Raw genomic sequence first — 44,730 nt, forward strand, 5'->3', positions numbered from 1 at the left:
CGGTGCCGAGGCCGCCGCCATCGGAGCGTCCTTGTAAGTCACATACTGCGTGATGGCAGGCGTGACCGTGCGCATCTGCAGTTTTTCTTTGGCGAGCTTTTCGACCTTCAAAGGCGTTGCCTGCGCGCGCTTTTCCACCTGGAGGCGCTCGTTCTCCATTTCAATTTTCCGGGCCTCGGCCGTCGCTTTTTCAAGCTCGACATAGAGGCGGCGCGACTCGTACTGGGTGCGCACGAGGTAGAGCGCGCTGGCCAGCACGGCCAGAAGCAACACGAGGTTCAGTCTTGCCATGACTGTGCTCCGGCATTCATGCAGCCACCTCTGTGCGTTCGGCGACACGCATCACCGCGCTGCGCGAGCGCGGATTGCCCTCGACTTCTTCGTCGCTGGGCTTGGTGCGGCCAAGGGCCTTGAGCTGCATGGCCTTGGGTTCGGCGAAAGGGGCGCGACGGTCGAACACCTCGCGGGAATGCGCGGCGATGAACTGTTTGACGATACGGTCTTCGAGCGAATGAAAACTGATCACCACCAGACGGCCTCCCGGTTGGAGAACTTTCAGCGAGGCGGCTAGCGCCTGTTGCAGCTCTTCAAGCTCGGCGTTGATGAAAATCCGAAGAGCCTGAAATGTGCGCGTTGCAGGGTCCTTGCCCGGCTCGCGGGTTTTGACCGCGCCAGCCACGACTTCGGCCAGCTCAGCGGTGGTTCGAAGAGGGCCCCGTTCCTGTCGGCGACGATCAATCGCCTTTGCAATCTGTTGAGCAAACCGTTCTTCGCCATATTCACGAATCACCTCCGCCATGGTTTCTATGCTTGCGTCCGCCAGCCACTCGGCCACGCTCTGGCCACGCGTGGTGTCCATGCGCATGTCGAGCGGCCCCTCCTGCCGAAATGAAAATCCGCGCACCGGGTTGTCGATCTGCGGCGAACTCACGCCCAGATCCATCAGCACGCCGGCCGCGCTGGCCGCCGGGAGTTGTCCCAGCTGCATGAAGCCCTCGTGGCGGATGGAAAAGCGCGGGTCGCTGATGGTTTGCGCCTCGGCGATGGCGTCGAGGTCTTTGTCGAAGGCGGTGAGCCGCCCTTGGGGCGATAGTTGCGACAGCAGCAGCCGCGAGTGGCCGCCGCGACCGAAGGTCGCGTCGACGTAGTGGCCGTCCGGGTTGACAAGAAGCGCCTCTATGGCTTCGTTCAACAGGACGGTACGGTGTATCCATGTGCCGTTCACCGTCTTCTTTCAGAACGAAAAATCTTTGAAGACATCGGGCATCTCGCCCTTCATCTGCTCGGCCTCCTGGGCCGCGTAGGTGGCGGCATCCCAGAGCTCGAAGTAGCTGCCCATGCCCAGCAGCACCGTGTCCTTGCTGATGCCGGCCGCGGCACGCAGCTCCGGCGACACCAGCACGCGGCCGGTGGCATCCATGTCAACGTCCATGGCGTTGCCCAGAAAGATGCGCTTCCACCACTGTGCCTGCATCGGCAGCGACGCGATGCGGTCACGAAATTTTTCCCACTCGTTGCGAGGGAAAATCATGAGGCAGCCGTGCGGGTGCTTGGTGATGGTGAGCTGGCTGGAAGCAGTGGCGCTCAGCACGTCACGATGCCGGGTCGGCACAGAGAGCCGACCCTTGGTATCGAGAGCTAACGATGAGGCGCCTTGAAACACTGCTACAAACCTTTGGAAAACACTTTTCACCACTAAATTGCACTTCTTCCCACTTTAGCAGGAAACCATTTGCAAACAAGGGATTTGAAACAAATTTTTTCAATGAAATCAAGGACTTAGACGCGTCTTTGGATCTTCGATGAAAATCAAAAAGCGTTCTAAATTAAGCACTTAGACGATGCAATGAAAGTAGTGCTTTAAGGCGAGAGTGTCCAAACAGGGCGCAGGCGTCCGAAGCGGGGACTATTTCCTTTTTTCCGGGCGTACGCCCAGGCGCAGGCTGCTCGCCAGTGATGAAAAACATCGGGATAGGCGTTGCTCAACGCGGCGCGACGCTATGGCGCGCTCTTTGGGCATGAAAGGGGGTGCGCCGGACGGCAACAGCGCCCCGCTGTGAGTGAATACGGCTATACGAAGCCGGTTTAAACAAGCCCCTGGCAGGGCTCAAAGCAGGTGGGAACGGCGTCAGTCGACGCGAACCATGACCCTGGCGTGCTCGGTGATGCCGATCACATTGAAGAAGGCGGCCACGAGGCGATTGACGTCGGAGAACTGCACTGCGCGGTTCTCGGCTTCGCGGGCCGACACCCAGTTGAGCAGCGTTCCTGCGGCGGAAAAATCGACGCGGATCAGCTTGGAGCAGGAGATCAGCATCATGTCCGCGCCCATCAGTTTGGCTTCCAGCTTGTCGAGCACCGCGATGGCGTCGCCCTGCACCTGGCCGGACAGTTCCACGGACAGCAGGTTGCTCATCTGCGAACTCGGCGCATCCATCTGGGTGTCTCCGTCAATGGCGCTGAGGCTGGAGGACATGGAGTCGCGATAGACGTCGCCGATGATGGCCTCGCCACCCACAGCACCGCCTTGAGCGTCCAGGGGCTTGTATTCGCAGCGTGCGCTGTCCCAGGCCGGAGGGGAGACTTCGTAGGTGACACAGAAGTCCAGCGCCGCGAGCTCGAAGTCGTCGGGGCGGTGCGTGACACGCAGGGCCTCCATGCGCAAAAGCCACCAGATCTGGACCGTATCGCGGCTGCCGGATGGTGTGGCGTCCTGCAAGACCTTCTGCAGTTGCGCATCGCCCATGAAACGCAACTGGACGGGCTGGGCAGCCCAGCCGCTGAAAACCTTGTAGAGCGGCTCCACCGCGGCAGCCTCGATGGTCTTGAGGTTTTTCCAGTCCAGCCGCCACGGCATGGGGGCCTTGGCCATGGCCGCCTTGAGCGTGGCCACCGTCTGTATGCCCAGCGTAGAGGGGCATACCCAGTCGGCAGCAGGGCCGTTGGCAGCAACCTTGCCGGTAGGCTCACTGAGTTTTTTCACCATGTCGGGCATGGAAAACCATTGCGGCGCCGAGCGATCGAAGCGTTCGACGAACTGGATGGCGGCCGTCTCAAACTTGTCTTGCTGGGCCGTGGCGCGGTACAGGTCGAACAGCGTCAACCAGGTGTCGGCATGGCCGGCCCGCGAGCCGTTCGGGGCCAGGATTTCCAGCAGGCCGGCTTCGGCGCCGGCGTCGTCGCCATTGGCAAAACGGATGGCCGCCTCTTCGAGTTCGGCGTCATGCTCGACGCCTTCGTCAACATCGACGGCGCTGAATTTGGAATGCGAGAACCCGGAGCTGCCGCCCTCGTCACTGCGGTTGTTGATCCCCGCCAGTCCGCCGGGCAGCCCAGCGGGAGCGGGGGCGGGAGCCGAAGGAGCGGCGGGCGGCCTGGCGGCCGGGCCACCGCCGGCCCGCGCTTCCGCCAGTGCGATCGACAGGGAATCAGGCGCGGTGGGTGATGCGTCGAGCGGCGCGGCTTCCGTCGGCTCGGGTTTTTTCAAGCCCGGGGTTTGCAGCCCGGCCGGAGCCGTGGCCCGGTAAGCGGTGGGCAGGGCGTTGTCCAGCAGGGGTGCCTGAACCGAAGGATTTCTGGCTCCGGTAGGCGATGCATGCGGGGGGGTGCTGTCGGGGATGCCACCATTCTTGGTTTTCCACCACTGCATGGACATCTGCGCTTCGATCTCGTCGATCTTCTTGAGCGTGGTAGCCCGGTCGTCCGGCTTGGACGGCATGCTGCTCTGGAAGAACGAAGGCCGCCCGGTCGGATCCTGGCCCACACCCACCATGGCTTCGCGCTTGCGCATCTTGCGCAGCATGTCGAATTCGCGCTTGCGCACGAAGTCGTTCTGCCGCTTGCGCTCTATCATTTCCTTGAGCAACTGCTTGCTCATGGCTTCGTCCTTGTCCGTGGCAGCCGCGTCCAGGTCGGCCCAGTTCGTGGCCGGATTCCGGACGAACTTCACCATCTTGGACAGCAGGCCTGAAGCGGTATCTTCTTTTGACATGGCAGGACGACTCAAAATACTTCAATAAGCAGCCTGGCGTCAATCGCCAAACATCTTCTGCTTCAGTTCCCGGCGCTGCTGGGCTTCCAGGGACAGGTTAGCCGTGGGGCGCGCAATCAGCCGGCCAACCCCGATGGGTTCGCCGGTTTCGTCGCAATAACCATAATCGCCGGAGTCGATGCGGGCGATCGATTGCTCGATTTTCTTGAGCAGCTTGCGCTCGCGGTCGCGGGTGCGCAATTCAAGGGCGTGCTCTTCCTCGATGGTGGCGCGGTCGGCCGGGTCGGGCACCACGACGGTGTCTTCGCGCAGGTGCTCGGTGGTTTCGCCGGCGCTGTTGTGGATGTCCTGCTTGAGCACCGACAGCTTGTGGCGAAAGAAAGCCAGCTGCTTTTCGTTCATGTACTCGGAATCGGGCATGGCCTTGACTTCGTCGTCGGTCAATTGCTCAGCGGACTTGGTCTTCCAGTTGTTGGCAAGCTTGGGGTCTTTTTTGGCCGCTGCCTGGGGCGGCGGCGCGATCACGCGTTCGGTCTTTGTGGAGTAACTGGCTTTGGCTGCGTCGGGCGCATGGGTTGGCACCATGGGTGCGGGAGGGGGGGATTGGGTAGCAACCCGGGCCGAGCTGCGCCGGCCAGGTTTCAGAGGAGGCGGGGCCATGAGCCCGGACACCACGGGAGCGGGAGCCGGCGCTGGCGCCGGCACGGGGGCAACCACGGCTGGCTTGGCCGCGGGTTTGGCGGCGGCTTTCACCACAGGGGGCTTGACGGCCGGTTTCGCGGCGGGTTTCGGTGTGGTTTTGAGCACTGGCTTTGCAGGTTTGGCGACGGCCTTGGCCTTGGAAGGCACAGGCTTGGCAGCGGTTTTCTTGACGGCTGCGGCAGGTTTTTTCTGGGGTGCAGCCTTGGGTGCCGGCTTCGCCGCTTTTTTCGCGGCGGGCTTGGCAACTTTCTTCACGGCCTTGGCTGCCGCCTTGGGCGCCGGCTTGGCTTTCACGGCTGTCTTGGCGGCCGGTTTGGCTGCAGCCTTGGCGGGCGTTTTGGTCTTCTTCGCTGGGGCTTTCACAATGTGTCTCCTCTGGAAAACAGCCTTGGGATGGCCCTGGAGCCTCCGTGGCAGCTTCCTGGCCAGACTGCTGCAGCGCAACGGTCCAACCCTAGCTGTTGCCAGATTTCCTGGTTTGTCTGCCTTGTTTGCCTTACTCGCCGTTTGCCAGTCCCGAGAACCGCCAAAAAGCGGCTCTCAACCCGCTTTTTAGCCGGTTTTTTGCCTGACTGGCCTCCCAATTCGATCTTCCGGGTATTTTGGTCGGCGCGCGATTGTAGCGGCTCGCCAGCGCCCTGTGACACCCAAAAACCAAATAGTTGGAGAATCGAGACAAACATGAAGCCCTCCGCCTTTTATAGGCTACAGGCGGACAGCCTACCTCAAACCAGGCATTGCTCCAGACCCTGCACAAAAATATCTTTGGGCAGGTCGATGCCGATAAACACCATCTTGCTGTTTTTCTTCTCGCCTTCGGCCCAGGCGGGCCCCAGGTCGCTGCCCATGAGCTGGTGCACGCCCTGGAAAATCACCTTGCGGTCGGTGCCTTCCATGTTCAGCACGCCCTTGTAGCGCAGCATGCGCGGGCCGTAGATATTGACCACCGCGCCCAGGAAGTCCTCGAGCTTGGCCGGGCTGAAGGCCTTGTCGGAGCGGAAGACAAAACTCTTGACGTCGTCGTCATGGTGGTGGTGATGGCCGTGGCCTTCGTGCCCGTCATGGGCGTGGGACGGGTGGTCGCAATGCTCGCCGTGCTCATGGTCGTGATCGTGGCCATGGCCGGCGTGATCGTCTTCCTTGAGGAAATCGGGGTCGATGTCCAGCTTGGCGTTGAGGTTGAACCCGCGCAGGTCGAACACGTCCTTGATCGCCACCTCGCCGAAATGCACGGCGGTCTGCGGGGCGCGCGGGTTCATGTGCTTGAGCCGGTGCATCAGCGCCTCGACTTCGTCCTTGGCAACCAGGTCCGACTTGCTGATGAATATCTGGTCGGCGAAACCGACCTGGCGGCGCGCCTCCTGGCGGTCGTTGAGCTGGCCGGCGGCGTGCTTGGCGTCCACCAGGGTCAGGATGGAGTCCAGCAGGTACTGCTCGGCGACTTCCTCGTCCATGAAGAAGGTCTGCGCCACCGGGCCGGGGTCGGCCAGGCCGGTGGTTTCTATCACCACGCGGTCGAAGTCCAGCAGCCCCTTGCGCTTCTTGGCGGCCAGCAGTTGCAGCGTCTCCCGCAGGTCTTCGCGGATCGAGCAGCAGATGCAGCCGTTGTTCATCTGGATGATGTTTTCCGTGGTGTCGTTGACCAGGATGTCGTTGTCGATGTTTTCCTCGCCGAATTCATTCTCGATGACGGCGATCTTCTGGCCGTGCGCCTCGGTCAGCACGCGCTTGAGCAGCGTGGTTTTGCCGGAGCCCAGAAAGCCGGTGAGGATGGTGACGGGGATCAAGCTCATGGTGTCTACCTAAAAACGGGGGTTGCGGGAACGCGGGCCGGCCGCGAGAACCCAAGCTGGGGAGTTTAGCGGTGGGTTCAAGCCCCTCGCGGGGGCGCGGCGAATACCACCTCGGCCAACAGTTACTTTACAGAGGCTGTCAAGCCCCGCCGAAAAGCCCTCAACCACCCACCCGCTTCACCAGTACCAGCCCCTTGAGGTATTCACCTTCCGGGAAGGCCACCGTCATGGGATGGTCGGGCGCGCCGCCCATGCGCTCCGAGATAAAGGCATCCACGCCAGCGTCTATGCCGGCTGAGGCCACGATCTTGTGGAACAGGTCGGCGCTGACGCCGCCCGAACACGAATAAGTGAACAGCACGCCGCCGGGCGACAGGATGGACAGCGCCAGGCGGTTGATGTCCTTGTAGGCGCGAGCGGCGCGCTCGGCGTGCGTCACGGTGGGCGCGAATTTGGGTGGGTCCAGCACGATGGCGTCGAAAGTGCGGCCCTCCTTCTGGAACTGGCGCAGCGAGGCGTTCACATCGGCATCGAGCAGCGTGGTGCGGCCGGCATCAAAGCCGTTGAGCGCCACATTGGCCCGGGCCCGCTCAATCGCCGGGGCCGACGAATCAATGGAGGTGACATGCCCGGCGCCGCCGGCCAGCCCGGCCACGGTGAAGCCGCCGGTGTAGCAGTAGCAATTGAGCACCTGGCCGAACTTGAGCCGGCGCGTGTAGGCGGCAAATTTTTGCCGGCTGTCGCGCTGGTCCAGGTAAAAGCCGGTTTTGTGGCCTTCGGCAATGTCCAGGCTGAGCTTCCAGTCGTGTTCGGTGATGGTGATGCTGGTCTCGCCCGAGCCTTTCAGCCAGCCCGTGACTTCGGGCAGGCCCTCCAGCGCGCGTGAACTCGCGTCGGAACGCTCATACAGTCGCGTCAGCCCGGTTTGCGCCAGCAAGGCGTCGACGATCACGCTTTTCCATTTTTCCGCGCCGCAACTGGAGAACTGGGCGACCAGGGTGTCGCCGTAGCGGTCAACCACCAGGCCCGGCAGGCCGTCGGATTCGCCGTGGACCAGGCGCCGACCGTCGCTCTGGATGTCGAACAGCTCCCGGGCCTTCAGGGCTTGGGCAATGCGGGCCTCAAAAAACGCCGCGTCAATGCGCTGAGCCTCGTCAAAACTCCAGACCCGCGCGCGGATCTTGGAGGCCGGGCTAAAGGCCGCCCAACCCAGGAACTGGCCAGCGTGGCTTTCCACCCGCACAGTTTCACCAGCATCGCCGCCGCCCTTGGCGATGGCGCCGTCAAAAATCCAGGGGTGGCGCCGCAACAGGGAGCGCTCTTTGCCATCCCGCAATCGAATTGTTTTCATCGCGCTATTGTCGCGGCAGGGGCAAGAAGGCCTTGCCCGACCTGGGCCGCCTCCGCAAAATGCTCACCAGGACAGCTCCCCAAAACCAAGAATCCGTACCTTCCAGAAAGTTTGCGACAATTGAGGGTTAATGATTTTTGATTACTTTTTTGCGAACCGGACGAAACACAGGCCATCTGCGGGCAATGTGATGCGTACGGCCGCGACAGCACGCGCCCTGCTGCTGGGCCTGGCGATGACCTTGCTGATGGGCTCGCTCCTGGCACTGACCAGCCTGGATGCCCGCTCGCGCACGGTGCTGGACCTGGACGCGGACATACAGCCGGTGGCGCTGCAGGACTGGGGGGACTACTGGATAGATACCACCGGACAGTTCACGCCCGAGCAGGTCGCCGCCTCGCCCGACATCCCCTGGAAGCCGACGCGCGCCGACGCGATCTACCCGGTCACCAGCGGTTATGCGATGTGGGTGCGCTTTAACGTGCCGCCCGCGCCCGACACCGAGCGCTGGTACCTGGAGGTGCCCTACCCGTCCATAGACCGGGCATCGCTTTACACACTGGACGGCGCGGGCCAGTGGACCGAGCAGCGCGCCGGCGACCTGGTCGCGGTCAACAAGTGGCCGGTCCCGCACCGCCACCCCCTGCTGCCCATTGCGCTGTCGGCCGAGGTGCCATCCAACTACCTGCTGCGCCTGGAAAACGGCCACGCTTTCAGCGCGCCGCTGCAATTCATCAGCGAAGGGCGGTTGAGCTATTCCGAGCAGCGCGTTTCATTGATCCTCGGCATTTTCTTCGGCCTGGCCGGCCTGGCCGCGCTGATCTCCGCGCTGGGCGCCGTCTCGCTGCGCGATGCCGCCTACGGCTTTTACGCGCTGTGTGTCACCTTGCTGGCGCTGACCCAGGCCACCGTCACCGGCATCGCCGGCCTCCACCTGTGGCCGGCCTGGCCCGGCTGGAGCGACGTTGCCACCTCGGTGCTTCCCATGCTGACGGTCTCGGCCACGCTGCTTTTCATCTCGGCGGCTGTGGCCCTTCCGGAGCGTTCGCTGCGCCTGCACCGGCTGATGGTCGGCCAGGCCGCATTGGGCGCGCTGATGGCCGTGTTGCTGGCGCTGCTGCCCTCGGCCTCGCGCATGGGCGTGTTCATTCCCATCATGCTGCTTTTGCAATTCAGCGGCATGCTGGTCCTGGCCTGGGCCTGGCGGCGCGGCGACCGTTCCGCGCCCGGGCTGGTGCTGGCCTATGTGCCCGTGCTGATCGCCGCCGGCTGGACCATGGCGCGCAACGCCGAGCTGGTGCCCATCGGCTTCCTGACGCAGCACGGCATGCAGATTGCCGTGGCGCTGCACCTGCCCATCGTCATGCTGGTGCTGATGCTGCGCAGCCAGCAGCGCCGCGAAAACATACGCCGCATCCAGGGCCTGGACCGTGTGGACCCGGCCACCGGCCTGATCAACGGCCATGTGTTCGCCGAACGGTTGATCCGCATGATCGCGCGCTCCGAGCGGTTGCGCCACCAGAGCGCGGTGATGATCATCGACCTGGTCAACTCCGAGCAGATCCAGCGCGATTTCGGCCGCAAGGCGGCCGACGAGCTGCCGCTGCGCGTGGCCGAGCGCCTTTTGTCTACCGCCCGCGAGATCGACAGCGCCGCGCGGCTGTCAGAGCGGCGCTTTGGCATGCTGGTGGAAGGCCCGTTCAACGCTGAGGACGCCGGCACGCTGGGCCCGCGCATCGTGGCGCGCTGCCTCATGCCTTACAAGGGCCTGCACGTGGACTGCGTGGCGCAGGTGCATGTGGCCTACGCGCTGGTGCCCCAGCAGGGTTCCAATGCGCAGGGCCTGCTGACACAGCTTGAGGAGCGCCTGGCTTCAGCGCCCGCCGACGGCAAGCGCGCGGTATTCATGCTCGGTGAGCCGCAACCTTTGCGGCCGACCCGGCGCGACCGGCCCAAAGCCGCCTGAAGCTGCCTGAGCCGCCCTTGCGCCTGCTCAGGTTTTGCCTTTGGCCGACCCCGCAGCCTTGCCGGCCTGGGCCGTTTCCGGGGCAGCGCCGGCTTTGGAAACAGCCCGCGGATGCGCCGCGTCATACACCTTGGCCAGGTGCTGGAAATCCAGCCGCGTGTAGACCTGCGTGGTCGTGATGTTGGCGTGCCCCAGCAATTCCTGCACGGCGCGCAGGTCGCCGCTGGACTGCAGCACATGGCTGGCGAAGGAATGGCGCAACATGTGCGGGTGCACCGGCGTGGCCAGCCCCGCCTTCAGCGAGCGCTGCTTGAGGCGCACACGTATGTGCTGCGGTGTCAGGCGCGTGCCGCGCTGGTTGATGAACAGGGCCTGGTCTTCACGCGCCCAGCCGCTACGCATCGCCAGCCACTGCCGTAGCGCTTGCAGCGCCGCGGCGCCCACCGGCACACTACGGCGCTTGGACCCCTTGCCGAGCACGTGGGCCTCGGCCGCGTCGAGGTCTATCCAGCCGCGCGCCTGGGCGCTGGCCTGCACGTCCAGCCCTACCAACTCGCCGATGCGCAACCCGCAGCCGTACAGCAGTTCAGTGATGCATTGGTCGCGCAGCGCGAGCACCGGGTCGCCGTCGGCAGCGTCAGCCTCGTAGGCGGCCAGTTGCACCGCCTCGTCCACGCTCAGGGCCTTGGGCAGAGGCTTGGCAGCTTTGGGGGCGCGCACATCCTGCACCGGGTTGCCCTTGACCAGGCCCTCACGGCCCAGCCAGGTATAAAACCCGCGCCAGCCAGAAAGGATGAGCGCGATGCCGCGGCCGCTGCGCCCCGCGCTGTGCATTTGCGCCACCCAGCGCCGCATGTGGATGTTTTGCACGCCGGTCAATTCCACGCCGGCCTGGCGGGCATTGGCCTCGAGTTTCTGCAGGTCCAGCGCATACAGCTCCACGGTGCGCGAGGCCAGGCGCTTTTCCACACGCACGTGCTCGAGGTAGCGCTCAACCAGCGGATTCGACGCAAGCAGGTCCGGCGGAGCACCGGCGCCACCAGCTTGCGGCGTGATGTTCGGCGCGAGAGGGGACGTCTGCGCCATGGCTCTGGTGCTTAAGCGGCAGCCACCTGCTGGGGCCGCAGGCGCGTCAACGCCGCGCCGGCGAGTTCGCCCAGGCGTTCGAGGAAGTCGGTGCCCATGCCGCTGTGAAAGCGCTCAGGATCAGGCGAGGCCAGTACCAGCAGCCCCGAGGCCTCCGCGCCCTGGGCGGCGCGCAGCGGAATCATGGCCATAGACAGCGCCACGGCGGGGTCGGGCAACCAGCCGGCAGCCTCAAAGCCCGAGTTGACGCCGCAGTAAGGCGCGCCCAGCGAAGAGGCAAAGGCCTTGGCGTCCTCGCTCACGCCGGTGGCGAAGCTCTCGTCCGAAAAAATGCCGTTAACGTCCCAGACCTTGATTGCCGCCTGAGGGATCAGGAATTCAGTGGTGATGCCCTCGACCACCGCGCCCGGGAGGTCGCGCGCCTGCGCGGCCTGCAGGAGCTTGCGCGTCCAGCGCTGCATCTTGTCGGCGATGCCCACATTGTCCTGGCCGTGGCGAATCATCTCGACCATGCGCGTTTCCAGGCCCTTGATTTTTTCACGCAGCATGAGCGCCTGGCGCTCCTGCAGGCTGACGGCACGGTTGCCGTGGCCGCTGGACAACTGCACCGAAGCCAGCAACTCGGCATGGCGCTCGAAGAAGTCGGGCGTATTGGCCAGGAAATTGGCGATGTCGTCTTCGGTGATGGGGTGTTCGGTTGGATTCATGTCGGGGATTGTCCTCAGTTTTGTGGCGAACGCAAAGGCGCAGGGCGCCCGCGTTACATCCGCTTTCGTGGAAAGACCGTTTTCAGACTCCGTCGGGAATTTCGATCTCGGACTCGAACACCGTGGTCGCCGGCCCCGTCATCATGACAGGCGCATCGAGCTTGCCCGGCCATTCGATGGTCAGTTGGCCGCCCCGCGTCATGACATCCACTTTCGCATCCAGCAGACCCCAGCGTATGCCCGCCACCACGGCCGCGCAGGCGCCCGTGCCGCAAGCCAGCGTCTCACCCACGCCGCGCTCGTAGACACGCAAACGTATCTGCCCGCGCGAGACCACCTGCATGAAGCCGGCGTTCACGCGGCGCGGAAAGCGCGCGTGGTTTTCGATCAGCGGGCCGGTTTGCAGCACCGGCGCGGTATCGACCTCATCCACCAGTTGCACCGCGTGCGGGTTGCCCATGGACAGCGCGCCTATGAAAAGCGGCGCCGCCTGCGCCTGCCCCGGCAGTGCCAGCGGCCATTTCTCCCACGAACCTTGCGCCACGGGCGTCAGGCCGGCAGCGTCAAACGGAACGCGCACCGGCTCAAACACCGGCGCCCCCATGTCGACCGTGACGCGCCCATCGGCCTGCATGCGCGGCTCGATGATGCCGCTCAGGGTCTTGACCCTCACGACGTCCTTGCTCGTCAGCCCCTGCTCGCGCACAAAACGCACAAAGCAGCGCGCGCCATTGCCGCACTGCTCCACCTCGCCGCCGTCGGCATTGTGGATCACGTACTCGAAGTCGATACCTTCCGCGGGCGAAGGCCGCACCGTCAGAATCTGGTCGGCGCCCACGCCGAAATGGCGGTCGGCCAGAAAACGGTACTGGGCGGTGCTCAGGCCCAACGGGCCCCGGGTCTCGTCGAGCATGACGAAATCGTTGCCCGCGCCTTGCATTTTGGTGAATCGGATTCGCATGAGGGGATTATCTGTGGTTCTGTTGGGCCGGGTCTTGCGCCGGCCTTGCGCGCTCTTCCTCCTCTTTCCTCTGCTGAGAGCTGCTGGCCGGGGGTTGCCCGGCGGCAACTCACTTTCTTTTGCTTCGCCAAAAGAAAAGTAAGCAAAAGAAAAGGCGACCCTGGTGTCTGCGTCCCCTGCGCTTCGCTACGGGGCAACCTGCGGTGCTCGGTCCAGACGGGGTCAAAAACAACTCGCTTCGCTCAAACACGTTTTTGCCCTTGTCCGTCTGGACCTGCGCTCCTCGGCGCATACACAAGGGGTGGGGACAGGAATACCAAACAGCCGAATACCTGTACCGCACCACGGGAGCAAAACCTACCCCCAAACGCCATAATCCAAAAATGCCCCGCCCTTCCCAACAACTCCACCCTCACCGCGACCCCGCCCCTCTGCGCCCGGCCGCCACCGTGCTGCTGCTGCGCGACAGCGCGCAAGGCATCGAGGTGCTGATGACGCGCCGCTCGATGACGGCCAGCTTCGCACCGGGCGCGTACGTCTTTCCCGGCGGCGGCATCGATGCGGCGGACGTCGCGGCACACACCCAATCCACGCGGCGGGCTACGCAAAGCGACTTGCACCTGACCCAGGCCATCGCGGCGATCCGTGAAAGCTTTGAAGAGCTCGGCGTGCTGCTGGCGCGGCATGCCGACGGCAGCCACGCCACCACGGCCGACATTGCTGCGCTGGACCGCAAGGCGCCGTTTGCCGCGCAGTGCAAGGAGCGCGGCCTCACGCTGGCGGGCGCAGAGGTGTTTGTGCTGGCGCACTGGGTCACCGACCGCGACCTGCCGCGGCGTTTTGATGTGCCCTTCCTGGTGGCGCGCATGCCCGAAGGCCAGAACCCGGTGGCCGACGAGGCCGAACAGTTCGAGCCGGTCTGGGTGCGGCCGGCCGACGCGCTGTCGCGGCACGCGGAGGGCGGCTTCTTCATCATTTTTCCCACCATACGCACACTCGAAAAGCTGCAGCACTATGCCGATGTCGATTCCGTGCTCGCCGCCTGCGCTTCTGAAATTCCGCTCTGGACTTCCTGCCCGCGCGCCGGCTTGCTGGGCGGCAAGGAAGCACGCTATATGGAACACGAAGCGCCCTATGGCGAGCTTGCGCTGGCTTGCCCCGACGGCCAGATCGTTCACGCACTGGACTGGCAGAACGCACAACCCGTGGCGTTGCTCAAGAATGTGATGCGCCTGACGGCCCCCAATCCCGGCATGATGACCGGGCCAGGCACCAACAGCTACATCGTCGGTGGCGTTGACAGCGGCTACATCGTGATAGACCCGGGCCCCAACGATGCGGGCCACATCCAGCGCCTCTACGAAGCCACGGAAGGTCGCATCCAGGCCATCGTTTGCACCCATTCCCATGCCGACCATTCACCGGGCGCGAAACCGCTGCAGGCGCTCTGCACAAGCCGCCCGCCCATCCTGGGGCTGCCTTCGGCCGCCACCGCCCGTCCCGAGGCATTCTTCGCACCGGATCGTGCGCTCGCCCATCAGGAACGGCTGGTGCTCAAGGGGGCCGGGCAAGAGCACACCCTGCAGGTGATGTTTACCCCCGGCCACGCGGCCAACCACCTGTGCCTTGTGCTGGTTGAAGACGGCCTGCTGTTTTCCGGCGACCACATCCTTAACGGCAGCACCACCGTGGTGAACCCACCGGACGGCGAAATGACGGCCTACCTCGACTCCCTGGATTCGCTGGCGGCGGCCTGCGACACACACGGCATCGAATTCATCCTGCCCGCGCACGGCTATGTGTTGGGCGAGGCCAAAGGCGCGATTGCGCAGCTCAAGGCACACCGGCTCAAGCGAGAGGCCAAGGTCATTGGCGCCATGCGCGCCCAGCCTGAAGGGTCCATGGACGACTGGGTGAAGCTGGCGTACGACGATGTCGACCCCGGCATCTGGCCCCTGGCCAAACGCTCGCTGCTGGCGCACGTTGACCGCGTGCGGGAACTGGGGCTCGCGCTTTAGCACCGCATCGGCCCGGATTTGCCGTCCATCGCCAAGTACCGGCGCTACTGTGGCGTGAAAGTTGCTAAACCCTGTGCCCTGGCTAAGGGTATTCACCGGCGTCAAGGCCCGGAACGGTCGCCAAGGCTACTGAAAGGGGCTGTCTGGCTCTGAGGCTGCGGTTTATACTTTTTGTTCGTATGCCGGGCCATGCCTGACAGCATGGTTTGAGGGCATCACCATCATTTCAACCATTTCCAAGGGACTTCATGTCTTCCAACTCCATCACAACGCGACGTTTCCTGCAAACCGCCGGCACCCTGATCGCCGGCATCGTCCTGGCCGCCTGCAGCAAGACCGAGCCACCGGCGCCCGCTGCCAGCGCACCGGCAGCTGCCGCCTCCGCCCCCGCACCAGCCGCAAAGGTCTACCTGGTGGGCACCGACGCCGCCTACGCCCCTTTTGAATCGCAGAATGAAAAAGGCGAGATCGTCGGTTTTGACATCGAGGTCGTGCAGGCTGTCGCCAAAAAGGCCGGCATCGAGGTGAAATTCGTGAATACGCCGTGGGAAGGCATCTTCAACACCCTGGCCCAAGGCGACCGCGACCTGCTGGTGTCATCCATCACCATCACGGCCGAGCGCAAGCAGACCATGGATTTCTCGACGCCCTACTTCGACGCGCAGCAGCTGATCGCCGTGAAAAAGGATTCGAAGATCGCCAAGTTCAACGACCTGAAGAAACTCAAGGTCGGCGTGCAGAACGGCACGACGGGCGATGAAGTGGTGTCCAAGCTGCAAGGCAAGGAGAGCGCCAACATCAAGCGCTTTGAATCGACACCCCTGGCACTGAAAGAACTCGAAGCCGGCGGCGTGGACGCCGTAGTGGCCGACAACGGCGTGGTGGTGCACTACGTCAACAACAACAGCGATGCCAAGTTCAAGACCATCAGCGACGCGAGCTTCGCCGCCGAGCAGTACGGCCTGGCCGTGAAGAAGGGCAACGCCGAGTTGCTGGACAAGCTGAACAAGGGCCTGGCCGACATCAAGACCGACGGCACCTACGACAAGATTTACACCAAGTACTTCGGCGCACCGCCCGCCGCGGCCGCAACCGCAGGCGTCGCTTCGGCGCCAGCTGCCGCCGCCTCTCCTGCCAAATAAGGCAGCGCAGGCAGGGCCGACACGAGGCCCCAAAAAAGAAAAGCCCCGTTCATTGCTGAACGGGGCTTTTTTATTGCTGCCGATACACGCCGCCTGGTGACCTGGCGTCGGATACCTGGATTAGTGTGAAGCCCGCCGATAAGCCGGATTCTGTGCGCGGGCTCCCTTTCGGTTGCCCGTGTGACCGCCATTAATCTGGGCCGGGGGTCGCCCCCGCGGCTCAATGCTACCTACCCGCCAACTCTGCGGAACCACATCAACGTTGGCCTACTTGGTATTGCTGCGCGTAGAGATTGCCCGTTTCACCCGGCCCGGGGTTACCCCAAGGCCGACTCGTCTCTGTTGCTCTGATCCTCACCTCGCGGTGGAGAGGTGTTACCTCCTACGCTGTCCTGTGCAGTCCGGACGTTCCTCCAGTGCCTGGTTTCCCAGATTGCACCAGCGGCGGTCTGGCGTGCTTCACGGGCCTATTATCCGCCAGCAGGCGGCGGGAGCCTGGGCCCTTTAAAATGCGGGCTGCTTGATCAACACGAGCCCCTTTTCATGATTCGCCTGACCGAACTCAAACTTCCGCTGGACCATGCGGAAGACGCCCTGCCCACCCTCGTAGCCCGGACCCTGGGCGTCGCCGCGGCCGCCCTGCAGAACGTCCACATCCACAAGCGCAGCTTCGACGCCCGAAAAGCGGACCTGCTCAAGGTCTACATCGTCGACGTCACGCTGGCCGACGCAGCCCAGGAAAACGCGCTGCTGGCGAAGTTTTCCGGCAACCCGCACATCCTGCTCACACCCGACATGGCCTACCGCACGGTGGGCCAGGCGCCCGCCGGCCTGCCGCTGCGCCCCGTCGTCGTCGGTTTCGGCCCCTGCGGCATGTTCGCGGCGCTGCTGCTGGCGCAAATGGGTTTCAAGCCCATCGTGCTGGAGCGCGGCAAGACGGTGCGCCAACGCACCCGCGACACCTGGGGGCTGTGGCGCAAGAACGTGCTCAACCCGGAGTCCAACGTGCAGTTCGGCGAGGGCGGCGCCGGCACGTTTTCCGACGGCAAGCTTTACAGCCAGATCAAGGACCCACGCCACCTGGGCCGCAAGGTGATGAACGAATTCGTGAAAGCCGGCGCACCGGCCGACATCCTGTTCGAGGCGCATCCGCACATAGGCACTTTCAAGCTGGTGAAGGTGGTCGAGAACATGCGTGCGCAAATCGTCGCGCTGGGCGGCGAGATCCGCTTTGAGCAGCGTGTCACCGACGTGCTCATCGAAAGCGGCCCGGAAGGCAGGCAGTTGCGCGGCCTCACGGTGCTGGACCAGGCCACGGGCCAAAGCCACGAGATGCGCGCCGACCAGGTGGTGATGGCGCTGGGCCACAGCTCGCGCGACACCTTCGCCATGCTGTACCAGCGCGGCGTGCACATCGAGGCCAAGCCTTTTTCCATCGGCTTTCGGGTGGAACACCCGCAGGGCATCATCGACCGCGCGCGCTGGGGCCGCCATGCCGGCCATCCTTCGCTGGGCGCGGCCGAATACAAGCTGGTGCACCATGCGAGCAACGGCCGCTCGGTCTACAGCTTTTGCATGTGCCCGGGCGGCACGGTGGTGGCCGCGACCTCCGAGCCCGGCCGCGTGGTGACCAACGGCATGAGCCAGTACTCGCGCAACGAACGCAACGCCAACGCCGGCATCGTGGTCGGCATAGACCCGCGTGACTACCCCGGCTTCGAAGCAGGCGATGCGTTGGCCGGCATCGCGCTGCAGCGCCAGCTCGAGTCCCATGCCTTTGTGCTGGGCGGCGGCGACTACCGCGCCCCGGGGCAGCTGGTTGGAGACTTCATCGCCGGCCGCCCCTCGACCGCGCTGGGCAGCATCACGCCGTCGTACAAGCCGGGCGTGACCCTGGGCGACCTGTCGTCGGCACTGCCCGCCTACGCCATTGCGGCCATGCGCGAGGCTTTTCCGATGTTCGGCAAAAAGATCAAGGGCTTTGACACCCATGACGCGGTGCTGACCGGCGTGGAGACACGCACCTCCTCGCCCATCAAGATCAGCCGCGGCGAGGACCTGCAAAGCGTCAATGTGCGCGGCCTCTACCCGGCCGGCGAAGGCGCGAGTTACGCGGGTGGCATTCTCTCGGCCGGCGTGGACGGCATCAAGGTCGCCGAGGCGCTGGCGCGCAACGTTCTTCGGGATGTCGAGCGAGAACGGGTAGCTGCATGATGTCCGCTGACGACTTCCACTACTACGAGCCCGCCAAAGGCCACGGCCTGCCGCACGACCCCTTTAACGCCATGGTGGGACCGCGGCCCATAGGCTGGATTTCCTCGCGGGACGCGAAGGGCCAGCTCAACCTGGCGCCCTACAGTTTTTTCAACGCCTTCAACTACACGCCGCCCATCATTGGCTTCGCCAGCATTGGCGCCAAGGACAGCCTGCGCAACATCCGCGAAACCGGCGAGTTCGGCTGGAACCTGGCGACCCGGCCGCTGGCCGAGGCCATGAACCAGTCCTGCGCGATGGTGCCGCCCGAAGTCAATGAGTTCGAGCTGGCCGGCCTCACGCCCACAGCCTCGCAGCGCATCGCCGCGCCGCGCGTGCTGGAAAGCCCGGTGTCCTTCGAGTGCAAGCTGACGCAAATCCTGCAGCTGCAGGGCGCCGACGGCGTGCCAGTGCCCACGTGGCTGGTGCTGGGCGAAGTCGTCGGGGTGTACATTGCAAAGCATCTGCTCAAGGACGGCATTTACGACACGGCGGCCGCCCAGCCCATTCTTCGCGGCGGCGGGCCAGCCGATTATTTTGCCGTCACCCCCGACAACCTCTTTCGCATGTTCAGGCCGCGCTAGCGGCCTGAACATGCGGCATTCCACCTTTTCACCCCACCCCCATGACCGACACCACCACACCCACCCCGCGCGCCAAGCGCCCCCGCAGCCAGCAGCAGCGCTCCCGGTCCACCGCCCCGCCGCCGCAGCAACGCACGCGCGAAGTCCATCCGGTGCTGGAAAAGCTGTTCGAGCTCTATCCGAAAATGTTCGGCGCGCAGTTTCTGCCGCTCAAGCTGGGCGCCTTCCAGGACCTGCTGGCCGAAAACCCGGACACCTTCAAGCGCGAGGAACTGAAGGTCGCGCTGGGTCTGCACGCGCGCTCCACCCGCTACCTCGAATGCGTGGCGGCCGGCCTTCCGCGCCACAACCTGCAGGGTGAGCCCGTGGAGCCGGTGGCGCCCGAGCATGTGCACCACGCCATCATGGAGGTGTTCCGGCGCCGCCAGGCGCGCTCCAAGGAGGATTTGCGTCCCAATGTCCGCGCCCGCCTGGTCGCCGCCATCGAGGCCTCGGGCCTGAGCCGCGAAGAGTACGCCGAACGCACCCGCACCCAGGACGAGGCCGCCAATGCGCTGCTCGATGAAGCTTTTGCCGAGATCGCGGTGCAGACCGCCAAACGTGAAGCGCTGATGCGGGCCTTTGAGGCCAGCGGTAAAAGCGTGGAGCAGTTTGCCGAGATGTACGGCATGAATCCGGCTGACGTCGCACAGGCGGTGGAGCGATCGCCTCGGGCCAGCACGGCCCAGCCTCAGTAAACGCGCGGCAGCGTCAATAAAGCGAGCGACCGAAGCGCTCGAAGCGGGGCTGCCACTTCTCAAGAATGTCGGCCGACACCAGGATGCGCTCGGCCCGGCCGATGAGCAACTGGCGCGGCACCAGCCCGATGTAGCGCGAATCGGCGCTGTTATCCCGGTTGTCGCCCAGCATCAGAAACTGGTCTGGAGGAATCGTCATCGGGCCCCAGTCGTCCTTGGCTTTCACCCCGGTCAGCCACTGGATTTCATGCTGCCCCTGGGCCGTGGTTTCCTTCATGTGCGTAGCCACCAGCACGCCCACCGGGCCGGCCGGCTCCAGCACGGTATCCAGCGCCTCGTAGCGCGCCGCCTGCCCGTTGATGATGAGCACCTTGGCGCGCATTTCCACAACGTCACCCGGCACGGCGACCAGGCGCTTGATCAGGCGCACGCCGTCCAATGGCGATGAAAAGGTGACGACGTCGCCGCGCTGCGGGTCGGCGGTGCGTGCCAGCACCGTGTCGGTCAGCGGGATTTTGACGTTGTAGGCCAGCCGGTTGACGAAGACCACATCGCCCTCGAGCAGGTTGGGCCGCATGGAACCCGAGGGGATGGGGTTCCAGTCCGCGATCGCAGTGCGGAACAACCCGAACAACAACAGCAACACCAGAAAACTGCGGTTCTGCTTGATCCAGTTTTTCATGTCCGTACTCCCGTGAGGTGAGGTGCAAAAAAAAGCGCCCTGTGCGGGGCGCCTTTTGATCCTTAAGCCTGGCTGTTTTGCAATGCTGCAATGCGCTCTTCAATCGGCGGGTGCGTGGCAAACAACTTGCCGATGCTGCCGGTGATGCCCATGGCCGCCACGGCTTTTGGCAACTCGCCGGGTTGCATGCCGCCCAGCCGGGCCAGGGCGTTCATCATGGGCTGGCGCCGGCCCATCAGCTGCGCGGCGCCGGCATCGGCGCGGAACTCGCGCTGGCGCGAGAACCAGGCCACGACGATGGCTGCGGCAAAGCCCAGCACGATGTCCAGCACGATGGTGCTGACGTAGTAGCCGATGCCGGGGCCGGAGTTGTTGTCGCTGCCGCGGCGCAAAAAGCTGTCGACGGCGTAGCCGATCACGCGCGAGAGGAAGACCACAAAGGTGTTCATCACGCCCTGGATCAGGGTCATGGTGACCATGTCGCCGTTGGCGACGTGGGCGATCTCGTGGCCCAGCACGGCTTCGATTTCTTCCTTGGTCATGCCCTGCAGCAGGCCGGTGGAGACAGCCACCAGCGAGGAGTTCTTGAAGGCGCCGGTGGCAAAGGCGTTGGGCTCACCCTCAAAAATGCCGACTTCGGGCATGCCGATCTGGGCCTTCTCGGCCAGCTTGCGCACGGTCTCGACGATCCAGGCTTCGTCGGCGTTCTGCGGCTCGTTGATAAGGCGAACGCCAGCGCTCCACTTGGCGACCGGTTTGCTGATCAGCAGCGAGATGATGGCGCCGCCAAAGCCCATGACCAACGCGAAGCCGAGCAGCGCCGTCAGGTTCAGGCCGTTGGCCGTGAGGTAGCGGTTGACGCCCAGCAGGCTGGCAACAATGCCCAGCACCGCCACGACGGCAATATTGGTCAGGACAAACAGGAAAATACGTTTCATGGGTTCTCCGTGGGGTCGGTAAAAAAGCCCGCCTTGCGCAGGATATGAGGGCCTGCGGGCCCGGTTCAAGCGGTGCCCGCGCCCAAGTCGCTGATTTTTATCTGTTATTTATGACAGCCTTGCGGAATACAAGGGAGTCATCATAAAAGGAAAAGTTCTCGTTCTCGGGCCACCAGCCGGGCACGCCCAGCACCGGCAAGGGCGCAAAAGGCTTGGCAGCCAGCCTGGCCGCGCTGAGGTCGGCCGCCACCCAGGCGTCCAGCTCCGCGATGGTGCCCAGGGGCGGCTGCGCCAGGTAGACGTGGGCCGTGATGGCTTTGCGGGGGCTCAGCAGTTTTTCGAGCAGGGCGTGGCCGAACAGCACGAGCCGGGCCTGCTGCCACAGCGCCCTGTGGGTGATGAAAAGATTGCTCCAGTCGCGGGCGAGCAGTGCGTCCCACAAGGGCTGCGGTGCCGACAGGAAGGCGGCGTTTTCGTCGAACACCGTGAGGGCGTCGCGCACCGGGCCGCGCACGGGCGTTATGCCCACGGCGTCGATCTCGGCGGCCTGCAGCTGGTTGAGTTTTCGCTTGGTCTCGGGGAAGCGCATCCAGCAAAGACCGTTGAAAAAATCGTGTGCGCCCTCGCGCGTCGGGCACAGCCGGGTTCTGGCGATAAAGCTCTCATAGGCCTCGCCGGATGGCAGCGTGCATTGGGGCGCGAAGCAAACCGGCGCAGACTGGACGGCATTGAGCGCCTGGTGCAATGCAACACCCGCCGTGACCGCGCAGGCCGCGCGCTGGCCGGGTTCGCGCCAGGCCTGCAGCCAGGGGCGTTCCCAGTCGATGGGGGGCAGCGGCGGCGGGTTTGCCATGGTGCTCAGGCCTTCGCCGGTTTGGCTTGCTTTCTGTCGCGCACCATGACCGTGGACTTGCCTTCGTCGGCGATGTCGAAGAGCTGGGTGGCCACCAGCAGCTTGGTCAGCGTGGCATAACCGTAGTTGCGGTGGTCGAAGGAGGCCTGGTTGGCGATCTGCGTGCCGACCGCCCCCACGCGCGCCCAGCCCTCGTCGTCGGCCGCGGCCTGCACCGCGTTGCGCAGCAGCATGACGAGCTTGGCGTCCTGGCGCAGCTGCGCGGATGTGGCCCGCAGGGGCGCGGCGGAGACGGCCTCCCCGTCGTCCTTGTGGTCGCCATGGGCACTGCCCGCGGCGGCGTCGGCCGCAATGGGGCGCAGCTTGTCGAGGAACAGGAAGCGGGAGCAGGCGTTGACGAAGGGCTCGGGCGTTTTTTGCGCGCCGAAGCCGTAGACGGCCGCACCCTTGGCGCGCAGGTGCATGACCAGTGGCGTGAAATCGGCATCCGAAGAGACGATGCCGAAAGCATCGGGCCGGTCGGTGTAAAGCAGCTCCAGCGCGTCAATCACCATGGCCATGTCGCTGGCGTTCTTGCCCTTGGTGTAGTCGAACTGCTGCATGGGCCGTATGGCGTGCTCGTGCAGCACCTCTTCCCAGCCTTTGAGTTCGTTCTTTTTCCAGTTGCCGTAGGCGCGCCGGATGTTGGTTTCGCCGAAGGTCGACAGCTCATTGAGGATCAGGTCGATTTTGGACGCCGGCGAGTTGTCGGCGTCTATGAGCAGGGCAACGCGCGGCTTGTGGTCCATGGTTCAGCTCCCGGTATCCAGCTTCCAGGGCAGGCTTTCGCCCGAGCGCAGGGGCTTGAGTTCGGCCTCGCCGAAAGCATAGCTCTCGGGGGGGTGCCAGCTCTCCTTCTTGAGCGTGATGGTGCCGGTGTTGCGCGGCAGGCCGTAGAAGTCGGCGCCGTTAAAGCTGGCGAAAGCCTCGAGCTTGTCCAGCGCGCCGGCCGCGTCGAAGGCCTCTGCATAAAGTTCCATCGCGGCATGGGCGGTGTAGCAGCCCGCGCAACCGGTAGCGTGTTCTTTCAGGTGCGCCGGGTGCGGCGCGCTGTCGGTGCCGAGGAAAAACCGGTTGTTGCCGCTGGTAGCCGCCTCAACCAGCGCCAGGCGATGGGTTTCGCGCTTGAGCACAGGCAGGCAGTAGTAGTGCGGGCGGATGCCGCCGGTGAAAATCGCGTTGCGGTTGTACAGCAGGTGATGCGCCGTGACGGTCGCGCCCGTGAACTTGCCGGCGTCGCGCACGTAGTGGGCGGCCTCGCGAGTGGTGATGTGTTCGAAAACAATCTTGAGCTCGGGGAAGTCCCGGCGCAGCGGGATCAGCTGGGTATCGATGAACACGGCCTCACGGTCGAACAGGTCGATGTCAGATGAAGTGACTTCACCGTGCACCAGCAGCAGCAGGCCGGCTTTTTGCATCGCCTCCAGCGTCTTGTAGGTTTTGCGCAAGTCGGTCACGCCGGCATCGCTGTTGGTGGTGGCGCCTGCTGGGTAAAGCTTGGCGGCGACGACGCCGGTGTCTTTGGCCCGGGCAATCTCCTCGGGTGGCAGGTTGTCCGTGAGGTAGAGCGTCATCAGCGGCTCGAACTTCACGCCAGCCGGCACCGCAGCCTGGATGCGGTCGCGGTAGGCTGCGGCCTGGGCTGCGGTGGTCACCGGCGGGCGCAGGTTGGGCATGATGATGGCGCGGCCGAACTGCGCTGCCGTGTGCGGCACAACGGTATGCAGGGCTTCGCCGTCGCGTACGTGCAGGTGCCAGTCGTCAGGGCGGGTGAGGGTCAGGGAGGTCCGGGTCGAAGCGGAGGTGCTGGTGGCTGAAGTCATGCCCGAATTGTCGCACCGCCGGCGCTGCAGGGCCGCTTTGCCCTGTCCGGACAGGCTTCAGCAAGCGTAACACCTCAGGGAAATCCACCTGCGACGGCCGCATCGGATTCCAGACCGCGCACCCATAAAAAAGCCCCGCGGTGCGGGGCTTTTTGGTTTTTCTTCTTTGGTCGCAGTTGCAATGATCTTTCAGTGCGACAGGATTTTGTTAAGAAAATCCTTGGTGCGCGGCTTGCGGTTTTCCGGATGGTTGAAGAACTCGTCCTTGGTGCAGTCTTCCAGGATCTTGCCGCCCACGTCCATGAAAATCACGCGGCTGCCGACCTTGCGGGCAAAACCCATTTCATGGGTCACCACCATCATGGTCATACCTTCAACAGCCAGGCCCATCATGCAATCCAACACCTCGCCGACCATTTCAGGGTCGAGCGCGGAAGTGGGTTCGTCAAACAGCATGGCGATGGGGTCCATGCTCAGCGCCCGGGCAATCGCCACGCGCTGCTGCTGGCCGCCCGACAGCTGGCCGGGGAATTTGTCCTTGTGCGCCATCAGGCCCACACGGTCCAGGTACTTGAGGCCGTGTTTTTTAGCCTCGTCGGCCTTGCGGCCCAGCACCTTGACCTGCGCCAGCGTCAGGTTTTCGGTCACGCTCAGGTGAGGAAACAGCTCAAAATTCTGGAACACCATGCCGACGCGGCTGCGCAGCTTGGGCAGGTCGGTCTTGGGGTCGTGCACGGCCTTGCCGTCGACGAAAATCTGGCCCTTCTGGAAAGGCTCCAGTGCGTTGATGGTCTTGATGAGGGTGGATTTGCCCGAGCCGGAAGGCCCGCAAACCACGACCACTTCACCCTTCTTGATGCTGGTGGTGCAATTGTTGAGAACCTGCACGTCGCCGTACCATTTGGAAACTTCTTTCAACTCAATCATCTTCTTCTCCAGTGTGCTCTATGAGGATTGCCTGCTTGACGCGGCGTTCTCAGCGAATGATGGCGATTCTGCTGTTCAGGCGTTTGACCATGAAGGACAGCCCGAAGCAGATCACGAAATAAACCACAGCAGCCAACAGGTAGGCCTCTTCAGGGCGGCCGTAAATCTTGCCGGCGGTGCTGAAACCCTTGAGCAGGTCGTAGGCGCCGATCGCATAGACCAGCGAGGTGTCCTGGAACAGGATGATGGTCTGCGTGAGCAGGATGGGCACCATATTGCGAAACGCCTGCGGCAGGATGATCAGCTTCATGTTCTGCGCGTAAGTCATGCCCAGGGCTCGCCCGGCATTGACCTGGCCGCGCGAGATGGACTGGATACCTGCGCGCATGATTTCGCTGAAATATGCGGCTTCGAAGGCGACGAAGGTGATGATGGCTGAAATTTCGGCGCGGTAATTGCTGCCGCCGGGAATCAGGCTGTAAAACGATGCCGGGACCAGCAGGAAGAACCACAGGATCACCATGACCAGCGGAATCGAGCGCATGCCGTTGACGTAAAAGGTCGCGGGAATGGTCAGGAAGGATTTTCCTGAAAGGCGCATCAGGGCCAGCACGGTGCCGAAGATGATGCCGCCTATGGTGGCGATGACGGTCAGCTCGATGCTGAAGATGAAGCCCTTGATCACGAACTGGGAAATCATGTCCCAGTTCAGGAAGCTCATGTCGAGTCCAAGCATGTCAGTGACCTCCGCCCGTTGAGCCGGCAACGACGAAGCCGGGGATTTGCACCCGCTTCTCGACAAAGGCCATGACCCGGTTGACCGCGAAGGCCGAAACAGCGTACAGCGCCGTCACCGCCAGGTAGATTTCGATGCCGCGCGAAGTTTCTTCTTGCGCCTGCATGGCGAACATGGTGAGTTCGGCGATGGATACCGCGAAAGCCACGGAGGAGTTTTTCAAGAGATTCATCGATTCGCTGGTGAGCGGCGGAATGATGATGCGAAAAGCCATGGGCAGGATCACGTAGCGGTAGGTCTGCAGGGTCGTGAACCCCATGGCCATGCCGGCATAGCGCTGGCCGCGCGGCAGCGCCTGGACGCCGGCCCTGACCTGCTCGGCAATACGCGCCGAAGTGAAAAAGCCCAGGGCGAACACCACCAGGATGAAGCTGGGCAGCTCCTTCATCGCGGGGAAAACCTTGGGAACCACGAAGTACCAGATGAAAATCTGGACCAGCAGGGGAACGTTGCGGAACAGCTCGACCCAGGCATTGGCGAAACGCACAAGCCAGGGGCTATTGGGCAAGGTGCGCAGCGTGCCGATGATCGCGCCACACAGCATGGCGATTACCCAGGAGGCCCCCGCGACGGACAGCGTCCAGCCCCAGGCGTCAAACATCCACTGCAGGTAGGTTCGACCGCTACCGTCATCATTCAAAAATACCTGCCAATCCCAAGTCATCACGGCTCCAGCAAATGGTTGTTGTGGTTGTTGTCTTGTTTTCCCTGCGACGGTAAACGGGAAACCCCGCCAGTGCAAGGCGACCGGCGGGGTTGTTCCTTACCTGGCCAGAATTACTTCTGGGCGTATTCTTCCATGGGCTTGTCGTTCGGGTTGTCCCAGGCGGCCTTGGTGCTGGCGCTCAGGGCCAGGCCGACCTTGGTGTTCTTCGGAGGGATCGGCGACAGGAACCATTTGGTCCACAGCTTGTTCAGCTCGCCCGACTTGATCATGCTCTTGACCGTGTCGTCAGCCAGGCGCTTGAGCAGTGGGTCGTCCTTGCGGATCATGATGGCGATGGGTTCGACGCTCAACACTTCACCGACGATCTTGAAGTCGGAAGGCTTCTTGGCGGTGGCGATGTTGCCGGCCAGGATGGAGCCGTCCATCACGAAGGCGTCAGCACGGCCCGACTCGAGCAGCAGGAAGCTGTCGGAGTGGTCCTTGCCGAAGATTTCCTTGAACTCGACGCCGGTGGCGCGCTTGTTCTTGCGCAGCGTCTGCACTGAGGTGGTGCCGGTGGTGGTTGCTACGGTTTTGCCGCTGAGCTGGGCCACCGAGGTGATGCCGGAGTTGGCCTTCACGGCGATGCGGACTTCCTCGACGAAGGTGGTCACGACGAAAGCCACATCTTTCTGGCGGGTCGCGTTGTTGGTGGTGGAGCCGCACTCGATGTCGACCGTGCCGTTCTGCACGAGGGGAATTCGGTTCTGCGAGGTCACGGGCTGGTATTTGACTTCCAGCTTGCGTTCCGCGGCTTTTTCGAGGCTGGCCAGGATGCGCTGGCAGATCTCGACATGGTAGCCGGTGTATTTGCCGTCACCCAGGGTGTAGGACAGCGCGCCGGAAGAATCACGAACGCCCATGGTGACAACGCCGGAGGCCTTGACTTTGGAAAGGGTGTCGGCAAATGCGGCGCCGGTGGCGAGCAGGGCGACGGACAGAGCGACAAGCTTGAGTTTCATGGAATCTCCTGTAATGAATGAAACGGTTAGCGAACTATTCTAGAGAGATGGTACCCGGGACTGGCCTAGGTTTACCCGGCCTCTCAGGGGGAAACAGGTTGTGCAAGTGTGCGTGGCAGCAAACCAGCGCGAGGCCGCGATTGCCGGGTTTTCAAAGTGGTGCACGCATAAAGAAGTCCGGAACTATACGGCAGATGTAAGCAGTCTTTGTGCCAGCGCCCGCTCAGGCGACCAGCGGAAGGGGTTGCGTGAGCTTGTCGGGCACCAGCAAGGCCTCGACTTCGGCCTGCGTCATGATGCCCAGCGACTCGGCGATCTCGGCGATCGGTGCACCGGTGGCGATGGCTGTCTTGGCGATGAGCGCGGCCTTTTCGTAGCCGATGATGGGATTGAGCGCGGTGACCAGGGTGACCGATTCGCGCACGCGTTTGGCCAGTAGTTCGCGGTTGGCTTCGATGCCTGCCACGCAGTTAGCCTGCAGTGTGAGGCAAGCCTGGCTCAAGTGTTCAATGCTCTTGAAAAGGCTCCATCCCATGATGGGCTCAAAGGCATTGAGTTGCAGCTGGCCCGCTTCAGAGGCCATGGTCACCGTCATGTCGTTGCCTATCACTTCAAAGGCGACCTGGTTCATGACTTCGGGTATCACAGGGTTGACCTTGCCGGGCATGATGGACGAGCCCGCCTGGCGCGCCGGCAGCCGGATGTCGCCGAATCCGGCTTGCGGGCCGCTGGAGAGCAGGCGCAGGTCGTTGCAGATCTTGCTGAGCTTGGTGGCCACGCGCTTGAGAACGCCGGAGAGTTGCACGAAGGCTCCGGTGTCCTGCGTGGCTTCGATCAGATTGGCGGCTTTTTCGACCGGCACGCCGCATTCCTCGGCGAGATGGCGGCAAACGATGTCGGCATAGCCGGCCGGCGCATTGATGCCGGTGCCTATGGCGGTGGCGCCCAGGTTGATTTCCTGGATCAGTGCGCGCGCTTCCCGCAGGCGGGCCTCGTCTTCGCCGATCATGACCGCGTAGGTGAGGAACTCCTGGCCCAGCGTCATGGGCACGGCATCCTGCAGCTGCGTGCGGCCGATTTTCAGCACGTCGCGGAACTCATGCGCCTTGGCCTCGAAGCCGCCGCGCAGCACGGCCATGGAGGCCAGCAGGCGCTCGATGGCGAACCACAGGGCGATGCGCACGGCCGTGGGGTAGACGTCGTTGGTGCTTTGCGAGGCGTTGACGTGGTCGTTGGGATGCAGGGCGTCGTAGCGGCCTTTTTCCATGCCCAGCGTTTCCAGCGCCAGGTTGGCGATGACCTCGTTGGCATTCATGTTGGTGGAAGTGCCGGCGCCGCCCTGGATCACGTCGACCACGAACTGGTCATGGTATTGGCCGGCAATCAGCTTTTCGCAGGCGCTCATGATCGCGTCCGCCCGTCTGGCGTCCAACGCCCCCAGCTGCTGGTTGGTACGCGCGGCGGCTTTTTTCACAAAGCCCAGTGCGCGGATCAGATCGGGCATCGCCGAAATACGGGTGCCGGAGATCGGGAAGTTTTCGACCGCGCGCGCCGTGTGCACGCCCCAGTAGGCGCTTACGGGGATCTGCTTTTCACCGAGGAAGTCGTGCTCGGTGCGTGTGGCCGCCGCAGGCGTGGGAGCTGGCTCGGCAAGCGGGGTGGAGGATGAATCTGGGGGCACGGGCAAGCATCAAATTTTGGACGTCACGAACTGTAGATTTGCGGGTCTGAAAACACCAATGCTGTTTCAACGATCTTCCATGCATTTTTCTTATAACCACTTAGGGTTACTACTAGTGTGCGTATCTATCCCAGTCTCGCGCCCGGGGTGGGGCCGCCGCGTGCGACCGCTTTTTCACGGCTGCTGGTTTGCGCCTGCAGGTAGCTCCACAGCGCCTGGGCATGGCTTTTGGCCGACTCCTTGGACGTGGGCCGCTCGCGGTATACCCGCACGTCCATGGTCATTTCCAGGTTGCCGCCGGCGCTTACGAGCTTTTTGGCCCGCAGCTCTTTTTTGACGGCGCTGAGCGGTAAAAACGCGATGCCGTGGCCTTCAAGCGCCATGGCCTTGAGGCCTTCGGCCATGTCGGTTTCATAGACGCGGTCCAGGTGGATGGCCGTCGTGGACTGCTTGAGCAGCATGTCCACCATGCGGCCCAGATAGGCGCCGGGCGCATACCCCAGGTAAGGCAGGGGCTGGCCGGCACGTCCCGGCAGGCTGTACTCGGGATCGCCCGAAGCCGTGGCCCGGACAAAAGGCGCCAGCACCTCCTGGCCCAGCGACACCATTTCATAGCGGTCAGGGTCCAGCTGGAACGGCTGGGAGTCGTGGTAGTAGGCGATCAGCAGGTCGCAGCTGCCTTCGACGAGGCGCAGCACCGCGTCATGCACGTTCAGCGCGATCAGCCGGCTTTTGATGGGTCCGAACTTCTCGCGCAGGCTGCTGACCCAGGCCGGGAAAAAGGTAAAGGCCAGCGTGTGCGGCACGGCGAACTCGATGACGTCCTGCCCCGCCGAAGTATGGCCGCGCAGCATCGCACGGGTGGATTGCAGGCCCTGGAGCATTTCCAGCGACTGGCTGTACAGGGTTTCGCCGGCCGGCGTCAGGCGCGTGGGGTAGGAGCTTCGATCAACCAGGTCGGTGCCGGCCCAGGCCTCCAGCGCCTGGATGCGCCGCGAAAACGCCGGCTGGGTGACGTGCCGCAGTTGGGCAGAGCGGCTGAAACTGCGTGTTTCAGCCAGACTGACGAAATCTTCCAGCCATTTGGTTTCCATAGGTCTAGCGACCCCGGTTGGACGCGCCCGGGCGGGCCGTCACGGCGTGCGCCGGCCGGGCGCGGCGGGGACGTACAAAGTCACTGGCGTGAAAGCTCATGCAGGCTCCAAAAGGCAAACCAAGCGGTCAACATTGGCCGCCGGGTCTTCCGATTATGCGAGCCTGTGAGGCATTTCGGCCTACGGGGAATCCCATGGCCGGGCGATGGCGCCGCATTTGCGCAAATAGTGACCCGAATTGTCCGCAGAAATACAAACCGCCCAGGCCGCAGCCCTAGGCCTCGGGTGAGCTCTGCTGCAGCGCCCACATGCGCGCGTAAGCGCCCTCGGCTTCGAGCAATTGCGTATGCGTGCCGCGCTCAACGATACGCCCGCCATCCATCACCAGAATCTCGTGCGCATCGACCACGGTGGACAGCCGGTGCGCGATCACCAGCGTGGTCTTGTTTTGTGCGGCGGCGCGCAATTCGGTCTGGATGGCCCGCTCATTCGCGGAATCGAGGGCCGAAGTGGCTTCGTCAAAGATCACCACCGGCGGATTCTTCAGCAAGGTGCGGGCGATGGCCACGCGCTGCTTCTCGCCGCCTGAGAGCTTGAGCCCGCGCTCCCCCACCATGGTCTGGTAGCCCAGCGGCGTGGAAGCGATGAAGCCGTGGATGCGCGCCGCGCGCGCCGCCTCCTCCACCTCCTCGTGGGTGGCACCCGGCTTGCCGTAGGCAATGTTGTATTCGACCGTGTCGTTGAACAGCACCGTGTCCTGCGGCACGATCCCTATGGCCTGGCGCACGCTGGACTGGGTGACCTGCTTGATGTCCTGGCCGGCAATCGTGATGCGGCCCTGCTGCACGTCGTAAAAGCGGTAAAGCAGCCGCGCCAGCGTGGACTTGCCGGCGCCTGAGGAACCCACCACCGCGACGGTCTTGCCCGGCGGGATTTCAAAGCTCACGTTGTGCAGGATGGGGCGCGCCGGGTCGTAGGCGAAATTCACGTTTTCAAACCGCACTGCCGGCGAACCCTCGATGGCGATGGGCAGGGCGCCCGGCAGGTCGGCGATTTCACGCTCCTTTTCCATCAGCACGAACATCTTGTCGAGGTCGGTCAGGCTTTGCTTGATCTCGCGATAGATCACGCCCAGGAAACCCAGCGGGATATAGAGCTGGATCATGAAGGCATTGACCATCACCAGGTCGCCCAGCGTCATGCGGCCGTCGACCACCCCCTGCGTGGCGCGCCACAGCATCGCGACCAGCCCGATGGCGATGATCAGTTGCTGCCCGGCGTTGAGCAGGCTCAGCGTGTTCTGGCTCTTGATCGCGGCGCGCCGGTAGCGCGCCAGGTTTTCGTCGTAGCGGGCGGCCTCGAACTCTTCATTGTTGAAGTACTTGACGGTTTCATAATTGAGCAGCGAATCAATGGCTCGGCTGTGGGCCGACGAGTCCAGCTCGTTCATGGTCTTGCGGAACTGCGTGCGCCACTCGGTCACCGTCACGGTGAAGAAGATGTAGAACACCAGCGCAATGCCCGTGATGACGGCGAACCAGGCATCAAACTTGACGGCCAGCAGGCTCAGCACCAGCGTCACCTCGATCAGGGTCGGGATGATGCTGTAGAGCGAATAGGAAATCAGCGAATGCACGCCGCGCGTGCCGCGCTCGATGTCTCGCGTCATGCCGCCGGTCTGCCGCTCCAGGTGAAAGCGCAGGCTGAGCGCGTGCAGATGACGGAACACCTCCAGCGAAATCCGCCGCGCCGCGCCTTCGGTGGCCTTGGCGAACACCAGCTCGCGCAACTCGGTGAACAGCGTGGTCGACAGGCGCAGCAGGCCGTAGGCCAGCAGCAGCGCCACCGGCACCACCAGCACGGCCTGCACGTTGCCGGGCTTGAAGTTCATGGCGTCGACCAGGTTTTTCAGCAGCAGCGGCACACCCACATTGGCCAGCTTGGCGCCCACCATGAAGCCCAGCGCCGCCATCACCCGCCACTTGTAGTCCCACAGGTAGGGGAAAAGGCGTTTGAGGGTATCCCAGTCGGAGCGCCGCGGCGCAGGCGCCGTGCCGCCGCCGGGCGCCGTCGGGGCCACGGGCAGGGCAAGGGAAGAATCGGCGGCGGAAGCTCGGGAGCGCATGAGGGACAATCGTGAGGGTTGTTGTAATAATTTTGACTTTTCAGATTGTGCCTATGTCTATCGAATCAAGCACCCATACGGACATTCACGCGGAAGACGCCCTGAACGTCCAGTTGCCCACCGACAAGGAGCTGGTGCTCAAGGTCATCCCCATGCCCGCCGACTGCAATGCCAACGGCGACATCTTCGGCGGCTGGGTCATGGCGCAGGTCGACCTGGCCGGCTCGGTCGTGCCGGCACGCCACGTCGACGGCCGGCTGGCCACGGTGGCAGTCAACCAGTTCATCTTCAAGCAGCCGGTGCGTGTGGGCGACATCCTGTCGTTTTTCTCCAGCCTCACCCGCATAGGCACCACCTCCATCACGGTGCAGGTCGAGGTCTATGCCGAGCGCTTCCGGGCCCAGGGCCGCTACATCAAGGTGACCGAGGCCAGCCTGACCTACGTGGCGATCGACGACTTCGGCAAGCCGCGCAAGATCGCGAAAAACTGAGGCCTACGCCTGCCCGCCGCGGCTCATGACGGCCACCAGCCCACGCGCGGCGCGGCGGCGGCTTCGGCGAATTCGGCCTCACTCACTTCAATCTCCATTCGCAGAAGGGCCGCGGCCAGGGCCTTGCCGAGGTTGTCCATGCGCAGGTTGCGCGCCCCACCGCCCTGCAACGCCCCCTGCAGCACCAGCTTGAGCGCCAGGATGTTGGGCAAGGCCCAGCACTGAACCGTGCCCGGCAGCCAGGGTGCGAAATGCGACCGCACCCGCTCGGCGGTGACTTCGCGCTCAATCAACCGGTAGCCCGCCTCGTTCCAGGCGAAGAGGCCGAAGTCCACCCAGTCGGCCTTGTCGCCGCTGCGCGCGTGCGCGAGCTTCGCAAGCTGCACTTTCATGGGGACACCATCTCCACACGCACCGCCGCTTCAACCGCTTCACGGTCCAGCAGCGCGGGCCAGATGCCCAGCAGCTCGCTGCTGCTGCTCAGGCCATGAAAGCCGCAGCTATAGGCCGGCCCGCTCAGCGCCATCCATGGAAACAGCCGGCCGAATCCGTCCGCCACCGCCTTGTCCTGCGTGCGCACCACCATGCGAACCCAGACCTCGTTGAGCTCGGCCAGCGCGTCGGGCGCGGGCAGAGGGGCGAGCGGACCGTGCGCCGAGTTGAGTCCCGGATATTCGACGAAGAGCTCGTCATGCGCCATGCGCCGGCCGGCCAGTTGGGCCTTCACCATGGCGACTGCCGCCTGTGCCTTGTCCCAGGCATCGGGCCAGCTGAAGCCCCAGGTGACCTCGGCCTTGTAGCCGTCGCGAAAACCGCCCACCAATTTGAGCATCGCCGGCCGCGGACGGCCGCGTGCGCCCGTCATGCGCACCCGGTCTTCGCCCAGGTCTTGCAGCTTCAGCGCCGACAGGTCCAGCACCACGTCGGGTGATATGTAGCTTGTGGGGTCGTGCACTTCGTAAAGCAGTTGCTGCCGCACGGTGTCGAAATTGACGCGCCCACCGGTGCCCGGCGCCTTGGTGATCAGCGCAGCGCCGTCCTCGCTGACCTCGGCAATCGGATAGCCGATATGCGCCAGGTTGGGTATCGCCTTCCACGCGGACTGGCTGCCGAAGTTGCCGCCGCTTCCCTGACCCGAGCACTCCAGCAAATGCCCGACCGCCAGGCCCTGGGCCAGCCGGTCCAGCTCGGGCTGCGTGGCGGCGTCTTCAAGCTTCCAGCCGAATTCATGCACCAGCGGCGCAAGAAACAGCGCCGCGTCGGCCACGCGGCCGGTGATCACGATGTCGGCGCCCTGCTGCAGCGCCGACACAATCGGCCGTGCGCCCAGGTAGGCATTGGCAAACACCATGCGATCCTGCACGGCATCGAAGGGCCGGGCACTGAACATATGCGGCGGCGCCAGCGCCGGCAACCGGGGCAGGACGTCATCACCGGTGACGACCGCGATGCGCGCCTTCCAGCCCTTGCCGGCAAATGCCGCGCGCAAGGCCGCCGCCGCACCGGCCGGGTTCAGTCCTCCTGCGTTGCAGATGAATTTGACGCCGTGCGTTTGCATCAGGGGCCATAAGCTCACCAGCATGGGCACCACGTCGCGCGCGTAGCCTAGCGCCGCATCACGCTGCCGGTCTTTCTGCAGGATGGCCAGCGTCAGCTCTGCCAGATGGTCGCTGGCGATGTAATGCACGCCGCCGCGTTCGATGCTCGCGGCAACCGGCTCCCAGGCGTCCCCATAGAACCCCAGGCCTGCGCCTATACGAACATTTCCTTGCATAAAGAACCTGCTTACGATTTATGGGGGGTCACGTTGGGGTGCAATCGGGATGAGTTGGTGGCCCCCAATAAATCATAAGCAGGTTCCATGGATTACGCTTGATCGCGGATGCGACACCTGTTCGGAACAACCCTGGCGGCAGACCTCCAGGCGACAGCAGTAACCCAAGCTCATCAAAAGGCAGAGTGCAACGTAGCCGGGAAGGCTCCCTCACGCGCGGCGCCACCGACATCCTGCCGCAGGTCGCCAAGCGCAAGGCGGCTTGCCGCTGCCCCGGCACCTCACGCACAATGCCGCATGCCCGCATCCCCCGACACCCTACCCACACTCCACTGCAAAACCACCAAAAGCTGGGAAACCTGGCTGGCCAAAAACCATGCCAGCGCTCCCGGCGCCTGGCTGCAGATCGCCAAAAAGGATTCGGGCATCCCTTCCACCACACACGCCGAGGCGCTTGAGGCCGCGCTTTGCCAGGGCTGGATAGACGGCCAGCGCAATGCGCTGGACGCGCAGTTCTTCCTCCAGAAATTCACGCCGCGCCGCGCGCGCAGCATCTGGTCCAAGGTCAACTGCAGCAAGGCGCTTGCGCTGATCGCATCGGGACGCATGCAGCCGGCGGGCCTGGCTGAAGTCGAACGCGCCAAAGCCGACGGCCGGTGGGACGCCGCCTACGACGCGCAAAGCAAAGCGACCGTTCCCGAGGACCTGGCGGCCTTGCTGGCCAAAAATCACAAGGCCAGAGCCTTCTTCGAATCGCTCGATTCACGCAACCGCTTCGCCATCCTGTTCAGGCTGCAGACGGCAAAAAAAGCCGAGACGCGCGAGCGGCGCCTGGCGCAATTCTTCGCCATGCTCCAGCGTGGGGAAAAGGTCTATCCCTAAAGTCCGACGGGCTTTTCGCTGACGCGGCAAGGCGTGGCAGCCGCTTACATTCGGCGGGACACCTCCGTGCACCGAACAGCCAACAAGGAGCCCGCATGACACCCAACTGGTTGCAGCAGATCGGCGACACCATCGCTTCCGAGTTTTCGGACCTGCCTGACGCCGAGCAGGCCACCCGCGTCATGCTGCGCCTGCTATTGGCGGCCTTGCTGGGCGGCCTGCTGGGCATTGAGCGTGAACAAAAAGGCAAGGCGGCCGGCGTGCGCACCCACATGCTGGTGGCCATGGGCGCCGCGCTCTTTGTGCTGGTGTCGCAGCAGGCGGGCATGCTCAGCGCCGACCTGAGCCGCGTAGTCCAGGGCGTCGTCGCCGGCATAGGCTTTCTGGGTGCGGGCACCATCCTCAAGGGCCATGCCAAGGGCCACAGCGACGAGGAACAGGTCAAAGGCCTGACGACGGCCGCCGGCATCTGGCTGACGGCCGCCATCGGCGTGGCCGCGGGCATGGGGCGCGAAGCGACCGCCGTGCTCAGCACGCTGCTGGCGCTGGGGATTCTGGCGCTGGTGCCCCGGCTGCTACGCCTGGTGGAAAAGCCCGACCCGCTGCCCAAGCCCCACAGTGGTAGCCGCGCAAAAAAAGACTGAGTCCGCAAAGCTTGCCGCGCGTCGCACAGTCCGCGGACACGCAAAAGCGCTAAATTAGCGCCTATGAACAAAATCCTCATCCTCGGCGGTACCGGCTTTGTCGGGCGCCACGTCTGTGAAAAGCTCGCGCAGCTTCAATGCCGCGTCACCGTGGTCACGCGCCGGCGTGACAGTGCGCGGCATTTGCAGATGCTCCCATTGGTCGACGTGGTGCAAGCCGATGCGCACGACAGCAGCTCGCTGGCGCCCCTGCTGGCGGGCCACGACGCCGTCGTCAACCTGATCGCCATCCTGCATGGCTCGCAGGCCGCATTTGACAAGGCGCATGTCCAGCTGCCGCTGGAACTGGCCCGCGCCTGCGAGGCCAGCGGCCTGCGCCGCATCGTCCACATCAGCGCGCTGGGCGCGTCGCCCGGCTCGCCCTCCATGTACCAGCGCAGCAAGGCGCGCGGCGAGGCCGTGATGCTCAGCACCGGGCTTGATGTGACGGTGCTGCGGCCCAGCGTGATCTTCGGCGCCGAGGATAAATTCCTCAACACCTTTGCGCGGCTGCAGCGAGTGTTCCCAGTGATTCCCCTGGCGGCCGCCGATGCGCGCTTTCAACCTGTATGGGTGGAAGACGTGGCGGACGCCATCGTGCAATGCCTGCAGGACGCAGGCACCGTGGGCCAGATTTACGAGGCCTGCGGGCCCCAGGTGTATACGCTGCGGCAGCTTATGCAGCTGGCGGGCCGCTGCGCCGGCGTGAATGGCGGCAAGGGCCGGCCGGTGGTCGCGCTGCCCGCACCGCTGGGCCGCCTGCAGGCTGCGCTCATGGAGCTGGCCCCCGGCGAACCCATGATGAGCCGCGACAACCTCGACGCCATGGCCAGCGACAACGTGGCCGGCGGCAAGCTGCCGGGCCTGCAGGCGCTGGGCATACAACCGGCCTCGCTGGAGGCCATAGGCCCTTCCTACCTCGGCGAGCAGGGGCTGCGCAGCGGGCTGACGGCCAAGCGCAAGACAGCGGGGCGGTTTTAGCCCCTTGCGCAACAGGCTCCAGGCAGGCGCTGGCTGTGGAGCTAGCGCTTGATCACCAGGCCCTGGCCCGTGGGCAGCGGCATCACGCGGTACTGCCGCTCATCGAACCAGGCATCCTCGGCCAGCTTCTGCCTGCGGTAGGCGCCGGACCATTCATAGTCGTCGAGTATCAAAATGCCGCCCGGAACCATGCGGTGGAACAAATACTCCAGTGAGGCGATCTCGGCAGGCGCCTGGTTCAGGTCGATGTGCAGGTAGGCAATCCGCTCCGGGCAGCCGTCTGCGAATACCTCAGGAATTCGCCCCTTGATGATTCGGACCTGGGGATAAGATTCAAATTTTTCCCGCACTCTCTTGTAGAGGCCGTCGCCGTGCTCCGGCATGGAGTGGTTGAGCATGCTGTTGTCATGCTCAAAAAGGTCGTAACCCCAGAAAGTCTTGGGAAACGCAGTACCTCCGAGATAATCGACGACCGTCTTGATGCCAACTCCGGTATAGGCGCCACACTCGACGAAATCCCCCTCCAGGTGCACGCAATGGTAGGCGGCACAGGCCAGTACATAGCGCCGCCATGCAATGGCCCTGTCGGAATCACTCTCTGCGTTGCCCGCCCATGCCGCCATGAAAGGGCCGTCGTCCAACAGAGACAGGTTACGCGCCCAGGTCAGCAGGTTGTCCCCGAAGTAATAACCTTGCGCGAGCTTTGCGGTCAGGGCCTTCACGTCGTTCGCCACGGCTTCATCGTCCGACGTACCCCAGAACAGGGGAGAAAAGAAACTGGGAACAGCGTCCTTGTCCGGCGGCGAGTATTTCGGAAGGAACGCCGGCGCAGCGGAAACCGCCCGCGGCGGGATAACGGGAGCCGCCGGCAAGTGCTCAATGGGAGGTGCAGGTGTCACCGGGACCGTTTGCTCGCGCCGAAACAACCCTTTCATCAGGATTTGCACCAAATCTCCCAGAATCATGGCTTGATCTCGCTTGTTATGCTGCCGGGAAAGGTTCACCGGCAGTTTGGGTGAAACGCTCCACTGTAGCGTGAATTTGTTATTCGACGCTAGGGATCGGACAGGCTGCGGTTGGCCCGCGCGATGCTGGGCTGTGTAGTTGCGTCAAGCGGGCCGCATCAATTTCACGGCTTTTTTGCATCAATGGCCCGCAAACCGGGTTGTAGCATCGCAAGTCGTTTCACCTTGACCTTCTTGACTTCACCACAGCGGACGGAGATTCCATGCTCAAGCTCTACATCGGCAATAAAAACTACTCTTCCTGGTCCATGCGCCCCTGGGTGCTGCTCAAGCAGGCCGGCATTGCGTTTGAAGAAGTCAAGCTGCGTTTTGACTCTTTCGACGCCAACTCCACTTTCAAGGAAAAAATCGGCGGCGTGAATCCGGCCGGCCGGGTGCCCGCGCTGGATGACGACGGCTTCGTCGTGTGGGACACACTGGCCATCGCCGAATACCTGGCCGAGCGCTTTCCCGAGAAACAACTCTGGCCGCAAGAGTTGAAGGCGCGCGCCCGGGCCCGCAGCATTTGCGCCGAAATGCACAGCGGCTTCGGCGCCCTGCGCTCAGCCTGCCCCATGAACATCGAGGCCGACCTGTCCGACATGGGCCAGCTGATCTGGCGCGACAAATCGGCCGTACGCGCCGACGTGCAACGCATCGTTGAGATGTGGACCGAGCTGCTCGAACAATACAAGGGGCCGATGCTTTTCGGCAAATTCGGCATTGCCGACGCCTTCTTCGCGCCCGTCTGCATGCGCCTGAGCCGTTACGCCCTGCCGGTGCCCCCGGCCATCAACGCCTACATCCAGCGCGTGAGCGCCCTGCCCGGCGTCAAGGCCTGGATAGACGATGCGCTCGCCGAAAACGATTTCCGCGAATTTGAAGAGCCTTACCGCGTCAAGCGCTGAAGCAGGAGCTCCCATGGTCACGATTTACCTGCGCTACGTGCTCAACACCGCAAAACTCAAGGAGTTCGAGCACTACGGCAAGCTGTGGATTCCATTGGTCGAAAAATTCGGCGGCAAACACCACGGCTACTTCATGCCCAGCGAAGGCGCCAACAACATCGCGCTGGCCCTGTTCACCTTTGACAGCCTGGCCGCGTATGAAACCTATCGCCAGCGCTCCTTTGCCGACCAGGACTGCCTGGCGGCCTTCAAGTACGCCGAAACCACCGGCTGCATCATCAGCTACGAACGCAGCTTCTTCCGGCCGGTGTTTTCCTGATACCCGGGATAGCGACAAAGGCCGAGTAGCCTAAACTGCGGCCATGAAGATTTTCATGGTCGGTGGCGCGGTGCGCGATGCCTTGCTGGGCCTGCCGGTGCAGGACCACGACTGGGTGGTCGTGGGCGCCACACCCGAGGCGCTGGCGGCCCAGGGCTACCTGCCCGTGGGCAAGGACTTCCCGGTCTTCCTGCATCCCGAGACCCGCGAGGAATACGCGCTGGCTCGCACAGAGCGCAAGACGGCGCGCGGCTATCGCGGCTTTGCGGTGCATGCCGATCCCGATGTGACGCTGGAGCAGGACCTGGCGCGGCGCGACCTGACCATCAATGCCATCGCGGCCCCGTCCCGCGGCGACGATGCGCCCGGCCGCTTCGAGCCCGACTTTGCCGCGCTGATAGACCCCTTCGGCGGGCAAAAAGACCTGCAGGCCAAAGTCCTGCGCCATGTCACCGGCGCCTTTCGCGAAGACCCGGTGCGCATTTTGCGGCTGGCCCGCTTCGCCGCCCGCTTCTCCGATTTTTCGGTGGCGCCCGAAACCCTGGCGCTGATGCGGGACATGGTGGCCGAGGGCGAGGTCGATGCGCTGGTGCCCGAACGCGTGTGGCAGGAGCTCGCGCGCGGCCTCATGGAGGACAAGCCCTCGCGCATGTTCGAGGTGCTGCGCGAAAGCGGCGCGCTCGATAAATTGCTTCCCGAAGTGGCGCGCCTCTGGGGGGTACCCCAGCCCGCCGCCCACCATCCCGAGGTCGACACCGGCGTCCACCTGATGATGGTGCTGGACATGTCGGCGCAGCTCAAGGCGCCCTTGCCCGCGCGCTTTGCCTGCCTGTGCCACGACCTGGGCAAGGGCACCACGCCGGCCGATGTCCTGCCGCGCCACATCGGCCATGAGGACCGCAGCGCCGAGCTGCTCAAAGGTGTGTGCGAACGCCTGCGCGTGCCGGTGGACTGCCGCGAGATCGCCGACGTGGTGGCGCGTGAGCACGGCAACGTGCACCGCAGCGAAAGCCTGGGCGCCGCGGCCCTGGTGCGGCTGCTGGAGCGCTGCGATGCCTTTCGCAAGCCCCAGCGCTTTGCCGACATTTTGCTGGCCTGCGAATGCGATGCGCGCGGCCGCCTCGGCTTGCACGATTCACCTTATCCGCAACGCCCGCGCCTGCTCGCAGCCCTGGCCGCAGCCCAAGCGGTCCAGACGCAGCCACTGGCGCTTGAGGCGCAGGCAGCGGGACGGGACGGCAAGCAGATTGGCGCAATCATTCACGGTGCACGCGTCAAAGCGGTGCAGGAAAGCCTGCCCGGCACCTCGACAGCGTAGTTGCCGCCTCTCAAAACACGAAAAAGCGAAACCGGCCTACAGCGTACGGACGAGGGCGCTGCTAAGGTAAGGGGCGATGCATTTATCACCCTCCTCATCGCCGCTCCAGGCCTCATCGCGCCTGCCGATTCCCGGCCCCTTGCCCGCCATTGGCGCGCGGACCGCCCTCTTCCTGGACTTTGACGGAACCCTGGCCGACCTGGCGCCCGAGCCCGATGCGGTCCAGCTGGTGTCGGGCGTGATTCCGGCCCTGCTGAGAATTTCGGGCCAACTCGGTGGCGCACTGGCGATTGTCTCTGGCCGCAGGCTCGCCGACCTGGACGGCTTCCTCGCGCCTTTGCAGCTTCCCCTGGCCACCGAGCACGGCGCGCAGCGACGCGACACACAGGGCCGCGTCGTCAGCCTCGCTGAGCCCGATCTGACTGAACTCGCGCACACCGCCACAAACCTTGCCGCGCAGCACGACGGGCTACGCGTTGAAGTCAAGCTCGCCGCCGTTGCACTGCACTACCGCCACGCACCTGAACTCGAATCGCTGTGCCTGCGGGTCATGCAGGAGGCCGCGGACCGCATTCCCGGCGTCGAATTGCTGCACGGCAAATATGTGTTTGAAGTCAAGCCGGCCAACGTGAGCAAGGGAACGGCCATCAGGGCCTTTATGGACGAGCTCCCGTTTGCCGGCCGCCTGCCGCTGTTCGCCGGGGACGACACCACCGACGAAGCCGGCTTTGCCGCCGTGCAGTCGCTGGGCGGCGAAGGCATCAAGGTCGGCGAAGGCCCCACCCTGGCGCACCACCGATGCGCGTCGCCCGACGCGCTGCGCGAATKGCTGCACGCGGCCTTTGGCGGCAGGTCGCTGGAGACCGACGGCGCGCCCGCCGCCGCGCCGGGAGGTCGCCCATGAACGTCGCCGCCGATTCCCTGCACTTCACATCGCCCGCCAAGCCCTCACTGGCCATGGGCGTGATCGGCAATTGCGGCTTCAGTGCCCTGATTGACGCGCGCGGGCGCATCGTCTGGTGCTGCCTGCCGCGCTTTGACGGCGACCCGGTCTTCAATGCGCTGCTCGAACCCCAGCCGGACCAAGGCGAAACCACCATGCCCGGTTCCCAGGACTCGCAGTCCAGTGCCTTCGCCATCGAAATCGAGGATTTCGCCGAAGCCAGGCAGTGGTACGAGCCCAATACCGCCGTGCTGCGCACCCAGCTGTTCGACAAGCGAGGCCAGGGCATAGAGATCACCGACTTCGCGCCGCGGTTTTTCAGTCGCTCGCGCTTTTTCAGGCCCATGACGCTGGTGCGCCGCGTCAGGCCCATCCACGGCGCGCCGCGCATACGCGTGGCGCTGGACATCCGCTTCGACTGGGGCCGGCGCAAACCGGTGATCACCCAGGGCAGCAACCACCTGCGCTACGTCGGCGATGAACTCACACTGCGCCTGAACACCGACGCGTCGATTTCGCACCTGCTCTCCAAGCAGCCTTTTGTGCTGACGCGCGAGCACAATTTCCTGCTGGGCGCCGACGAATCGCTGGCGGACGGCATTGCCGACACCGCGCGGCTGTTTGAACAGGAAACCATTTCCTACTGGAAGAAGTGGAGCCAGCGCCTGCACATTCCACTGGAATGGCAAGAGGCCGTGATACGCGCGGCCATCACGCTCAAGCTCTCGCTGTTTGAAGACACCGGCGCCATCGTCGCCGCCATGACCACCAGCATTCCCGAGGCGCCCGGCAGCCAGCGCAACTGGGACTACCGCTACTGCTGGCTGCGCGATGCTTTTTTTGTGGTGCGCGCACTCAACAGCCTCTCGGAAGTCGGCACCATGGAGGACTACCTGCGCTGGCTCAGCAATGTGGTGGTGCAGTCCAAGGGCGGGCATATCCAGCCGCTCTACGGCATAGGCCTGGAGCGCGAGCTGCCCGAGTCCATCATGGTGCACCTGGGCGGCTACCGCGGCATGGGACCGGTGCGCGTCGGCAACCAGGCGCAGGAGCACTTCCAGCACGACGTCTACGGCAATGTGGTGCTGGGCGCGGCCCAGTCCTTTCACGACCACCGCCTGCTGCACCGCGCGGGCCTTGCCGAGTTCAAGCGGCTGGAGGACGTCGGCGAGCAGGCCGTGCGCAACTACGACAAACCCGACGCCGGCATGTGGGAGCTGCGCACGCGCGCGCGCATCCACACCTCCTCGGCCCTGATGTGCTGGGCCGCCTGCGACCGGCTGGCCAAGATCGCGCTGGTGCTCAAGCAGCCGGAGCGCGCCGCCTACTGGCAGGGCCATGCCTGCGTCATGCAGGAACGCATACTGCGCGAAGCCTGGAGCGAAGAGCGCCAGGCCTTTGCCGAAAGCTTTGGCGGGCGCGACCTCGACGCCAGCGTGCTGCTGATGATCGAGGTTGGTTTTATCGACCCGAAAGACCCGCGCTTTATCGCCACGGTAGACGCGCTGGAAACCCATTTGTGCGACGGCCCTTACATGCGCCGCTACGAGGCGCCAGACGACTTCGGCAAACCCGAAACCGCCTTCAACATCTGCACCTTCTGGCGCATAGACGCGCTGGCCCGCATAGGCCGCAAGGAGCAGGCCCGCGAGATCTTCAACACCATGCTGGCCGCGCGCAACCATGTGGGCCTGCTGTCGGAAGACACACATCCCCTGACCGGCGAGATGTGGGGCAATTTTCCGCAGACTTATTCGATGGTGGGGATCATTAACGCGGCCGTGAGGTTATCGACCCCTTGGGAATCTCAGGTATGAGCCGACTGGTTGTCGTCTCGAACCGCGTGGCAGATCCGCGCAAGGCCGCCGCCGGCGGCCTGGCCGTTGCGCTGGGCGATGCACTGAGCGCAACGGGCGGGCTGTGGTTCGGCTGGAGCGGCAATGTCATCGAAGGCGGCGCGGCAGGTGAAGGCGAGCTGCATGTGCAGCAGGCCGGCAACGTCAAACTTGCCACGGTGGATTTGTCGGCCGAAGACCATGCGGGCTATTACCTGGGCTACAGCAACGGCGTGCTCTGGCCGGTGTTCCATTACCGGCTGGACCTGGCGCGTTTCGACACGGGTTTTATCGAGGCCTACCGTCGCGTCAACCGGCTGTTCGCGCACAAGCTGATGCCCCTGCTCAAGCCCGACGACATCATCTGGATCCACGACTACCACCTGATCCCCATGGCCGCCGAGCTGCGCGCCATGGGCTGCAACAACCGCATCGGCTTTTTCCTGCACATCCCGCTGCCGCCGCAGCAGATACTGGCGGCCATTCCCCAGCACGAGTGGCTGATGCGCGCGCTGTTCGCTTACGACCTGGTGGGTTTCCAGAGCGAAAACGATTTGCTGCACTTCTCGCGCTATGTGCAGGCCGAGGCCGGCGCCGTGGCGCTGGGCGGTAACCGCTTCAGGGCTTTTCACCGCACCGTGCGCGCGGGCGCCTTTCCGATAGGCATAGACGTGGACGAGTTCGCCGCGCTCACGCATGCGCAGGAAGCGCGCGACATGTACGAGCGCATGAAAGAGGAGTATTCACGCCGCAAGCTGCTGCTGGGCGTGGAGCGGCTCGATTACTCCAAGGGCTTGCCGCAACGCCTGAAGGCGTTTGAAACGCTGTTGGCCAAATACCCCGACAACATCCGCAGCGCCACCCTGATCCAGATTGCCGCACCCAGCCGCGAAGACATGGGCACGTATACCGATCTGCTGCAGGAACTCGAAAGCCTGTGCGGCGCCACCAACGGGAATTTCGGCGAACTTGACTGGATGCCGATACGCTACATCCACCGCAACGTTGCGCGCAAGCGTCTGCCGGGCCTCTACCGCGTGGCACGGGTGGCGCTGGTCACGCCGCTGCGCGACGGCATGAACCTGGTGGCCAAGGAGTTCATCGCCGCACAGGACCCGGCCGATCCCGGCGTGCTGGTGCTGTCGCGCTTCGCCGGCTCGGCCGAACAGCTCGAAGACGCCCTGCTGGTGAATCCTTACGACATCGACGGAACAGCCGACACCATACAGCGCGCGCTCCAGATGCCGCTGGAAGAGCGGCAGGCGCGGCATCAAAAAATGCTCAAGAACATTCGCGAGCATGATGTGCATTGGTGGAGGAGAGGGTTTCTTAATGCCTTGGGCTACGAAGGTCCTGCTTAGTTGATGCCGGGTCTTGCGCCGGCGGGCGCGCCTCTCCCCTTTCCTCCTTCTCCTCTCTTCGTCTTTCTGCTTTCTCTGCTGAGGCTTGTTGGCCGGGGGTAGCCCGGCGGCTACTCACTTTTATCGAAACCCGCGATGCGGGTTTTCTTTTGTTCGCCAAAAGGCGCGCTACGCGCGCGGGGTTTGCTCACTTCGCGCAGCGAAGTTACGCAAACACCAAAAGTAAGCAAAAGAAAAGGCGACCCTGGTGTCTGCGTCCCCTTCGCTTCGCTACGGGGCAGCCTGCGGTGCTCGGTCCAGACGGGGTCAAAAAC

42 protein-coding genes and 1 other RNA gene (1 of these 43 running past the window's edge) are annotated in these 44,730 nt (G+C 64.0%); 16 read left to right on the forward strand and 27 right to left on the reverse strand.

The genetic code is table 11. The features are described from left to right. From ftsL to AC1DXS_RS12390, 7 genes are all read right to left on the reverse strand, one after another. On the reverse strand, window positions 1-291 hold the 5' portion of the coding sequence (gene ftsL / locus AC1DXS_RS12360) for a cell division protein FtsL (protein ID WP_477737782.1). Its footprint begins 18 nt before the window's first position; the window shows 291 of its 309 coding nt (coding positions 1-291); the start codon lies at window positions 289-291; the stop codon falls past the left edge of the window. 16 nt (window positions 292-307) lie between these two features. After that, window positions 308-1,225 (reverse strand): 16S rRNA (cytosine(1402)-N(4))-methyltransferase RsmH, encoded by a 918-nt coding sequence (gene rsmH / locus AC1DXS_RS12365; protein ID WP_477737783.1) that lies wholly within the window; start codon window positions 1,223-1,225, stop codon window positions 308-310. 9 nt (window positions 1,226-1,234) lie between these two features. Next, window positions 1,235-1,663 (reverse strand): division/cell wall cluster transcriptional repressor MraZ, encoded by a 429-nt coding sequence (gene mraZ, locus AC1DXS_RS12370; RefSeq protein WP_477737784.1) that lies wholly within the window; start codon window positions 1,661-1,663, stop codon window positions 1,235-1,237. 465 nt (window positions 1,664-2,128) lie between these two features. Further along, complete coding sequence (locus tag AC1DXS_RS12375) at window positions 2,129-3,991, reverse strand: STAS domain-containing protein (RefSeq protein ID WP_477737785.1); 1,863 nt, start codon at window positions 3,989-3,991, stop codon at window positions 2,129-2,131. A 39-nt stretch (window positions 3,992-4,030) separates the two neighbouring features. Further along, a complete protein-coding gene (dksA, locus tag AC1DXS_RS12380) occupies window positions 4,031-5,056 on the reverse strand; it encodes an RNA polymerase-binding protein DksA (protein WP_477737786.1) in 1,026 nt (341 codons plus the stop codon). Between the two features lie 362 nt (window positions 5,057-5,418). Continuing rightward, the gene (locus tag AC1DXS_RS12385; protein ID WP_477737787.1) at window positions 5,419-6,486 is read right to left on the reverse strand and encodes a CobW family GTP-binding protein; all 1,068 of its coding nucleotides are present in this window, start codon (window positions 6,484-6,486) and stop codon (window positions 5,419-5,421) included. Between the two features lie 160 nt (window positions 6,487-6,646). Beyond that, entirely contained in the window at window positions 6,647-7,837 is a 1,191-nt protein-coding gene (locus AC1DXS_RS12390; RefSeq protein WP_477737788.1) for a class I SAM-dependent rRNA methyltransferase, read from the reverse strand. A gap of 190 nt (window positions 7,838-8,027) precedes the next feature. Between AC1DXS_RS12390 and AC1DXS_RS12395 the strand changes: the two genes are divergently transcribed. Continuing rightward, window positions 8,028-9,803, forward strand: coding sequence for a sensor domain-containing diguanylate cyclase (locus AC1DXS_RS12395; RefSeq protein ID WP_477737789.1), 1,776 nt, complete (start codon window positions 8,028-8,030; stop codon window positions 9,801-9,803). Window positions 9,804-9,830: 27 nt separating this feature from the next. Here AC1DXS_RS12395 and AC1DXS_RS12400 read toward each other — a convergent pair whose 3' ends face one another. The 3 genes from AC1DXS_RS12400 to dapF all read right to left on the reverse strand — a co-directional run bounded on the left by AC1DXS_RS12400 (window position 9,831) and on the right by dapF (window position 12,557). Beyond that, a complete protein-coding gene (locus tag AC1DXS_RS12400; protein WP_477737790.1) occupies window positions 9,831-10,889 on the reverse strand; it encodes a tyrosine recombinase XerC in 1,059 nt (352 codons plus the stop codon). A gap of 11 nt (window positions 10,890-10,900) precedes the next feature. Further along, entirely contained in the window at window positions 10,901-11,596 is a 696-nt protein-coding gene (locus tag AC1DXS_RS12405; RefSeq protein ID WP_477737791.1) for a DUF484 family protein, read from the reverse strand. A gap of 82 nt (window positions 11,597-11,678) precedes the next feature. Beyond that, the gene (gene dapF, locus AC1DXS_RS12410) at window positions 11,679-12,557 is read right to left on the reverse strand and encodes a diaminopimelate epimerase (RefSeq protein WP_477737792.1); all 879 of its coding nucleotides are present in this window, start codon (window positions 12,555-12,557) and stop codon (window positions 11,679-11,681) included. Between the two features lie 383 nt (window positions 12,558-12,940). Here dapF and AC1DXS_RS12415 point away from each other — a divergent pair, with 383 nt between their 5' ends. Both AC1DXS_RS12415 and AC1DXS_RS12420 read left to right on the forward strand, forming a co-directional pair. Continuing rightward, entirely contained in the window at window positions 12,941-14,575 is a 1,635-nt protein-coding gene (locus AC1DXS_RS12415) for an MBL fold metallo-hydrolase (protein WP_477737793.1), read from the forward strand. Between the two features lie 248 nt (window positions 14,576-14,823). Continuing rightward, window positions 14,824-15,717, forward strand: coding sequence for a basic amino acid ABC transporter substrate-binding protein (locus tag AC1DXS_RS12420; RefSeq protein WP_477737794.1), 894 nt, complete (start codon window positions 14,824-14,826; stop codon window positions 15,715-15,717). 123 nt (window positions 15,718-15,840) lie between these two features. Here AC1DXS_RS12420 and rnpB read toward each other — a convergent pair. Then, window positions 15,841-16,178, reverse strand: an RNA gene (gene rnpB / locus AC1DXS_RS12425) — RNase P RNA component class A. An 82-nt stretch (window positions 16,179-16,260) separates the two neighbouring features. Between rnpB and AC1DXS_RS12430 the strand changes: the two genes are divergently transcribed. Genes AC1DXS_RS12430 through AC1DXS_RS12440 form a run of 3 tightly spaced genes read left to right on the forward strand, consistent with a single transcriptional unit; the run spans window position 16,261 to window position 19,291 of the window. Beyond that, window positions 16,261-17,931 (forward strand): NAD(P)/FAD-dependent oxidoreductase, encoded by a 1,671-nt coding sequence (locus AC1DXS_RS12430; protein ID WP_477737795.1) that lies wholly within the window; start codon window positions 16,261-16,263, stop codon window positions 17,929-17,931. Then, complete coding sequence (locus tag AC1DXS_RS12435) at window positions 17,928-18,554, forward strand: flavin reductase family protein (protein ID WP_477737796.1); 627 nt, start codon at window positions 17,928-17,930, stop codon at window positions 18,552-18,554. The genes AC1DXS_RS12430 and AC1DXS_RS12435 overlap by 4 nt, the downstream gene beginning before the upstream one ends. Window positions 18,555-18,595: 41 nt before the next feature. After that, entirely contained in the window at window positions 18,596-19,291 is a 696-nt protein-coding gene (locus tag AC1DXS_RS12440) for a ProQ/FINO family protein (RefSeq protein ID WP_477737797.1), read from the forward strand. A 13-nt stretch (window positions 19,292-19,304) separates the two neighbouring features. On the opposite strand, the gene lepB is transcribed toward AC1DXS_RS12440, so the two are convergent. From lepB to AC1DXS_RS12500, 12 genes are all read right to left on the reverse strand, one after another. Next, a complete protein-coding gene (gene lepB, locus AC1DXS_RS12445) occupies window positions 19,305-19,973 on the reverse strand; it encodes a signal peptidase I (protein ID WP_477737798.1) in 669 nt (222 codons plus the stop codon). A 62-nt stretch (window positions 19,974-20,035) separates the two neighbouring features. After that, window positions 20,036-20,911 carry a protease HtpX gene (gene htpX / locus AC1DXS_RS12450; protein ID WP_074576146.1) on the reverse strand — a complete coding sequence of 292 codons (876 nt, stop codon included), beginning with the start codon at window positions 20,909-20,911 and terminating at the stop codon, window positions 20,036-20,038. A 97-nt stretch (window positions 20,912-21,008) separates the two neighbouring features. Further along, window positions 21,009-21,764, reverse strand: a complete 756-nt coding sequence (locus tag AC1DXS_RS12455) for a DUF3025 domain-containing protein (RefSeq protein ID WP_477737799.1) — start codon at window positions 21,762-21,764, stop codon at window positions 21,009-21,011. Window positions 21,765-21,769: 5 nt separating this feature from the next. After that, window positions 21,770-22,552: an NYN domain-containing protein gene (locus AC1DXS_RS12460; RefSeq protein ID WP_477712464.1), complete on the reverse strand. Its 783-nt coding sequence runs from the start codon at window positions 22,550-22,552 to the stop codon at window positions 21,770-21,772. 3 nt (window positions 22,553-22,555) lie between these two features. Further along, window positions 22,556-23,626: a dihydroorotase gene (gene pyrC, locus AC1DXS_RS12465; protein WP_477737800.1), complete on the reverse strand. Its 1,071-nt coding sequence runs from the start codon at window positions 23,624-23,626 to the stop codon at window positions 22,556-22,558. Window positions 23,627-23,815: 189 nt separating this feature from the next. Continuing rightward, window positions 23,816-24,553: an amino acid ABC transporter ATP-binding protein gene (locus AC1DXS_RS12470; RefSeq protein WP_477737801.1), complete on the reverse strand. Its 738-nt coding sequence runs from the start codon at window positions 24,551-24,553 to the stop codon at window positions 23,816-23,818. 49 nt (window positions 24,554-24,602) lie between these two features. After that, window positions 24,603-25,289 (reverse strand): amino acid ABC transporter permease, encoded by a 687-nt coding sequence (locus AC1DXS_RS12475; RefSeq protein ID WP_477737802.1) that lies wholly within the window; start codon window positions 25,287-25,289, stop codon window positions 24,603-24,605. A 1-nt stretch (window position 25,290) separates the two neighbouring features. After that, complete coding sequence (locus AC1DXS_RS12480) at window positions 25,291-26,013, reverse strand: amino acid ABC transporter permease (protein WP_477737803.1); 723 nt, start codon at window positions 26,011-26,013, stop codon at window positions 25,291-25,293. A gap of 113 nt (window positions 26,014-26,126) precedes the next feature. Next, window positions 26,127-27,017 (reverse strand): transporter substrate-binding domain-containing protein, encoded by an 891-nt coding sequence (locus AC1DXS_RS12485; RefSeq protein ID WP_477737804.1) that lies wholly within the window; start codon window positions 27,015-27,017, stop codon window positions 26,127-26,129. Window positions 27,018-27,240: 223 nt separating this feature from the next. Next, entirely contained in the window at window positions 27,241-28,698 is a 1,458-nt protein-coding gene (locus AC1DXS_RS12490) for an aspartate ammonia-lyase (protein ID WP_477737805.1), read from the reverse strand. Window positions 28,699-28,823: 125 nt separating this feature from the next. After that, entirely contained in the window at window positions 28,824-29,792 is a 969-nt protein-coding gene (locus AC1DXS_RS12495; protein WP_477737806.1) for a LysR substrate-binding domain-containing protein, read from the reverse strand. 274 nt (window positions 29,793-30,066) lie between these two features. Further along, complete coding sequence (locus tag AC1DXS_RS12500; protein WP_477737807.1) at window positions 30,067-31,917, reverse strand: ABCB family ABC transporter ATP-binding protein/permease; 1,851 nt, start codon at window positions 31,915-31,917, stop codon at window positions 30,067-30,069. 53 nt (window positions 31,918-31,970) lie between these two features. On the opposite strand from AC1DXS_RS12500, the gene AC1DXS_RS12505 reads away from it, so the two are divergent. Beyond that, entirely contained in the window at window positions 31,971-32,408 is a 438-nt protein-coding gene (locus AC1DXS_RS12505) for an acyl-CoA thioesterase (RefSeq protein ID WP_477737808.1), read from the forward strand. A 23-nt stretch (window positions 32,409-32,431) separates the two neighbouring features. On the opposite strand, the gene AC1DXS_RS12510 is transcribed toward AC1DXS_RS12505, so the two are convergent. Further along, window positions 32,432-32,800: an AtuA-related protein gene (locus AC1DXS_RS12510; RefSeq protein ID WP_477737809.1), complete on the reverse strand. Its 369-nt coding sequence runs from the start codon at window positions 32,798-32,800 to the stop codon at window positions 32,432-32,434. Next, complete coding sequence (locus AC1DXS_RS12515; RefSeq protein WP_477737810.1) at window positions 32,797-34,182, reverse strand: acyclic terpene utilization AtuA family protein; 1,386 nt, start codon at window positions 34,180-34,182, stop codon at window positions 32,797-32,799. Before AC1DXS_RS12515 ends, AC1DXS_RS12510 begins: the two co-directional genes overlap by 4 nt. Before the next feature lie 297 nt (window positions 34,183-34,479). On the opposite strand from AC1DXS_RS12515, the gene AC1DXS_RS12520 reads away from it, so the two are divergent. From AC1DXS_RS12520 to AC1DXS_RS12530, 3 genes are all read left to right on the forward strand, one after another. After that, complete coding sequence (locus AC1DXS_RS12520) at window positions 34,480-35,064, forward strand: YdeI/OmpD-associated family protein (protein ID WP_477737811.1); 585 nt, start codon at window positions 34,480-34,482, stop codon at window positions 35,062-35,064. 95 nt (window positions 35,065-35,159) lie between these two features. Next, a complete protein-coding gene (locus tag AC1DXS_RS12525; RefSeq protein ID WP_477737812.1) occupies window positions 35,160-35,708 on the forward strand; it encodes an MgtC/SapB family protein in 549 nt (182 codons plus the stop codon). A 63-nt stretch (window positions 35,709-35,771) separates the two neighbouring features. After that, on the forward strand, window positions 35,772-36,728 hold the full coding sequence (locus AC1DXS_RS12530; RefSeq protein ID WP_477737813.1) for a complex I NDUFA9 subunit family protein: 957 nt from the start codon (window positions 35,772-35,774) through the stop codon (window positions 36,726-36,728). Between the two features lie 41 nt (window positions 36,729-36,769). On the opposite strand, the gene AC1DXS_RS12535 is transcribed toward AC1DXS_RS12530, so the two are convergent. Continuing rightward, window positions 36,770-37,693 (reverse strand): TylF/MycF/NovP-related O-methyltransferase, encoded by a 924-nt coding sequence (locus AC1DXS_RS12535; RefSeq protein WP_477737814.1) that lies wholly within the window; start codon window positions 37,691-37,693, stop codon window positions 36,770-36,772. A gap of 263 nt (window positions 37,694-37,956) precedes the next feature. On the opposite strand from AC1DXS_RS12535, the gene AC1DXS_RS12540 reads away from it, so the two are divergent. The 6 genes from AC1DXS_RS12540 (at window position 37,957) to otsA (ending at window position 44,416) form a co-directional block, all read left to right on the forward strand. Further along, window positions 37,957-38,640 (forward strand): glutathione S-transferase family protein, encoded by a 684-nt coding sequence (locus tag AC1DXS_RS12540; protein WP_477737815.1) that lies wholly within the window; start codon window positions 37,957-37,959, stop codon window positions 38,638-38,640. A 13-nt stretch (window positions 38,641-38,653) separates the two neighbouring features. Continuing rightward, window positions 38,654-38,959 (forward strand): NIPSNAP family protein, encoded by a 306-nt coding sequence (locus AC1DXS_RS12545; RefSeq protein WP_413330918.1) that lies wholly within the window; start codon window positions 38,654-38,656, stop codon window positions 38,957-38,959. Window positions 38,960-39,002: 43 nt separating this feature from the next. Continuing rightward, the gene (locus tag AC1DXS_RS12550) at window positions 39,003-40,277 is read left to right on the forward strand and encodes a multifunctional CCA addition/repair protein (protein ID WP_477737816.1); all 1,275 of its coding nucleotides are present in this window, start codon (window positions 39,003-39,005) and stop codon (window positions 40,275-40,277) included. 76 nt (window positions 40,278-40,353) lie between these two features. Beyond that, a complete protein-coding gene (otsB, locus tag AC1DXS_RS12555) occupies window positions 40,354-41,181 on the forward strand; it encodes a trehalose-phosphatase (RefSeq protein ID WP_477737817.1) in 828 nt (275 codons plus the stop codon). Beyond that, window positions 41,178-43,037 carry a glycoside hydrolase family 15 protein gene (locus AC1DXS_RS12560; protein WP_477737818.1) on the forward strand — a complete coding sequence of 620 codons (1,860 nt, stop codon included), beginning with the start codon at window positions 41,178-41,180 and terminating at the stop codon, window positions 43,035-43,037. Before otsB ends, AC1DXS_RS12560 begins: the two co-directional genes overlap by 4 nt. Next, entirely contained in the window at window positions 43,034-44,416 is a 1,383-nt protein-coding gene (gene otsA / locus AC1DXS_RS12565) for an alpha,alpha-trehalose-phosphate synthase (UDP-forming) (protein WP_477737819.1), read from the forward strand. Before AC1DXS_RS12560 ends, otsA begins: the two co-directional genes overlap by 4 nt. A gap of 110 nt (window positions 44,417-44,526) precedes the next feature. On the opposite strand, the gene AC1DXS_RS12570 is transcribed toward otsA, so the two are convergent. Further along, a partial coding sequence (locus tag AC1DXS_RS12570) for a hypothetical protein (RefSeq protein WP_477737820.1) occupies window positions 44,527-44,730 on the reverse strand: 204 nt, incomplete at its 5' end.

This window comes from Polaromonas sp. P3_B1, assembly GCF_056402935.1.

Excerpts from the sequence above, each read along its gene's own strand:
- AC1DXS_RS12375 (WP_477737785.1), bottom strand. The coding sequence starts at position 3,991 with ATGTCAAAAGAAGATACCGCTTCAGGCCTGCTGTCCAAGATGGTGAAG.
- AC1DXS_RS12385 (WP_477737787.1), bottom strand. The coding sequence starts at position 6,486 with ATGAGCTTGATCCCCGTCACCATCCTCACCGGCTTTCTGGGCTCCGGC.
- AC1DXS_RS12390 (WP_477737788.1), bottom strand. The coding sequence starts at position 7,837 with ATGAAAACAATTCGATTGCGGGATGGCAAAGAGCGCTCCCTGTTGCGG.
- AC1DXS_RS12395 (WP_477737789.1), top strand. The coding sequence starts at position 8,028 with ATGCGTACGGCCGCGACAGCACGCGCCCTGCTGCTGGGCCTGGCGATG.
- AC1DXS_RS12400 (WP_477737790.1), bottom strand. The coding sequence starts at position 10,889 with ATGGCGCAGACGTCCCCTCTCGCGCCGAACATCACGCCGCAAGCTGGT.
- AC1DXS_RS12405 (WP_477737791.1), bottom strand. The coding sequence starts at position 11,596 with ATGAATCCAACCGAACACCCCATCACCGAAGACGACATCGCCAATTTC.
- dapF (WP_477737792.1), bottom strand. The coding sequence starts at position 12,557 with ATGCGAATCCGATTCACCAAAATGCAAGGCGCGGGCAACGATTTCGTC.
- AC1DXS_RS12415 (WP_477737793.1), top strand. The coding sequence starts at position 12,941 with ATGCCCCGCCCTTCCCAACAACTCCACCCTCACCGCGACCCCGCCCCT.
- AC1DXS_RS12420 (WP_477737794.1), top strand. The coding sequence starts at position 14,824 with ATGTCTTCCAACTCCATCACAACGCGACGTTTCCTGCAAACCGCCGGC.
- AC1DXS_RS12430 (WP_477737795.1), top strand. The coding sequence starts at position 16,261 with ATGATTCGCCTGACCGAACTCAAACTTCCGCTGGACCATGCGGAAGAC.
- AC1DXS_RS12435 (WP_477737796.1), top strand. The coding sequence starts at position 17,928 with ATGATGTCCGCTGACGACTTCCACTACTACGAGCCCGCCAAAGGCCAC.
- AC1DXS_RS12440 (WP_477737797.1), top strand. The coding sequence starts at position 18,596 with ATGACCGACACCACCACACCCACCCCGCGCGCCAAGCGCCCCCGCAGC.
- lepB (WP_477737798.1), bottom strand. The coding sequence starts at position 19,973 with ATGAAAAACTGGATCAAGCAGAACCGCAGTTTTCTGGTGTTGCTGTTG.
- htpX (WP_074576146.1), bottom strand. The coding sequence starts at position 20,911 with ATGAAACGTATTTTCCTGTTTGTCCTGACCAATATTGCCGTCGTGGCG.
- AC1DXS_RS12455 (WP_477737799.1), bottom strand. The coding sequence starts at position 21,764 with ATGGCAAACCCGCCGCCGCTGCCCCCCATCGACTGGGAACGCCCCTGG.
- AC1DXS_RS12460 (WP_477712464.1), bottom strand. The coding sequence starts at position 22,552 with ATGGACCACAAGCCGCGCGTTGCCCTGCTCATAGACGCCGACAACTCG.
- pyrC (WP_477737800.1), bottom strand. The coding sequence starts at position 23,626 with ATGACTTCAGCCACCAGCACCTCCGCTTCGACCCGGACCTCCCTGACC.
- AC1DXS_RS12470 (WP_477737801.1), bottom strand. The coding sequence starts at position 24,553 with ATGATTGAGTTGAAAGAAGTTTCCAAATGGTACGGCGACGTGCAGGTT.
- AC1DXS_RS12475 (WP_477737802.1), bottom strand. The coding sequence starts at position 25,289 with ATGCTTGGACTCGACATGAGCTTCCTGAACTGGGACATGATTTCCCAG.
- AC1DXS_RS12480 (WP_477737803.1), bottom strand. The coding sequence starts at position 26,013 with ATGACTTGGGATTGGCAGGTATTTTTGAATGATGACGGTAGCGGTCGA.
- AC1DXS_RS12485 (WP_477737804.1), bottom strand. The coding sequence starts at position 27,017 with ATGAAACTCAAGCTTGTCGCTCTGTCCGTCGCCCTGCTCGCCACCGGC.
- AC1DXS_RS12495 (WP_477737806.1), bottom strand. The coding sequence starts at position 29,792 with ATGGAAACCAAATGGCTGGAAGATTTCGTCAGTCTGGCTGAAACACGC.
- AC1DXS_RS12500 (WP_477737807.1), bottom strand. The coding sequence starts at position 31,917 with ATGCGCTCCCGAGCTTCCGCCGCCGATTCTTCCCTTGCCCTGCCCGTG.
- AC1DXS_RS12505 (WP_477737808.1), top strand. The coding sequence starts at position 31,971 with ATGTCTATCGAATCAAGCACCCATACGGACATTCACGCGGAAGACGCC.
- AC1DXS_RS12510 (WP_477737809.1), bottom strand. The coding sequence starts at position 32,800 with ATGAAAGTGCAGCTTGCGAAGCTCGCGCACGCGCGCAGCGGCGACAAG.
- AC1DXS_RS12515 (WP_477737810.1), bottom strand. The coding sequence starts at position 34,182 with ATGCAAGGAAATGTTCGTATAGGCGCAGGCCTGGGGTTCTATGGGGAC.
- AC1DXS_RS12520 (WP_477737811.1), top strand. The coding sequence starts at position 34,480 with ATGCCCGCATCCCCCGACACCCTACCCACACTCCACTGCAAAACCACC.
- AC1DXS_RS12525 (WP_477737812.1), top strand. The coding sequence starts at position 35,160 with ATGACACCCAACTGGTTGCAGCAGATCGGCGACACCATCGCTTCCGAG.
- AC1DXS_RS12530 (WP_477737813.1), top strand. The coding sequence starts at position 35,772 with ATGAACAAAATCCTCATCCTCGGCGGTACCGGCTTTGTCGGGCGCCAC.
- AC1DXS_RS12535 (WP_477737814.1), bottom strand. The coding sequence starts at position 37,693 with ATGATTCTGGGAGATTTGGTGCAAATCCTGATGAAAGGGTTGTTTCGG.
- AC1DXS_RS12540 (WP_477737815.1), top strand. The coding sequence starts at position 37,957 with ATGCTCAAGCTCTACATCGGCAATAAAAACTACTCTTCCTGGTCCATG.
- AC1DXS_RS12545 (WP_413330918.1), top strand. The coding sequence starts at position 38,654 with ATGGTCACGATTTACCTGCGCTACGTGCTCAACACCGCAAAACTCAAG.
- AC1DXS_RS12550 (WP_477737816.1), top strand. The coding sequence starts at position 39,003 with ATGAAGATTTTCATGGTCGGTGGCGCGGTGCGCGATGCCTTGCTGGGC.
- AC1DXS_RS12560 (WP_477737818.1), top strand. The coding sequence starts at position 41,178 with ATGAACGTCGCCGCCGATTCCCTGCACTTCACATCGCCCGCCAAGCCC.
- otsA (WP_477737819.1), top strand. The coding sequence starts at position 43,034 with ATGAGCCGACTGGTTGTCGTCTCGAACCGCGTGGCAGATCCGCGCAAG.